The following is a 55884-nucleotide window of genomic DNA, read 5'->3' on the forward strand; positions in this document are numbered from 1 at the left end:
TCGGTGACGTCGAAGGAGAACGGGGTGTGCCCGCCTTCGTGGCCGCCCACGTGCACGCCGTTGACCCAGACGCGGGCGCGGTAGTCCACGGCGCCGAAGTGCAGCAGCAGCCGCTCACCCGGGCCGGGCGCCCGGTCGGGGCGCAGCGTGCGGCGGTACCACACGACGGGGTGGGGGGCGGTGTCGCGCACGCCGGACAGCGCGCTCTCCGGCGGGTACGGAACGGTGATCGTGCGGGTGTACGGCGCGGGGTCGTCGTGCCAGCCCTCGGCCAGGCCGCGGTCCTCGTCGTCGGTGGCGAATCCCCAGGGTCCTGACAGGTCCTGCCAGTGCGGGCGCACCAGCAGCGGGCGGGGGTGGTCGGTCACAGTTCTCCTGATCTCAGGGGGTCTCAGAGGGACAGCACGGTCACCGAGTGCGGGGCGACGTCCCACCCGCCGCCGTCCGAGGCGACGTCGCCCAGGTCGCGTACGGCGATCGTGCCGGGCGCGGCGAGCGTGTTGACCGCGTCCAGGGCGGGGACGTCGGCGCCCAGGGTGCGGATCCTGGCGGTGGCGGGCGTGCCGGCCTGGGAGCCGTCGAGCACGACCCGCAGCCGCACGGCCGCGTCGCGGTGCCGGTTGACGACGGCGATCCGCAGCGTGCCGTCGTCGGCGCGGGTGGCCGACACGTCCACGTACGGGACGGTCATCGGCGCGGTGAGCAGCCGGCCGTCGGGCCCCCGGTTGTCGCCGAGCGTGACGGAGGCCGTCCTGGCGGGTCCCGTCACCTCGCAGGGCAGCACGATGCGTCCTGTGTGGTGCCGGTACAGGTGCCAGACGTGGTAGATGGCCGAGCGCAGCGCGCCGCCGGGGCGGGCGACGACCAGGCCGTTGGCGTTGACCAGGTTGACCGGGTTGGCCATGGAGACGGGCGAGGGCAGCCCGGCGGTGCGGTGGATGGCGTGGAAGACGCCGGCGCAGAAGAGCGCGTCGCCGACCGTCCTGGGGCTCCACCGGTTGACCCGCACCTTGAGCGGGTCGTGCACCGGGGCGGTGTCGCGCGGGGCGACGCCGCCGTCGTCGCCGGGCTGCGGCTGCGGCCACTCCTCGGGTTCGAGGTGCCGCATCGTCCACTCGTCCAGGGCGAGCGCGGGCGGCCGGTCCAGGCCCGCCTCCGCGGCCAGGGCGGTGACGAGCTGGGAGTAGGTGTGCAGCTCCCGCTCGAAGTAGAGGGACTGGGCGACGACGGCGTCGTAGTCGTCGCCGGTCCACAGGTGGGTGCTCGCCCCGTACAGGTGCAGGGAGAGGTGGTCGAGCAGCGAGCCGGCCCGCTGGAGCAGCGGGCGGGTCCACTCCTCCTGCCGCCACGGGATGCCGACGCCGACGAGCTTGACGTCCGGGTCGACCAGCCGCATGAACAGGGCGTGCTCGCGGGCGGCGGCGGCGTACTCCTCGGCCGTGCGGTGCCCCATCTGCCAGGGGCCGTAGACCTCGTTGCCGACGCCCCAGTAACGCACGTTCCACGGCTCGGCCCTGCCGTTCCGCGCGCGGCGGGCGGTCAGGGTGGTGTCTTGGGCGGAGTTGGTGTATTCGATCCAGCGCACCGCCTCGTCCACGTCCCTGGCCGAGTGCACCAGGTACGGCTCCGCGCCGACCGCCTCGCACCAGGCGAGGAACTCGTCCGTGCCGAACCGGTTGCTCTCGCGCCCGCCCCACGCCGGCTCCAGGCGGCTGGGGCGGTCGTCGCGCGGGCCGATGCCGTCCTCCCAGTGGTAGGCGGAGGTGAAGTTGCCGCCCGGCCACCGGATCGGGCCGGGGCCCAGCTCGCGCACCAGCTCCAGGACGTCGGCGCGCACGCCGCGCAGCAGGCCGGGCTCGTCGACGGACAGGGGCGAGCCCTCGTCGAACACCCCGCCCTCGATGTTGCCGAAGAACGCCGACTCCAGGAAGTGCCCGTAGACGTCGTCGTCGATGCGGCCGACCGGCCGGCGGGTGTCGATGGTGACGAGCGCTTCCCGCATGCCGGTGGGCTCCGTTCCTGTCATCGCTGCACCGCTCCCGTTTCTGTCATTGCTTCACCGCTCCCGCGAGGCTGTCGACGAACTTGCGCTGGAGCGCCACGAACACGGCGATCACCGGGATCAGCGAGATCACCGCGGCGGCGGCCATGCCCGACCAGTCGGTGCCCCGCTCGCCCACGAAGACGGTCATGCCGACGGCCAGCGTGCGCAGGTCGGGCTCGCTGAGCGTGAACACCAGGGGCAGCAGGTAGACGTTCCAGGCGAACAGGTAGGTGAGGATCACCACGGTGGCGGTGATCGGCCAGGCCAGCGGCAGCATCACCCGGAAGAAGACCGTGAAGGGTCCCGCGCCGTCGAGCCGCGCCGTCTCCTCCAGCTCCTTGGGCAGCCGCCGGAAGTAGCCCGCGTACAGCAGGGTCGAGGCGATCTGGCCGCCCGCGCCCAGCCCGAGTATCACGCCGGCGTGCGTGTTGAGCAGCCTGAGCTGGTCGGTGAGCTGCGTGATCGGGATGATCGTGTAGCCCTCGGGGAGGAAGAAGGTGACCAGGAACAGGCCGATGAGGAACTTCCTGCCGATGAAGTCGTAGCGGCCGAGCACGTACCCGGCCAGAGCGCTGCGCACGACCACCAGCAGCACCGTGCCGACCGTGATGACCAGCGTGTTGACGAAGTAGCCGGCGAAGCCGACCTCGCTCCAGGCGCGCGCGTAGTTCTCCCAGACGGGCTGCTCGGGCAGCAGACCGAGGCCGCTGCCGAAGATCTCCGAGGACGTCTTCAGCGACGCCGACACCAGCCAGACGAACGGGTACACCCACAGCCCGCCCAGCACCAGCAGCACGACGAACGTCACCACCTGCCGCACGCTCGGACGGCGCAGCCGCGAGGTCACGGTTCTCCTTTCCTGCCGCGCGCCCGCAGGACGCAGCAGCGGCGTCACGGCTCCCCCCTCCGGCCGCGCGCCCACCGCATGCCCAGCGCCTGGGCGACCGCGAGCACCATGGTCAGCACCCCGAACAGCACGGCGGCGGCGGAGGCGTAGCCGAGCTGCGGGACGGTGGCCTGGAAGGCCGTACGGAAGATGAAGATCTCGATCACCTCGGACGAGAAGGACGGCCCGCCGCCGGTCAGGGTCTGCATCAGGTCGAAGACGTTGAACGCGGCCACGGTGTCGATCAGCGTGATGATCACCAGGAACGGCACCAGCAGCGGCATCGTCACGTGCCGGAACTCCGCCCACGCCCCGGCGCCGTCGATCATCGCGGCCTCGTGCACGCCGCGCGGGATCGTCTGCAGCGCGGCCAGCCAGTAGATCAGCGTGATGCCGAGCCACTTCCACACCCACACGGCGATGCCCGCGTACAGGGAGGTGCCGGCGTTGGCGGCGAAGTTCTGCGGCGAGTCGATCAGCCCGGACCACACCAGCGACAGGCTGAGCGGGCCGCTCGCGTCGAGCAGCAGGGTGAACACGACGCCCACGATCGCGCCCGTGGTGACCACGGGCAGGAAGAACAGGGTGCGGAAGAAGCCCTTGAACGGCGTCTTGCGCGCGTTCAGCACCAGCGCCAGCAGGAGCGCCAGGCCGACCCGCAGCGGGACGGCGATGACGAGGAACACCAGCGAGTTCCAGAACGCGTTCCAGAACAGGTCGTCGCCGATGAGCCGCTCGAAGTTCTCGAACCCGACGAATGTCCCCGTGCTGGCGAAGCCGGGCCAGTCGAGGAGGGCGTACCACCAGGAGGCCAGCAGCGGGTAGACGGTGTAGGCGCCGTAGCCGAGGACGGTCGGCAGCAGGAACAGGTAGATCCACCAGTCCTGGCGCAGGCGCCGCGCCCGTCCGCCGGGCGGGGGCGGGGAGGTGGTCGTGGTCATCTCAGCGCCCGGCGTAGTCCTGCTGGCCATAGTCCTTCTCGCGGTCCCAGTTGGCGAACACCCACGCCTTCTCGTCCACCTCGACGCCCTTCTCCTCGCGCACGGCCTTCAGCGCGCGCTCGCGCTCCGCGCTGATCTGGTCGTTGAAGCGGCGGAGCTGGCCGCCGACGTCGGTGGAGGCGCCGGTCAGCACCGACTGGACGATGTCGCCCAGGTTGGGGTGGACGTCGCGCATCTCGGCCAGCACCTGCCAGACGCCGGGGTTGCCCACCTCGGGCACGGGGCCGATCTTCACGTCGTCCTGGAAGTTGGCGACGCACTTCCTGTACGCGTCGTGCACCTTGGCGTCCTGGATGACCTCGGCGGCCAGCGCGGGCGGCTGGTCCATCGCCTCGGCCAGCCTGGTCTGGAACTCCTTGGTGGTCATCTGGAGCATCAGCTCGGCGGCGGTCCTGGCCTGCTTGGACTGGCTGGACACCCAGAACGTGCCGGACGAGGGCGGGCTGTAGACGAAGTTCCTGGTGGTCTCCGGGCAGGGGATGTGCCAGGTGCCGACGCCGCGCTCGACCGCCTCCGGCTCGTCCACCAGCAGGCCGCCGATGAACCAGGCGCCCCACAGGTAGATGCCGGCCTGGCCGGCGGCCCAGCGGGCGCGGGCGTCGCGCGCGCCCATCGAGGCCGAGGCGGGGTGCACGACCTTGTCCTTCTGGAGGCTGACGAGGAACTCGATGGCGTCGATGTAGGGCTGGGTGTCGTAGACGTAGGCGCCGGTCGCCCAGTCGATGTTGCCGGGGCCGGGCGCGCCGGCGGTCATGGCCAGCCGCTCGACCAGCGTGCGCAGGTACTCCGGCTCCTTGCTCGGCAGCACCAGCCCGGCGGCGCCGCCGTCGTTGCCGGTGGCGACCTTGCGGGCGATCTCGCGGAGCTTGTCCCAGGTGCCCGGCTCCTCCTCGGGGTCCACGCCCGCCTGCTTGAGCATCGCGGTGTTGAACCACGGCACGGCCTCGTGCCAGCGGCCGGAGAACGGCGGGAAGGAGTAGATCTCGCCGTTGAAGCGGTGGATGCCGTCGTAGACGTACTCGCCGATCGGGCTGCCCGCGAAGTCGGCGAGCTTGCCGATCGGCTGGAACCAGCCCTCGCTCACCAGGGCGGCGGGCGAGACCGTGCCGAGGCCCGCCAGTGAGTGCACGTCGGGCATCTGGTTGCTGCGCCTGCCGACCTGGAGCGCCTGGCCGAGGTCGGGGGCGTCCATCTGGCGGCGCTCGACGGTGACGCCCGCGTGCGACTGCGTGAACGGGGTGAACAGGGCGTCCTGGAACATCTTCGTGAGCGGCCGGAACTGGTCCCACCACTGCAGGGCGCCGCCTGCGCTCGCGCTCTTCTGGGCCAGTTGGCCGCCGCCGGTGCAGGCGGCCAGCGCCGCGGCCAGGACGGCGGCGCCCGCGCCGCCGAACAGGCGGCGGCGGGTGAGATCGCTCGGGCTCTGAGCGCCCGTGATTGCGAAGATCCGGTGGTGATGCCGCCTCATGGCGACTCCTCTATGTCTGTGTGTACGACTCGGTCACCGACCTGGTCCGCTCTCCCCGGCCAGCCAGGGATCCCCCGGAGCGGATCTATGTTTGCGCTAACTTAGGCTGCGGGCCTATCAGCGTCAAGAACGTGTTCGTGAAGGGCCGCCACCGATGTAGCCTGTCGGCGTTCCACCTCGCGGCAGCCACGCAACGCGCTGCCCTGATGAAGGGAGACGGCCGGGCGTGGTGCGACCACCGGGGACGAGGGCGTCCGGAGGCCCGTCGATGGCGGACGTCGCCAAGCTCGCCGGAGTCTCCGGCCAGACCGTGTCGCGGGTGGTCAACGGCAACGACCGGGTGACCTCCGAGACGCGGCTCAGGGTCGAGGCGGCCATGCAGCAGCTCGGCTACCGCGCCAACATCGCCGCCAGGGCGCTGGCCACCGGCCGGTTCGGGACGATCGGCGTGGTCACGTTCAACCTCAGCGCCGTGCTGAACGTGCGCATCGTCGAGGCGGTCGTGACCGGCGCGCAGGCGCGCGGCTACTCCGTCAGCGTGGCCATCGTCGACGGGCCCACCGAGAAGGAGGTGCGCGCCGCCGTGCGCGGGCTCACCGACCGCGCGGTGGACGGCGTGATCGTGGTCGAGGCCCGCGTCCTCGACACCCCGCACCTGCGGCTGCCCGAGGAGGTGCCGCTGGTCATCGCCGACAGCAGGGCGGCGCACAAGCACCCCACATTCGGCATGGACGAGGCCGCCGGCGCCCGCGCGGCCGTGGACCACCTGCTCGGCCTGGGGCACGCCACCGTGCACCACGTGGCGGGCCCGGCCGGCTCCAACCCGGCGCAGCGGCGGCGGGCCGCCTGGCAGCGGCAGCTCAAGCGCTCAGGGCGCGCGGTGCCGCCGCCCGTCGCCGGCGACTGGTCGCCCCGCTCGGGGTACGAGGCCGCGCTGCGGCTGCTCGCCGACGACGACGCCACCGCCGTGTTCGCCGCCAACGACCAGATGGCCGTGGGCGTGCTGCGGGCGGCGGCCGAGCTGGGGCGCCGGGTGCCGGACGACCTGAGCGTCGTCGGGTTCGACGACCTGGACTTCGCGCCGTACCTGACGCCGCCGCTGACCACCGTCCGGCAGGATCTGGAGACGGTCGGACGGCGCTGCGTCGAGCACCTCATCGCCCGCGTCGAAGGCCCGCCAGGAGCGGCCTCAGCCCAGCCCAGCAGCCGTTTCGTCCGCCCCGAGCTGATCGTCCGAGGCTCCACCGCCCCTCCTCCCTGACCCCTCACCACGGCGGGACGGCCATTGACAGGCCGATCAAGTTAGCGCAAACATGAATCCGCGCCGATGACGATCTCCCCAAACCCGTCAGAGAGCAGGCACCTTGCTTCGTCGACTGTCGCTCGTCGCGCTGACCGCGGTCCTCGCCACGGTCTCGCCCCTCACTCACGCCGCCACCGCCACCGCTTCGGAGGGCAAGCCCGTGAACCGCCCGATGCCCGCCGCTTCAGAGGGCAAGCCCGTGAACCCACCGCTGCCCGCCGCTCACGGCGCCCTCGGCGCGAACTTCAACCAGAACCTCGACGCCCTCGACTACCGCGAACTACGCGAGTCCGGCACCCGCTGGGTGCGCGGCTTCTACCCGATGCCCGCCACCGACCAGGGCGACCCCGCCGGGCACTTCGCCATCAGCACCATCACCGACGCGGGCCGGCGCGGCTACGACACCATCCTCAGCCTCAAATGGCCCTACAACACGGCCTCCTTCCCGCAGCCCGGCAGCGCCGCCATGGCCGCCGAACTCGCCCGCCTGGACCGCGTCCTGCCCGCCGTTCTGAACAAGGTGGACATCCTCGCCATCGGCAACGAGCCGTTCATCGAGAGCCTGCCCGCCGAACGCGACGAACGCCTCAACGTCTTCTACGAGACCGTCGCCCGGCACGTCATCGCCTACCGCCGCGAACACTGCGGCCCCGGCTGCCGCACCACCCTCTACATGGGCGCACTCAACCGCCTCGACCTCGCCGACCGCCGCACCCCAGCGGCCGAACGCTGGATGACCTTCGTCCGCGAGACGCCCGAGATCCAGGGCGTCGACATCCACCCGCACATCCCCGCGCCCGGCAACGCGCAGGCGTTCCTCGACTACATCCTGCCTCGGATGCGAGCCGACCAGACCTACCTCGTGACCGAGTTCTCGCTGGTGTGGTACTGGAAGCAGCACCTCCAGGACCCGGTGTCCGCGTCGTTCGCCTCGCGGTACGGCTTCGCCCCGGACACCCGGGTGTGGGAGGTGATCAAGGCCGCCATCGACTCGCCGTTCAGCCGCAAGCAGTGGTCCGACTTTCTGACCAGCAGCACTTGGTTCGTGGAGCAGGCGGGCTTCTTGCGGGAGCAGATGGCTCTTTATCGGGGGACGGGGCGGTTGGCGGTGGCCACGTATGGGTTCAAGCAGGATGACCTGATGGTGCAGAACTTCGGGCCGGGTAAGGATCCGTGGCTGCTCAACAGCGTGTTCGCGCCGTACACGGTCAAGGGGCGGGGGGATGGGCTGTCGGCGCCGAACTACTGGCTGAAGGACTTCAAGGCACTGCAGCACTGATTACGGCGACCGGCACCGCGACGACGCGACGGCACGGTGTGACAGCGCGGCAAGCGACAGCGCGACGAGTGGCAGCGCGACGAGTGGCAGCGCGGCGAGCGACAGCGCGACAGCGCCACGTCGCGGCAGGCGGCAGCACGGCGGCGCAGCAGCACGGCGGCGCAGCGGGCGGGCGGCATGGCGGGCGGGCGACGACACGACAGTGCGGCGGCACGGCAGCACAGCGGCGCGACGAGCGACAGCGCGACGAACTGGCGGCAACACGACAGTGCGACAGCGCAGCGGCACGGCGACGCATCGGGCGGCAGCACGACAGCGCGGCAGCGCGACGACGCGACGGCACGGCAGCGCCACGGAGTGACAGCGCGGCAAGCGACACCGCAGCAGCACGGCAGCACAACGGGCAGGCGGCATGAGGGCGGCGGGCGGCGACGCAGCGGCACGGCGACGCAGCGGGCAGCAGCGCAGCGGGCAGCAGCACGGCAGCGCGACGGCACAGCACCGCGGCGCGACGGCACGACAGCGCAGCAGCACGGCGACGCGACGGCTGGCGACAGCACGGCGGCCGTAGGGCGGCGACATGGCAGCACAGCGGCGCAGCGGCGCGACGGGTCGGCTGTTGCTATGACGGCACGTCGGCGGTGTCGAAGCGGGTCAGTGCCTTCCTGCCGTCCGTCACCACCACGACGGAGTCCTCCTTCCCCGTCACGAACACCAGCTCATCATCCCCATCCCCGTCATAGTCCCCCGCCGCCAACGGCACCCCCTCCGCCACCCCGGCCACGGCCGCACCGGCGCGAAGCCCACCCGCCGCACCCCAGAACACCTTCGGAGCAGTGGCCGCACCCCCGAAGGCGAGGTCGTCGCGCCCGTCACCGTCAAAGTCACCAGCGACGGCGGCACCCGACGTGCCCTTGAACGCCGCCTGCCGCCCGTTCCCGTAGTAGACGGTCAGTGTCCGGTCCACTGACGGCGGCTCGGTCTCGTAGCCGGGTTCGTTGTTGCGGCTCCCGTCGTCGCCGACCGCCACGTCCCTGGCCCCGTCCCCGTCGAAGTCGCCGAACGCGGCGGCCATGCCCGGGTTGAGCTTCCTGCCCGTCCGGGCGAGACCGCCGGGCCCGGCGGCGAGCAGGAGGCCGCTGGTCTGCTCGCCGTCGTCGGCCTGGTGCACGATCAGGGCGGTGGCGCGGCGGCCGTCGATCTCGTCGGCGGTCATCCGCCAGAAGTCCCGGCCGGTGGGCGACGGCTGGACGCCGCTTCGGGCCGCGGCACCGTCCCTGGTGAAGGGGCCGTACAGGACGGTCAGGTCCGCGGCGAGCCCGCCCGACTTGGGCGGGGTGGCCATGGCCATGTCGGCGGCGCCGTCCCCGTCGAAGTCGCCCGCGACGGCGCGGTAGCTGGCGGCCCCTGAGGTCGCGGGCAGCCGGACGGGGGTGGGGGACGCCGTCGCGGCGATGCCGTCCGGGCCGCCCCAGAGAACGTGCGGGCCCTGCGGCTGATCGGGCGGCCCGCCGTAACCGAGGACGTCCCCGAATCCGTCGCCGTCGAGGTCGGCCCTGGTGCCGCCGCCGATCAGCCACGAGGTGAACGTGTCAGGCGGCACGACCGCGCCCTTCGACGGGGCGAGTCCTTGCGGGGAACCGTGGACGACGCCGAGGCGCCTGCGGTCGGCGGGGCCGAACTCCGCCACCAGGTCGGCGTACCCGTCCCCGTTGACGTCGTCGGCCTTCCCGCTCGCAGGCCTGGTGGAGCCCGGCGTCGCACCGGAGCCGGTGGATGCCGGGGAGCCGGTAGGTGTCACGGCTCCTGGCGGCGCACTGGACCCGGGCGGCGTGCTCGATCCGGGCGACGCGCTCGACCCGGATGGCGCGCTTGATCCGAGCGGCTCGTCGCCGGGGCCGGTCTGCGAGGCGGTGGAGCCGGGGCGTGGCGACGCCGCCGAGCCACCCGCCCCCGGGTCGCCCCCGCAGCCCGCCACCATGAGGGCGGCCACCAGCAAGATCATCGCCTTTCGCGGCACAGCCAGACAGCTTAGGACAGCACGACCCACGTTTCCTCATCTGCCCAGGAGCCCCATCCTCATGTGGCGTTAAGAATGGTCGCTTAGCGTGTGCGGCTGTGCTGGTGCAAGAGGTCGTGGAAACGGAACGGCGGAGCCGCCCCCGCCGGGTGTGGCGCAGGCGGCTGGCCGTGGCGATGGCGGTGCTGTTCGCGGCGGGCACCGCGGTGCGGCTCGGCGGGCTGGAGTCGGGCATCTTCCTTGTCCCGCTGGTCTCGTTCACACCGTACTTCGCCCTCGCCGCGCTGGTGATGCTGGCGATCGCGGCCCTCCTGCGCAGCCGGGCCGCGACGGCGATCATGCTGGCCGTGTGCGTGTCCCTGGCCTGGGTCGTGCTGCCACGGGCACTCGGCGGCAGCGCCGACGCACCCGCGCCCGCATCCGGCGACGCGTCTGGCACCGGCACCGGCACCACCTCGGGCGCTGACACCGGCACCTCATCCGACACCGCATCTGGCATCGGCACCTCATCCGGCACTGCATCCGGCGCTGGCACCGCATCCGATGCTGGCACCTCATCCGGCACCGCATCCGATGCTGGCACCTCATCAGGCACCGGCACTGCGTCTGCGTCCTCGTCCGCCGGTGGCCGGACGTTGCGGGTGCTGACGGCCAACCTGAACGGCGGGCGCGGCGACGCGACGGTGATCGTCGACCTGGTCCGCAGACTGAACGTGGACGTGCTGAGCATCCAGGAGCTGACGTACTCGGCGCGTGACCGATTGTCGGCCGCCGGGCTGGCGACGCTGCTGCCGTACCACGTAGGCAGGGCCGACTACCGCGGCCCGGAGGGCAGCGGCGTGTACTCGCGCTACCCGATGACCGAGCGCACGGGCCTGTTCCAGCCGGTCGGGCACCACATGCCGGTGGTCGAGGTGGCGCTGCCCGGCGGGTCGGCCGTGGAGGTGGTGGTCGTGCACCCGGTCGCGCCCGTGCCCTCGACGGTGCCGGAGTGGGAGGCCGGGATCGCGACCCTGCCGCCGGCGCCGTCCTCGGGGCCGCCCAGGATCCTGGCGGGCGACTTCAACGCCACCCTCGACCACGCGGTCTTCCGTCGCCTGCTGGACACCGGCTACACGGACGCGGCGGCCTCCACCGGTCAGGGGCTGACGCCGACGTGGCCGCACGGGCGTTCGCTGCCGCCGCTGGTGGCCATCGACCACGTGCTGACGGACGGGCGGGGCTCGGCGGCGGCGACGCGGGTGTTCGACGTGCCGGGGTCCGATCACCGCGCGCTGTTCGCGGATCTCCGCATCCAGGGCTGACCCCCCACCTCCCCAGATCCAACGCTGACCCGCCACCTCTTCCCCGCCACTTCTCCCGGTCCAGCGCCGACCACCCGCCTCACCCTGCCCGCCTCACCCTGCCACCTCGCCCTACCCACCTCGTCCCGGCCGCCTCTCCCGGTCCAGCGCTGACCGCCGCCACACCGTGACCGCCCCCATCTCGCCGCCCGCCCTGGCCATCTCGCCTCCCCGCCTCGCCCTACCCGCCCCTCATCCCGGGCCGCCGCTCCCGGTCCAGCGCCGACCCGCCGTCTCGCCTCGGCCTTCTCACACCGGCCGCCTCTCCCCCGCCCGCGCGTACGGCATCGTGGGTGAAAAGCGGTCAAGAAACCGAAAAAGAATGCGGCGATGTCCCGTTTGTTCCGACCATGACGCGAATATGAGACTCCTGCAAAAAGTTGTTTAAGCAGGACGGGGAATTTATCGTCTACGTGCCGGCCGGCACTTTCAGACCGAGGCCGGAGGTGGGCGGGAATTGTCGGTTTTGTTTCGTATGGGGGTTGCGCGAAGAATCGCGGCCGGGGTGGTCATCGCATGGGTGGCCGTCGCCGTCGCGGCCGTGCTCGCGAGCGGCCCGCTGGACGACGTCCGCGTCACCAGCGGCAGCTCCATGCTGGCCAGGGGCGCCGAGTCGGCACGCGTTCTCGACCTGCTGGCCAAGCAGTCCGGCCGGGTGGTGCCCGCCCTCGTCGTCTACGAACGCCCCGGCCTGCTCCAGCGCGCCGACATCAGGGCGGCCCGGCAGGACCTGCGGCAGTTCGCGAGCGTGCCCGACGTGATCGGCATGGCGTCCGCGCCCGTGCCCAGCGCCGACGGGCGCGCGCTGCAGGTGACCGTGCTGCTGTCCGGCAAGCCGGGCGTGCTCGTCAGCCCGCTGGTCGAACGGCTGCGCCAGATCGCCACCGAGGGCAGTCCCGCCGGGCTGATCAGCCATGTGAGCGGCGCGGGCGGCGCCGCGGCCGACTACGTCGACTCCTTCCGCCGCGTCGACGGCACGCTCCTGGCGCTGAGCCTGGCCGTGGTGCTCCTGGTGCTGCTCGCCGTCTACCGCAGCCCGGTCCTGTGGGTGATCCCCATGCTGGCCGTGGTGGTGGCCTACCTGTGCTCCGCCGCGGCGATCTACGCGCTGGCCCGCTCGGGGCTGATGACGTTGCGGGCCGCGACGCCCGAGGTGTTCACCGTGCTGGTGTTCGGCGTGGCCACCGACTACGCGCTGCTGCTCGTCGCCCGCTACCGCGAGCGGCTGCGCGCGACGGCCGACGAGGCGGCGGCGCTGAAGGACGCGCTGTCGGGCGGGATCCGCACGGTCATCGCCTCCGCGCTCACCGTGGCGGGCGGCGTCGGCTGCCTGGTGGTGGCCGACACGCACGCGCTGCGCTCCATCGGCGCGGCGGCCGCGGTCGGCATCCTCATCACCACGGCCGTGATGGTCACGCTGCTGCCCGCGCTGATGCTGCTGGGCGGGCGGCGCGCGTTCTGGCCGAGCACGCCGCGTCCAGGGGAGGTGGCGCGCGACGGCCTGTGGCGCGGCGTCGCGGGCTTCGTCGGCCAGCGGCCCCGCCTGGCCTGGGCGGGCTCCGCCCTGCTGCTGACCATGCTCTGCATGGGGCTGACCACGCTCGACACCTCGGGCATCCCGCCGTCGTCGCTGTTCACGATGCGCACCGACTCCGTGGCGGGCTACGACGCGCTGCGGCGGCACTATCCGGCCAGCGCGCCCGTCGTCGTCCTGGCCAGGCAGGACAAGAGCGCCGCCGTGGAGCGGGTGGTGCACGAGGCGGAGGGCGTGGTGGCGATGCGCCCTGGCCCGCCCGCCCCGTGGCGTACGTTCGACGTGGTGCTCGCCGCCGAGCCGAACACGCCGGACGCCCAGCGCCTGGTGGAGGACCTGCGCGGCGCGGTGCGCGCCGCGGCGGGCGGCGCGGCCCTGGTGGGCGGGTTCACCACCGAGCTGCTCGACGTGCAGAAGGCGGTCCTCGACGACGCGTTCCTCGTCGTGCCGCTGATCCTGCTGGTCGTCGGGCTGATCCTGGTCGTCCTGCTGCGCTCGCTGGTGGCGCCGCTGCTGCTGATAAGCACGGTGGTGCTGTCGTTCGCGGCCACGCTGGGGTTGTGTTCGGCGCTGTTCACGCAGTTCCTGGGCTATCCGGTGGTGGACGCGTCCTTCGCCCTGTACGCGTTCGTCTTCCTGATGGCCTTCGGCATCGACTACAACATCTTCCTGATGGCCCGCGTCCGCGAGGAGGCCGTCCGCCTGGACACCCGTGAGGCGACCCTGCACGCCCTGCGCGCCACCGGCGGGGTCATCACCGCTGCCGGGGTGGTGCTGGCGGCGGCGTTCTTCGTGCTGACGGTGCTGCCGCTGGTGCCGGTCGTGCAGCTCGGCCTGCTGGTGGCGATCGGGGTCGTCATCGACACCGTGGTCGTACGGTCGTTCCTCGTTCCGGCGCTCGCCCACCACATGGGCCGGCGGATCTGGTGGCCCGCGCGTGCCACTTCCTGACCTCTCACCCGAGGAGGCGCTCAGCCGCCCCCGCGGGATCGACGCGGAAATTCGGCACGCCCCTGTCGCTGGCACGGATTTCCGTGGCGGCTTTTTCGAGCGGGCATATGGCCGCGGAGTCAAATTCCGCCCCGCAGAATGGTTGATGCTGGGCTATTTCGCGATAATGGCGCTCATTGCCATCCTGTTCCGGGAGCGCCTCGCCGACGGGCAGGGGCTGCTCGCGGGATACGCGCTCGCGAGCCTGTTCCTGCTCGTGACGGCACAGGCGGAGCGGCGTTTCCCCCGCGTGAAGGTGGTGCGGTTCGTCCGGTTCTCCGGGCCGTTCCTCCTGCTCCCCTTCGCGTACGGCGCCGCCGCCCGCACCTCCCGCGTCCTGCACGGCCGCTACCTCGACGACGACCTGCACGCCTGGGAGACGGCGCTGCTCGGCTTCGACCCCAACACCGCCGTGACCGCCGCCCTCGGCTCCCCGCTGACGACCGAGGTGCTGACCCTCTGCTACTTCTCCTTCTACGGCGTCTTCCTCATCCCGGGCATCCTGTACGCCTGGGGCCGGGTTCCCCTGGCCGAGCGGTACGTGTTCGCCGCGCTGGCCGTGTTCCTGCCCTGCTACGTGGGCTTCATCGCGATCCCGCTGATCGGCCCCGGCCTTGCGCTGCCCGAGCTGTTCGCCGCGCACGGCCCGTCCGGGTACGCGGTCGCCGCCGTGCAGAACCAGATCATGGCCGCCTTCGACCCGCCCGGCGCGTGCTTCCCCTCGACGCACGTGGCGGGTGCCTGGATCACCCTGCTCTGCCTGCGCCGGCACGTCTCCAGGGCCGTCCGTGCCGTGTTGTGGGCGCTGACGTCAGGGCTGACGGTCGCCGTCGTGTACGACTGGTACCACTACCTCACCGACGCCGTCGCCGGGCTGGCGGTGGCGCTGGCCGTGCACGCCGTCATGGAGTGGCGCACAGCGCGGCGAGCGCGGCCTCGAAGCCCCGGGTGAGCGTGGTGGCGGGGGCGAACCCCAGCTCGCGTACGGCGGCGTCCGGGCTGCACGTCCAGTCGGCGCGGCCCATCTCCCGGGCCTTGTCCCTGTTCAGGGCGGGGACGGCGCCCCTGGTGACCAGCTCGGCCAGGGCTGCCGCCGCGTGCACGGCGGGCATCGGCAGCGGCAGCACGAGGGGGGTGCGGCAACCGGCGGCACGGGCGAGGGCGCGGCAGATGTCGGCCATGTCGTAGGCGTTGCCGTCACTGATGGGATAAAGGCCGGGGCAGGAGTCAGAGCGGGTGTCGGGGCTGGTGGCAAGGCGGATGTCGGGGCCAGGACTGGCGGCCATACGGGCGCCGGGGCCCGGGCCAGGCGCGGTGTCGGTGGCAGGTCGCAGGACGGGGCCGCGTTCGGCGGCGGCGAGCAGGGCCGTGCACAGGTCGTCCACGTACACCATCCCGAACCGCCGAGGCCCGCACCCGGCCTGCACGACCACGCCCAGCCGCACCATGGGCAGCAACGCGGGCAGCAACGCCTCCTCGCCGGGCCCGTACACGATGCCGGGCCGCAGGATGACCGCGGGCACCCGCCCCGCGTGCTCCCTGGCGACCTGCTCACCGGCCCGCTTGCTGGCCCCGTACAGGGAGATGGCGGGACCGGCGGCGAGCGAGGAGCACAGGACGAGGCGCGCGGGCCGCCGCTGGGCGGCCAGGGCGCGCACCAGCCGTTCGACGCCGTCGCGGTTGACCGCCCAGAACCCGGCGGCGGTGCGGGCCCGCAGGGTGGCGGCCAGGTGGATCACCCGGTCGGCGCCCCGCACCGCCTCCTCGACGCCCCGCCCGGTGGCCAGGTCGCCGGGCACCACCTGGACTCCCAGCTCGCGCAGCGCCCTGGCGCGCGGCGACGGCCGGGCCAGGGCCGTGACGGTGCCGCCGCGCGCCAGGATCATGCGGGTCAGCCGCCTGCCGACGAAGCCGGTGGCGCCGGTGACCAGGTATCGCCTGCCGGTGACGCCCGTGACCAGGCGCCGCCTGCCGGAGGCGCCCGGGTCGTGCCCGTCGGTCACAGCTCCCGCCCGTAGATGCGGTACACCTTGGACCGGGTGCAGCCGAGCAGGGCCAGGTACCGGTTGATGGCCTGGTTGTCCTCCAGCGTCCAGCCGAGCTCCACGCCGCCGCGGTAACCGCCCGCCGCGATGGCCTCGTAGGCGCGGGCGATGACCGCGGCCTCCACGCCGTGCCTGCGCAGGGCGGGGACGACGCCGAACAGCACGCCGCGCACCCGGTCGATGCGGCGCGCCGCCAGGGTCAGCCGCACCCGGCCGATGGGCAGGCCGAAGCGGCTGAGGCGGCCCCGCGCCGCGGCGACGGCCTGGTTGAGGTCGGGCAGCATCAGCGCGACGGCCACCGGCTCGCCCGCCACCTCGGCGAGCAGGACGAGCCGCGGGTCCACGACCTTGCGCAGCCGGTGCTTGGCGGCGGCGAACTCCTCGTCCGTCATCGGCGTGAAGCCCCAGTTGCCCTGCCAGGCGCTGTCGAAGACGCGTTTCACCCCGTCGAGGTCGGCGTCGAAGCGGGCCGGGTCGAGGGATCGCACGGTGAGCCGGTGGCGCTGCTCGGCCCGGCGGGCGATGCGCAGCAGCCGCTCGTGCGGCTCCCGGCCCGCGCCGTCCCACGCCCACAGGTCCTTCACCTTGGCCAGGCCGCCGGACTCCAGCAGCTCCGGGTAGTAGGCCGGGTTGTACGGCATCATGACGCTCGGCGGCGCGTCGAACCCGTCGACCAGCACCCCGCACTCGTCGTTCATGGTGAAGTCGACCGGCCCCAGCATGGTCTGCAGCCCGCGCCCGCGCAGCCACGCCGCCGCCGCGTCGAGCAGCTCGCGCGCGGCCCCTGGATCGTCGGCGCACGCGAACTGCCCGAAGAACCCGTCGTGCGTGCCGTGGGCCGCGTTGTGCCGGGGGTTGTGCACGGCCGCGATCCGGCCGGCGACCCGCCCTTCGCGGCGTACGGTGAACAGCTCGGCGTCGCCGTACCGGAAGAAGGGGTTGCGCCGCCGGTCGAGCAGCCGCCGGCAGTCGCCGCGCAGCGGCGGCACGAAGTGCGGATCGCCGCCGTGCAGCCGGTACGGCAGCTCGATGAACTCCGCGAGCCCGCGACGCCCCTTGACGGGCTCGGCGGAACGCTGCGGCGAGAACGTGACCGGCATGGCGACCCCCTGCGACGACGGCGTGCGTCAGCCGGCCCGGACCCCGGCGCGGACCAGGACGGTCACGTCGCCGAGGGTGCGCACGTGCTTGGCGAGATCGAAGTCCACCAGGAGGTTGAAGCGGTCGCCGCTGGCCACGGCCAGCTCCGCCATGTCGAGGCTGTCGGCCTCCAGCTCCTCGCGCAGGTCGGTGTCGGGGGTGATGAGCGCCGGATCCACCGCGAGGATCTCGGCGCAGAGACCGCGCAACTGGTGGAAGATCTCGTCTTCTGTCATGCGTACGTCCTTGTCGGCTGTCGCTTGTCGGGACAATGACTGCCGGCTAGCCCCACACCAGCAGCGATTACTCTACTATCACGTTCAACCACTGTCAGCTACGATCGCCTGATGCGGAGTGAGTCGCCGGAATGCTTCGGACGGAGCCGGAAAGTGAGTGCCGCGCAGTGACGGACCCCTTCGACAAGTGCCGTCTCCCGGAGGCCGGGGTCCTGGCCTCCGCGGGCCTGTACCCGTACTACCTGCCGGTGGAGGGGCGGCCTGGCGGCGGCGAGGTGGTGGTGGGCGGCCGGCGGGTGCTGATGGCCGGCTCCAACGACTACCTGGCGCTGGCGGACGATCCGCGGCTGAAGGAGGCGGGGGCCGAGGCGCTGCACCGGCTGGGGTCGGGCAACTCGGGTTCGCGGGTGCTGAACGGAACGCTGGCCCTGCACGAGACGCTGGAGGGGGAGCTGGCCGCGTTCCTCGGGCACGAGGCGGCGATGGTGGTGACCACCGGATACCAGGCCAATCTCGCGTTGAGCGCGCTGTTCGGGCCGCGTGACGTGCTGTTCGCCGACCGGCGCATCCACGCCTCGCTCATCGACTCGGCCCGTCTCGGCCAGGCCACGCTGCGGCGTTACCGGCACAACGACATGACGCAGCTCGCCGGGATGCTGGAGGCGGCGGACCCGCAGGCGGGGGCGATCGTGCTGACGGAGGGCATGTTCTCGGTCGGCGGCGATCTGTGCGACCTGCCGGGCATCGCGAAGCTGGCGGCGCGGCACGGGGCGCGGGTGGTGCTGGACAGCGCGCACGACGCCGGGCTGCTGGGCGCCGGCGGGCGCGGGGCCGCCGAGCACCATGGGCTGCAGTCGGCCGTGGACGTGCAGACGGTGACGTTCTCCAAGTGCTTCGGCACGCTCGGCGGGGCCGTCGCGGGGCCGCACCACGTCGTGCAGTACCTGCGGCACAGCGCCCGGTCCGCGCTGTTCTCCGCGTCGCTGCCGCCGGCCTGCACGGCCGCCGCGCTGGCCGCGCTCGACATCATCCGCACGGAGCCGGAGCGGCGCAGAGCCGTCATGTCGGCGGCGGAACGGCTGCGCGCGGGGCTGGTGGCGCTCGGGTTCACGCGGGCGGCGGGCGGCACCCCGACGGTGTCGCTGCGGGTGGGCGACCGGCTGACGGCCTGCCGGTTCTGGGCGGGGCTGCTGGAGGAGGGGGTGCTGGCGAACGTCATGCTGCCGCCGGCCGTCCCCGAGGGTGAGGCGCTGATCCGGCTGAGCGTGACGGCGGCGCACACGAACGGGCAGGTCGATCGCGTCCTGGCCGCGGTGGCGGCCGTCGCCGGACGGCTCGGCCTGCTCGAAGACGCCTGACCACACCGCCCCGGGGTCTCCTCCCGTTGACGAGAGGGGCTTCCCTTAATTATTTTCTACCCGTTAGTTATTAAGGAGGGGTCGCCATGCCCAGTCCGGTGCAGGACGTCCGCAGGCTGCACAGACGCCTCGTGCTGCGCACCCTGCGCGACCACGGGCCGCACCCCCGCGCCGACCTGGCACGACGGCTGGGCCTGTCCCCCACGACCATGACCAAGGTCGTGGCCCAGCTCCTGGACGAGGGCCTGGTGAGCGAGGGCGCCACGGACGGCCCCGGCACCCGCGTCGGGCGGCCCTCCACCGGCATCCGGCTGCGCGCCGGCGCCCGGCAGGTCATCGGCGTCCAGGTCGGCGCGGGCACCGTGCGGCTCGGGCTGTGCGACCTGAAGGCCCGCGCGCGGGACGTGCGCTCGTTCGCCTTCGACCTGGCGGGCGAGCCGCCCGAACAGGTCGTGGCCCGCATCGCCGACGCCGCCGCGGCACTGGCCGGGCAGGCGGGCGACCGGCTGCTCGGGATCGGCGTCGCCGCCCCGGGCCCGGTGGACCCCGGGCAGCGCCGCAACGTGCTGTCGGTCAACCTGGGCTGGCGCGACGTCGCGTTCGCCGATCCGCTGGAGCGGGCGCTCGGCGTGCCGGCGGTGGTCGATCACAACGTTCGGGCGATGGCGCTGGCCGAGGCCCGCTACGGCGACACGGGCGGGGCGGATCCGCTCCTGTACGTGTACGTCCGCACCGGTGTCGGCGCGGGCGTGGTGATCGGCGGGCAGCCGTTCAGGTCGGGCACCCACGGGGTCACGGAGCTGGGGCACCTTCGGGTGGTCGAACGCGGCAGGCCATGCGCCTGCGGCTCCACCGGCTGCCTGGAGACCGTGGTGGCGGAGCCGTACCTGGCCGAGCGGGCCCACGCCCTCCTCGGCGCGGGGGCCGACGACCTCGGCGCCGATCCTCTGGCCCGCCTGACATCCGCCGCCGCCGGGGGTGACGGGCGCGCGGACGCGGCCCTGGACGAGGTCGCCGGTCACCTCGCCACCGGCCTGGCCAGCGCGGTCAACCTGCTCAACCCCGCGCTGATCCTGCTGGGCGGCGCCTTCCGCACCGCTCCCGAGCCGGTCTTCGACCGGGTCAGGCAGGCGTTGCGGGCCAGGGCGTTCCCCCTGCTGCGCGACGCCGTCCAAGTGCGGCGCGCCACCCTCGGCCCGGACGCCGGCGTGATCGGCAGCGCCGCCGTCGCCCTGGACCGGTTCTTCTACGACGTCTGAAAGACGAGGACGAAATGATCTCTCACGCTCCGCTTCCCGCGTTCGACCCGCTGGCGGGCACGGTGGTGCTCGCTCCGGAGAAGGACGAGGAGGGCTACTGGGCAGGCTGCCCCGGCGTGCTGCACGACGGGGAGCGGTTCTGGCTGACCTACCGGCGGCGGCGTCCCCGCGGGGCGGGGGCCGAGCGCGGGTGGCGGTGCGCGGTGGCGGTCAGCGACGACGGGGTGAGCTTCACCGACGTGTGGTCGGTGCACAAGGACGAGCTGCGCACACCGTCCATGGAGCGGTTCTGCCTGACGCCCGCGGACGGGGGCGGGTTCGTCCTCTACCTGTCGTACGTGGACCCGGCCGACAACCGGTGGCGGATCGACGCGCTCGGCCCGGTGGCGCATCCGTCGGAGTTCGACGTGGCCACGGCGCGGCCGGTGCTGACGGCCGCCTCCACCGGGACGGAGGGGGTCAAGGATCCGTACGTGCTGCGGGCCGGGCCCGTCACCTACCTGTTCGCCAGCTACGCGGCGGCGCTGCCGGGGCTCGGCGGTGAGGCGCACGCCAGCGCCGACATCTACAACGTGGGCGCCACCACGCACCCCACGGGGCTGGCCACCAGCCTGGACGGCGGGGCCTCGTTCACCTGGCAGGGTCAGGCGCTGGGGGTCGGTCAGGGGTGGGACCGGTACCAGGCGCGGCTCAACAGCGTGGTGCCTGTGCCGGGCGGGTTCGTGGGGTTCTACGACGGGTCGGGCTCGCACGAGGAGAACTACGAGGAGCGGTGCGGGGTCGCGGTGTCCGGCGATCTGTTCGGGTGGCGGCGGCTGTCGGGTGAGCGGCCCTGGGTGAGCTCGCCGCACCGTGGTGGGTCGGTTCGGTACCTGGACGCGTTGGTGGTGGAGGGGCGGTGGTGGCTGTACTACGAGATGACCCGCGCTGACGGCGCGCACGAACTGCGGGTGCTGCGGCTCCCGGCGGAGTGAGACGGCCCGCCGGACGCGGAGGGCTTCTCCGAGAGGCGGGTACGAGCACGGCGCGAGGGGGACACTCCGCGCGCGGCGGCGCGGGATGGGCGCGTGAGGCGCAACGCGATATGGCGCGTCAGGCTCGGCGCGGGAGGGGCGCTCCACTCGCGGCGGCGCGCGCGGGAGGTGCGCGTCAAGCGCGGCGCGGGAGGGGCGCGTTACGTGCGGCGGCGGGCGCGGTAGGCGCTGGCCTTGGCGCGGTTCTGGCACGGCAGCCCGCAGAACCGCCGTGACGCGTTCCTGGTGACGTCGAAGAACACCAGCTCGCACCCGTCCGCCTCACAGGACCGCAACCGCTGCCCCTGCCCCACCCCGATCACCATGGCCAGCGCGGTGCCCGCGTCGGCGGCCAAGGCGTCCGCCCAGTCGGCGTCGGGGGCGTGGAAGGCAAGGACCGGCGGGTCGCCGTGCAGATTGGGCACGGCGGCGTGACGTACCAGGGCCTGGTTGAGCGAGGTGATGTCGCCGGAGAAGGCGGGGTGCAGCTCGGCGGCCACCTCCGCGAGGCGGTCCACGTCCGCGGACGTCAAGGTGTGGCCCGGCGTCCAGTTCTGGCGGGCGAAGGCCTCCTGCAGTGCCGCGCGGCGGTCGGGCGGCGGTGTGACGGCCCGGCCGCGGGCCTGGGTGACGTGCAGTTCGTTCACGAGCAGGACGGCGAGCTCCGCCCACCTCCCGACATAACTGTCTATTTGCGATTGACCAGTGATGCGCCATGCCTCTATCGTCACTGGCACAGCTTATCTAGACAGTGAGGGGTTTCGTCATGAGCGCACCGTCCAGGCTTGCCCGCCGCATGTGGCACCAACTGGAGCCGATCCACGCCGTGCTGTACTTCTCCCCGCAGGCGTTCGGGCGGGCGGCGGCGCTCGGCTACGACGTGGAGTCGCGCTGGCCCAGCTATTTCGCCTACCGCACGGCCCCGCTCGGGCGGGCCGGCGCGCGGCTGGCCACGGCCGCCTACTACAGCTTCAGCCCGCGCATGATCGCCGAGCATTTCCCCGCCGTGTGGGAGGTGGCCGCGCCCGAGCAGGTGCTGCGGGCGCGGCTGGAGACGGTGGACGAGACGTACCGCCACCTGATGGGCGACCGCATGGCGGGGCCGGACGTGGCGGAGGCGGCGGAGCTGGCCAGGCGGGTGGCCGAGAGCGTGCCGGTGGAGGGGCGGCCGTTCGCGGCGGCCAACCTGGACCTGCCCTGGCCGGACGAGCCGCACCTGGCTCTCTGGCAGGCGGCCACCGTGCTGCGCGAGCACCGCGGCGACGGCCACCTGGCGGCGCTGGCCGCGGCCGGGCTGGACGGGTGCGAGTCGCTGGTGTCGTTCGCCGCGGTCGGGGCCGCGCCGGTGGAGAACTTCGCCGGGCGGGGGTGGAGCGAGCAGGAGTGGGGCGAGGCGCTGGAGCGGCTGGCCGCGCGCGGTCTGGTGAAGCCGGACGGGCAGGCCACCGAGCGCGGCAGGGCGCTGCGTGATCAGGTCGAGCGGATGACGGACGATCTGGCCTTCGAGCCGTGGCGGCGGCTCGGCGAGGAGCGGGCGGGGCGGCTGGGGCAGCTCGCCGCGCCGTTCCTCGGGGCGGTGTTCGAGGCGGGGCTGCTGCCGATGACCAGCACTCTCGGCATCGCAACCGTCCAGGTACCCGACTGAGACCAGCAAGCCAGCAGGCCAGCGGGTCACAGGGCCAGCAACCCCCACAGAACAGCAAGTCAGCAGACCGACAGGCAGGCAAGCCCGTGGTCGGCGGGACAAGCAGGTCAAGCGGGCTGGCGGGGGCCGACCGGGCTGGCGGGCTGGCTGGCGGGCCCGCGGAGTCAGTAGGCCAGCCAAGGCAGTAGGCCGGCGGGGTCAGTCGAAGCCTGGGGCGGGCTGCCAGATGCTGATCTCGGTGCCCTGGTCGTCGGTGCAGGAGCAGCCGCGCCCCGACTTGCTGTCGAGGATCTCCCCGGTGGTGCCGCCGAGCTCACGCACCCGCTCCACCACCTTGTCGATGTCATCCACGTGGTAGTACACGTTCGGCTGCGACGACGGCCCGCCCGCGACGAACCCCATGGCGACGGCGGTGTTGGTGACGTGCAGGTACGTCTCGTGCTCGCGCTTGAACTCCCAGCCGAACAGCGCCCCGTAGAACGCCGCCGCCCGGTCCAGGTCCCGTACGGACAGGGTGTAGTAGCCGAGCTGGACAGCCATCCGCATACCTCCGCGATAATTGTTGCCTGAAGCGTTAACAGCCTAGCGGAAGTAGGCAACAATTAACACCAACGTTAACGAAATTGACGCGACGCTGGCGGCGCTCGCCGACCCCACCCGCCGCAAGGTGATCGACCTGCTGCGGGCGGGCCCGCGTCCCGCAGGAGAGCTGGCGCAGGCCGTCCAGATGAGCGCGCCCGCGCTCAGCAGGCACCTGCGGGTGCTGCGCGCGAGCGGGATCGTGCAGGCCGAGGCCGGCGGGGCGGACGCCCGGCTGCGGCTCTACACCCTGCGCCAGCAGCCGTTCACCGCGTTGCAGGCGTGGCTGGACCAGGTGCAGGCATTCTGGGCCGAGCAGCTCGGCTCGTTCAAGGACCACGTGGAGCGCACCCGGTGAACTCCGTACGGGCCAGCGTCACCGTGCCCGTCGATCCGGACACCGCGTTCCGCGTCTTCACCGACGAGATCGACGCCTGGTACGTGCGGGGCCGCCACAGCTGGGTCGATCCGGCCCGCGCGGTGGGCATCCGGTTCGAGGACGGTTACCTGCGCGAGCTGTGGTCCGACGGCGGTCACGTCGACACCGGGAGGGTGATCGCGTGGGAGCCGCCGCGCCGGCTGGTCTGGGCCGACCTGCTCAACGACGGGGAGATGGAGATCGAGGTCGCCTTCAGCCCCGTCGAGGGCGGCACGGAGGTGCTGCTGGAGCACCGCGGCCTGGACACGCTGCCACCGGACGTGGCGGGGCGGATCCGGCGCGGCTACTCGTGGAACATCGCGCTCGGCTGGTTCGCCGACCAGTGGAAGGGCTAGCGCCGGCCGTACTTCTTGTGCGCCGCCTGCTTGCTCACCCCGATGGCGTCGGCGATCTGCGCCCAGGCCAGCCCCGCCACCCGGGCGCGCCGGACCTGGACCGCCTCCATGCGTTCGATCTCACGCCGCAGCGCGGTGGTGGCGTGCAGGGCCACCAGCGGATCGTCGTCCTGCGCCTGCCTCATGAGGGACGCCAGGTCGTTCGTCATGCATCAAAGGTAGTCCAGGAGCAGCGCGTTGATCTCCTCAGGACGTTCGAGCGCGGGCAGGTGGCCCGCCCAGGGCAGCTCGACCAGCCGGGCCTGGGGCAGCTCGCCCGCGAGGTGGCGGGCGCTGTCGCGGAAGTACGGCAGGTCGTGCGCGCCGGCGACCACCAGCGCGGGCACGTCGATCTCGGCCGGCGTCAGGTCGCCCTCGGTCTGCTCGGGCTCAGGGTCGGCGGCCAGTTGCACCTCGAACGCGTGCCGCTGCATCGCCACCACCCGCTTCCAAGCGTCGTCGCCCGCCTCGGGCCCGAGCAGCGTGCGCGCGTTCAGCTCCGCCGCCCCCTGCACGTCGCCGGCCTCCAGGAGGCGCGACTCCTCCGTCCAGTACGCCCGCAGGTCGGGCGTGGGCTCCAGCGTGGACAGCGGGTTGAGCAGCACCAGCCGCCCGGCCAGCCCGGCGGCGGCCAGCTCCAGCGCCACCCGGGACCCGCCCGAGGAGGCGACCATCGCGGCCCTGCTCACGCCCAGCGCGGCCAGCACCTTGGCGACGTCGCCCGCGTCGCTGTACGGGCCGTCGGCCTGGTACGGCGAGCGCCCGTACCCGCGGAAGTCCACCTTGATCACCCGGAAGCGCTCGGCCAGCGCCTCTTCCTGGGCGTCCCACATGCCGGAGTCGGCCGCCGTCGAGTGCAGCAGCACGACCGGCTCTCCCGTGCCCCGTTCACCGTGCCAGATGGTCAACGCGACTCCACCACCATCCGCACGCCGAGTCCGACGAGCACGACGCCGGAGATCTGTTCCAGCCGCCTCTTGACGGCCGGTCGCCCCAGCCATGCCTTGGCCCGGTCGACCGCCCAGATCAGCAGCCCGTACCAGAGCAGATCGACGAGGACCCACACAACGGCCAGCGTGACGAGCGTCAGCGGCACGTTCTGCCCGGCGGGCACGAACTGCGGCAGGAACGACATCGCGAACACCGCCGCCTTCGGGTTGGCCAGGCAGGTGCCCACCCCGGCCAGGTACGGCGCGCGCCGGCCGGGCATGACCTGCCCGTCGGGCGCGGGCGGCGCCCCCTTGCGGGCCTGCCACAGCGCCTGCGCGCCCATCACGATGAGCAGGACCGCGCCGGTCACGCGCATGACGTCGTAGGCCACCTGCGAGGCGACCAGCAGGGCCGACAGGCCGAACGCGGCGGCCAGCCCCCACAGCAGGATGCCGGTCTCGTTGCCGAGCGTGGCGGCCAGCCCGGAGCCCCGGCCGGCGCGCAGGGTCTGGCGCAGGATGATCGCGGTGCTGACCCCCGGCACCATGGCGACCAGGACGCACGCCCCGATGAAAGCTAGAAGATACATGCCGGGATGCTGACACAAGCGGCGCAGAGATCTCGCCTGATTTTCAGCCGTAGAGTTTGGCCAGCTCCGCGACCGCCTCGGCCATCATGGCGCGCAGCTCCGGCGGCTCCAGCACCTCCACGTCGGCCCCCATGCGCAGCAGCAGCCAGCGCGCGTGCTGGATCGACTCGACCGGCACCGTCAGCGTGTGCCAGCCCTCGGGGTCGGGCCCCGAGGCGGCGGCCATCACGGCGGCGACGACGTCGGTTCCGATGGTGTAGGCGAGCAGGTCGCCCCGCCCGGGCGCGACCTTGATGACGACCTCGGCGGTGTACATGCGCTCGCGGAACTCCTTGGCGTACTGACGCCAGAACTCCCCCAGATCGAACCCCTCCGGCCGGGCGAACCGCCCCGGCAGCGTCTCCAGCGTCAGGATCCGCGCCACCCGGTACGTGCGCGGCGTCCCGTCGGGCGGCGCGGCGACGAGGTACCAGGAGCCGCCCTTGAGCACCAGCCCGAGGGGGTGGATCACCCGGTCCACCTCCTGCTTGCCCCAGCGCCGGTAGGTCATGTGCAGGGGACGCTGGTCCCACACCGCCTCGGCCACCTCGGCCAGGTGCGGCACGTCGTCGCCCGACCGGTACCAGCTCGGCACGTCCAGCACGAACCGCTCGCGCATCCGCGAGGCGTGCGAGCGCGGCTCGGGCGGCAGCGCGGCCAGCAGCTTCAGCTCGGCGTTGGCGGCCACCTCGGCCAGCCCCAGGTCGGCGGCCGGTCCTGGCAGCCCGGCCAGGAACAGCGAGGACGCCTCCTCGGCCGTCAGCCCGTTGAGCCGGGTGCGGTAGCCGTCGAGGAGCTGGTAGCCGCCCGCCGGGCCGCGATCGGCGTAGACCGGGACGCCCGCCCCGGACAGCGCCTCCACGTCGCGGTACACGGTGCGTACCGAAACCTCCAGTTCGGCCGCCAGCTCGGGGGCGGTCATGCGGCCCCGGGTCTGGAGGAGCAGGAGCAGGGAGAGCAGGCGGCTGGCGCGCATACCGTCCATTGTATTGCGCACATATGTCGTGTTTGTATGAACACATGGAACGTGTGCGAGCCATCATGAGCACCTTGCGTACCCAGGACAGCGTGTCCGTGGCCGAGCTGGCCGCCGAGCACGGCGTGTCCGAGATGACGATCAGGCGCGACCTGGACGAGCTGGCCCAGCAGGGCGTGGTGCGGCGGGTCAGGGGCGGCGCGCTGTCGCTGCTGCTGCGCGGCGAGGAGCCGCCGTTCGGGGTGCGCGAGCGCGAGGCGGTGGAGGCCAAGCGGCGCATCGGCGAGGAGACCGCCGCGCTCATCGCCGACGGCGAGGCGGTGGTGCTGGACGGCGGCACGACCGCGCTGGAGGTGGCCCGCGCGCTGGCCGACCGGCGGGTGACAGTGCTGCCGCTGGCGCTGCAGCCGGTGATGCTGCTGGCCGCCGCGCCGCGCGTACGCCTGGTGCTGCCCGGCGGCGAGGTGCGCAAGGGCGAGCTGAACGTGATGGGCCCGCTCACCCAGAGCTCCATCGGGGCGCTGCGCTTCGACACGGCGGTGATCGGCTGCTGCGGCCTGTCCGCCGAGCACGGGCTGACCGCGCACGACCTGCCCGAGGTGGCGGTCAAGCAGGCGGCCATCGCCGCCGCGCGGCGGGTGATCGTGGTGTGCGACTCGGCCAAGTTCGCGCGTACGGCGTTCGGCGCGGTCTGCCCGATCGGCCGGCTGGACGTGGTGGTGACCGACCCCGGCATCCCCGCGGAGGAGCGCGACGCGCTGGCCGCCGCCGGAGTGATCGTCAAGGAGGCCGCGTGAGACGCGGCCGGGATGATCGTCGAGAAGGCCGCGTGGGACGCGAGCGGGTCGCCGTCTACCTGCTGTTCTTCCTGTCGGGCGCGGCCATCGGCACCTGGACGGCCCGCATCCCCGCCATCAAGGAGCGGCTGGAGCTCGGCGACGGGCAGCTCAGCCTCGCGCTGCTCGCCGTGGCCGCCGGGGCGGTCGTCGGCATGACGGCCGTCGGCCGCCTGGTGGACCGGTACGGCAGCACCCGGGCCGTGGTCCCGGCGGCCCTGGCGCAGGGGGTGGTGCTGGTGCCGCCCGCGTACGCGCCGGACCTGGTCACCCTGTCGGGGACGCTGCTGGTGTTCGGGATGGTGCACGGGATTCTGGACGTGGCCATGAACGCCAACGCGGTCGAGGTGGAGCGGGCCCACGGGCGGCCGATCATGTCGTCGTTCCACGCCGTCTACAGCGTCGGCGGGTTCGCCGGGGCCACGGCGGGCGGGCTGTTCGCGCACCAGGGGCTGTCGGCGGCAGTCACGTTCTGGGCGGTGGGGGCGGTGATCGCGGTGCTGGCGGCGTGGGCGGCGCGCTGGGCGCTGCGCTCCGAGCCCGCGCGGGAGAGCGCCGCCCCCGGCGGGGCGGGGCGGCCTCAGGGGATCGTGTTCCTGGGGGTGCTGGCGTTCTGCTGCCTGGTGGGCGAGGGGGCCGCGGCCGACTGGAGCTCCGTCTACCTGCGGGAGGACCTGGCGGCCTCGCCGGGGATAGCCGCCGCCGGGTACGCGGCGTTCTCCATCATGATGACGGCGGGACGGCTGGCCGGGGATCGGCTGGCCGCGCGCTTCGGGCCCGTCGCGCTGGTGCGGTGCTGCGGGCTGCTGGCGGCGGCGGGGCTCGGGCTGGCGCTGCTGGGCGGGCACCAGGTGGCGGGGGTGGTCGGGTTCGGCTGCTTCGGGGCGGGGCTGTCGTGCATCGTGCCGCAGGTGTTCTCGGCCGCCGGGCATCGGGATCCGGCCTTCGCCGGGCGGGCGCTGGCTCGGGTGGCTTCGATCGGGTACTTGGGGATGTTGTCGGGGCCGGTGTTCATCGGGGCGTTCGCGGAGCTGACCGGGTTGCCGCGGGCGCTGGCCATTCCGGCGCTGCTGGCCGCGTTCGTCGCCCTGACGGCGACCGCGCTGCGCGTCCGCGCCCAGGAACCGGCCTGACCACCGCGGCCTGACCACCGCCCTGACCACCGCGGCCTGGTCACTGCGGCCTGGTCGCCGCGGCCTGGTCACTGCGGTCAGCCGAAGTGCTGCCAGCCCAGTCTGATCACCATCGCCACCACCACGCACAGCAGCACGATCCGGACGAATGACGCGCCCCGCTTGAGCGCCATCCGTGCGCCGAACTGGGCGCCCGCCACGTTGCACACCGCCATGCCGAGCCCCAGCGCCCAGTTCACGTGCCCTTGCAGGCCGAACACCACGAGCGCCCCCACGTTCGTCCCGATATTGATGATCTTCGCCGAGGCGGAGGCGGAGACGAAGTCGAGCCCGAGGATGGTGGTGAAGGCGATGATCAGGAACGTCCCGGTCCCCGGCCCCATGATCCCGTCGTAGAAGGCGATCACCACGCCCGCCACCGCCACCGCCGTGAACACCCGCGGCCCGGTGCGCAGGTGCGGCACGGGCACGGCGCCCATCGACGGCCGCAGCGTCACGAACGCGGCCACGGCCAGCAGCACCACCATGACGGCGGGCCGCAGCACGTCCGCCGAGATGGACGCCGCCGCCCACGCGCCCAGCCCGGCGCAGAGCACCGCCAGCGCCGCTCCGGGGACGGCCACCTGCCGGTCCACCTTGGTGGAGCGGGCGTAGGCGACGGCGGCGGAGGTGGTGCCGAACACCGAGGAGAACTTGTTGGTGGCCATCGCCTCGACCGTGGGCATGCCGGTCATGAGGATGGCGGGCAGTTGCAGCAGCCCGCCGCCGCCCACGACGGCGTCCACCCATCCCGCTCCTGCCGCCGCGACCAGCAACACGAGGATCTGATCCAGCGGCACGCGCCACTCCCCCGACTTTCCCCCGACAAAACCGTCATGAGTGTATAAGTCGGGCCTTAGTTACTCGGCCGCGGCCTGCCCCGGGCCGGTCGAATATTCGTTTCCCCAGGGCAGAGACGCCTCGGTAGGGTCGGAGGCATGTCGATCTTCGGCCCGGTCATCGATGTCAGGCCCCTCTTCCCTCTTGAGCGCCAGGCCCTGCTCGACCTGCTCCGCTCGCTGACGCCGGCCGACTGGGCGCGGCCGACGGTCTGCCCGGGCTGGGACGTGCACGACGTCGTCGGGCACGTGCTCAACGACTACATGCGGCGCCTGTCCGGGGCCCGCGACGGGCACGCCGGCGCCGTCTTCGCCGACGACGAGACGCTGCCCGCCTACCTCGCCCGCGTCAACGGCGAGTTCGTCCAGGCGACCCACCAGCTCAGCCCGCGGCTGATGATCGAACTGCTGGAGCTGCTCGGACCGCGGCTCGACGAGGTGTGGGCGGCGCACGACCTGGAGGCGCCCGCCGGCTTGAACGTGTCCTGGGCGGCCACCGACGTCGGCAGCCCGGCGTGGCTCGACGTCGGGCGGGAGTACACCGAGTTCTGGGTCCACCAGCAGCAGGTGCGCGATGCGGTCGCCCGGCCGGGGGCGGCGCAGCCCGAGCTGCTGGCGCCGGTGCTGGGCGTCTTCGCGCAGGCCCTGCCGTTCACCCTGCGGGAGCATGATCGTCCTGAGGGGACGGTGGTGGTGCTGGAGGTGCTCGGGGCGGCCGGGGGGCGGTTCTGGGCTGCCTGGCGGGACGGGCGGTGGCGGATGGCCGAGGCCGGGGGTGAGCCCGTGGCGCGGGTCGCGATGGGGCAGGACACGTTCTGGCGGCTGGCGACCAGGGGGATCGGGGTGGCTGAGGCGCGGGCTCGGTCCGAGGTCAGCGGGGATCGGGAGCTGACCGACGCCATGACGACCTTGCTGGCCGTCGTCGCGTAGACCTTGAGACGGTATGGCTCAGCCGTGGGCGGGGCAGGCGTTCGCGAGCAGTCGTTCGAGCACGTCCAGTGACGCCTCCCGCTGCCGGATCTCGCCGACCAGCCGCGCCCGCGCCTGCTCCAGCTCCCCCGTCAGCTCACCGGGCACCGTCACCCCCTGGCCGTCGCCGCAGGCGGCGGGCAGCAGCTCGCCGACGGCCGCGCTGCTCAGCCCCGCCGCGTACAACAGCCGGATCCGGCCCACGACCGCGACCGCGTCCTCGTCGTAGTCGCGGTAGCCGTTCGCGGACCGAGCCGGGACCAGCAGCTTCTGCTCCTCGTAGTAGCGCAGTGCCCTGACGCTCACCCCGGCACGGCGCGACAACTGACCGATGCGCATGCGTCCGATCCTAGGCAACGGGCTTGACCCTCACGCGGGCGTGACGGTTTACCTTCGCCGCATGGAACCCACTTCCGTGCTGGTCGTGGGCGCGGGCGGCGCCGTCGGCACCGCGCTCGCCGACGAGCTGCTCCCCGACCACGAGGCGGGCCGGATCCGGCTCGTCGCCACCGCCCGCCGCCCCGAGAGCGCCCGCAGGCTGCGCGAGCGCGGGATCGAGGTGCGGCGCCTGGACCTCGACGAGGCCGAGACGGGCGGGCTGGACGCCGTCCTGCCGGTGTTCGACGGCATCGAGCGGGTCTTCCTGCTCACCGGCTACGACGTCAGGATGCTCGCCCAGTCCAAGGCCGCCGTGGACGCCGCCCGGGCCGCGGGCGCCGCCCATGTGGTGCACGTGGGCGTGAACGCCGCCCCCGACACCACGATCGTGCACTTCGCCTGGCACCAGCTCGTCGAGGCCTACATCGAGCGTTCCGGGCTGGGGTACACGCACCTGCGGCCGTCCGCGTTCATGCAGAGCCTGCGGCTCGGCGTCGAGCAGCCGGGCGTGCTGACCCACTTCGTCGGCGACGGGCGGCCCAACTGGGTGGACGTCACCGACATCGCCGCCGTGGCCGCCGCCGTGCTGCGGGATCCGGCGGCGCACGCCGGGCAGGCGTACGACCTGGCCGCCGAGTCCGCGTCGCCGCACGAGATCGCCGCCCTGCTGGCCGAGGTGACCGGGCGGCCGTGGCGGTACCGGCCGGCCGAGCCCGAGGTGTTCTACCGGCGGATGACCGCCGCGGGCGGCGATCCCGTCTACCTGGCCTGCGTCCGCAACGTGTTCGAGCGCACCAGGAACGGCACCCTGACGGACCCGCCGATCACCGATCACATCGAGCGCGTCACCGGGCGACCGGCGACCACCCTGCGGGCGTTCGTGCTACGGAACCGCGAGCTGTTCGACTCCGGCGAGGCACTGAGCCCCGCCCGATGATTCACCTCCCGGCCATCCGCGCGCCATCGCCCGCCGCGAGAATCTGCAGCGCGGCAGCGGAGCGGACCCGGGGGAGCGGCACTGTGACGACCGATCAGCGGAGCCCGGCACTCGGGTTCGTGCGGGAGTTCATCAGGTCGCCCATGCGCACGGCCGCGGTGCTGCCCAGCTCGGCGGGGCTGGCGGCGCGGATGGTGGTGGGCGTGCCCGAGCGCGGCGAGCCGGCGGTGGTCGAGCTAGGCGCGGGGACGGGCGCCTTCACCTCCGCCATCCAGCGGCGGCTGGGCGGCCGGGGCAGGCACGTCGTGGTCGAGCTGAACGCCAGGTTCGCCGCCGCAGTCGCCCGCGCCCACCCCGCCGTCGAGGTGGTGTGCGAGGACGCCGTGCGCCTGCCGGAGCTGCTCGCCCGGCTCGGCGTCGGGCCGGTGGACGTCGTGGTCAGCGGCCTGCCGTGGGTCGCGTACGCCGGGCAGCCGCCGCTGATCGGGTCGGTGGCGCGCGTCCTGTCGCCCGCCGGGGTCTACACGCAGTTCGCCTACACCTGGACGCGCTGGGCCGCGCCCGCCCGGCGGCTGGCCGGGGGCCTGCGGGAGGCGTTCGAGGAGGTCGTGACGACCGCGACCGTCTGGCGCAACCTGCCGCCCGCCGTCGTGTACGTGGCCCGCCGCCCCCGCCTCCCCGCGGCCGACGGGGAGATCACCGGCCCATGACCCACGGCGGACGCGCAGGTCACCGCCCACGACCCACGGCGGACGCGCAGGTCACCGCCCACGACCCACGGCGGACGGGCGGGTCACCGGCCCAGGGGCTCGGACGCGCTGTCCTGCCGTCCGGTGAAGCGCTGCTGCCCCAGCACGGCCAGCAGCCGCAGCTTCTCGTACCCCTCGGTGCGCGGCGGGGCGGTCAGCACGAGCAGCGCCTGCGACTGGTCCTCGGTGAACAGCACCTGGCAGTCCAGCTCGATGTCGCCCAGCTCGGGATGGACGAGGATCTTGTGGTCCTCGAAGCGCTTGGCCACCTCGTGCCGGTCCCACAGCTCGGCGAACTCGGCGCTCTCCTTGCGCAGCGCCCGCACCAGCTCGCCCGCCCGCGACTGCGGGCCCCTCGTCCCGTAGGCGGCGCGCATGTTGGCGACCAGGGCGCGGCTCTGCCGGTCGCGGTCGTCCTCCGGGTAGTGCAGCCGCTCCGCCGGGTCGGTGAACCAGCGGTAGATCTCGAAGCGGTCGAGACCGGTGTAGCCGGACCTGTCGCCGAACAGGGCTTGCGCCATCCGGTTCTGCACGAGCGTCTCGCTCAGGTCGGACAGGATGAGCGCCGGGGTGTCCTCCAGCCGGTCCAGCACGCGCAGCAGGGCGGGGGCGACGTGCGTCGCGTCCGTCACCGAGGCGGGGGCGTTGTGCCCGGCGATCTGGAACAGGTAGTCGCGCTCGCCGCTGGTCAGCCGCAGGGCGCGGGCGAGCGAGGCGAGCATCTGCACGCTGGGCTGCGGCCCGCGCTGCTGCTCCAGGCGGGTGTAGTAGTCGGTCGACATCACGGCGAGTGCGGCCACCTCCTCGCGCCGCAGGCCGGTGGCCCTGCGGCGCGCGCCCTCGGGGAGCCCGACGTCCTCGGGCCGCAGGTCCTCGCGGCGGCGGCGCAGGAAGTCCGCCAGTGCTGCACGATCCATGTGTCCATTATGTTCGCAGGTGGGCGGCGGCCTCGCCGCTCAGCCGGGTATCGCCGATCCCCCCTTGCGGGATGGCGTCGTTTCGGTCCGTGCCCGTCCTCATTAAGGTGAGACACGCCGGCGAGAGCGGTGTCCCCGGCATGCGCCGCCTTCGCCGTCCTGACGAGCACACGTCAGACGTCTGGAGGTGTCGATGCTGGAAGAGCGCGAGATTCGCAGAGCCGCGGCGCTGCTGGCCGCGCTGGCCTCACGTGACCCCGACCATCCCCTGAGCCGCCAGGCCTACCGGATGGCCGCCCGCCTGCGCTCCGCCGCCGCCCCTCCCGGCGGCCGGGGTTCCGGTCCGGCGGGCTCCGCCACAGCGTCGGCCACAGCGTCGGCCACAGCGCCGGCTCGCCAGGACGGCAGGCGGGCGACGCCGGCCGGCGAGGACGCCGCCGAGCTGGCCCGCCGGGCCGACGAGCGGGCGGCGCTGGCCGAGCAGCGGTCGCGGGAGTCGGCCGAGAGGACCAGGCGGGCGACGGTGCGGCTGGTCACACTGCGGCGGCGGCAGAGCTTCCTCACGGTTCGCGGTCTGCTGCCGGCCGGTCACAACGGCGCGCTCGGTGCGGAAGCCGGTCACAACGGCACGCTCGGCACGGAAGCCGGTCACAACGGCACGCTCGGCACGGAAGCCGGTCACAACGGCACGCTCGGCACGGAAGCCGGTCACAACGGCACGCTCGGCACGGAAGCCGGTCACAACGGCACGCTCGGCGCGGAAGCCGGTCACAACGGCGCGCTCGGTGCGGAGGCCGGTCGCAACGGCGCGCTCGGTGCGGAGGCCGGGCTCAACGGCTGGGTGATCCGCGCGGTGCCGCCCGACGCCGGTCAGCCCCTGGCGGCCTCGGCCACCTGGCCCGCCGCCTCAGAGGCGGGTGAGGGAGCACGGCCCGCCGCCTCAGGGGCGGGTGAGGGAGCCCGGCCCGCCGAGCGGACGGACATGATCCCTTCGCCGCAGGGCGCGGGCCGGCGAACGGCGACCGGCAGGACTACGACCACCTCGACGGGCTGACCCTGCGCGTCCACCCGGGGCCGGACGGCGAGGTCTCGCCCGCCTCCGGGTGGACGCACGGGAGAACGGTCAGCGCACGTAGACGTCGGGCTGGGGCGGCGTGGCCATGCCGGCCCCGATGAAGAAGCTGGGGTGCGGCGGCTGGTTGTAGGCGGTGTTCTGCCAGGCCAGGGCCACGCGGTACTGCGGGTCGTGCAGCAAGGTGTGGATCTTGACGGTGGTCGCGTGGGGGGTGGCGTAGATGCGCAGGGCCCGGTTGTCGGTGGTGGGCCAGATGACCTCCTCGCGCCAGTCGCCCAGGATGTCGCCGGACAGTGACGGGGTGGCCTTGGTGCCGTTGTTGCTGTGCACGCCGGAGGCGGTCAGCAGCCGGGTCTCGCCGCCGGTGCCGTACTTGTCGATGCGGGTCTGGTCGAGCAGCTCGCGCACCGGGTCGCCGTCCCACCAGGACAGGAAGTTCGCCGAGGACGGCTGGCGGCCGACGACCGCGCCGGACGTGCCGCGCAGGCCGTTCTGGCCCGCGCCCGCGGCCCAGGACTCGGCGCCGGGGCTGCCTGCGTACACGTCGGCGGACACGCCGCGCGCCGGGCCCTCGCCGTCGGAGCCCGAGCCGGAGCCGGTCTGCCACAGCACCTGGCCGGTGCGGGCGTCCACCATGTACAGGCCGGGCCGGCCGGCCGACTCGGAGATCTTGACGTACTCCTGGCCCGCCCGGCCGGGGACGAGGTCGCCCAGGTGGGCGGCGTCGCCGTGGCCCCAGCCGACGTTCCACAGGCCGCGCCCGTTGTCGTCGATGGCGGCGGCGCCGTAGAGGATCTCGTCGCGGCCGTCGCCGTCCACGTCGCCCACGGTCAGCGAGTGGTTGCCCTGACCGGCGTAGGAGCCGTTACCTGAGGCGCTGCTGTCGAACGTCCAGCGCTTGACGAGCCGGCCGTCGCGGAAGTCCCAGGCGGCGATCACGGAGCGGGTGTAGTAGCCGCGCGCCATGATCAGCGACGGGCGCTCGCCGTCCAGGTAGGCGGTGCCGGCCAGGAAGCGGTCCACCCGGTTGCCGTAGCTGTCGCCCCAGGAGGCGACGTTGCCGCGCGGCGGGTCGTAGCTCACGGTGGACAGCGCGGCGCCGGTCTGCCCGCTGAACATGGTCAGGTACTCGGGGCCGGACAGGATGTAGCCGCCGGAGTTGCGGTGGTCGGCGCCCGCGTCGCCGATCACGGTGCCGCGGCCGTCAATGGTGCCGTCGGCGGTCTTCGCGGCGACCTCGGCCCTGCCGTCGCCGTCGTAGTCGTAGACCTGGAACTGGGTGTAGTGGGCGCCGGCGCGGATGTTGCGGCCCAGGTTGATCCGCCACAGGCGGGTGCCGTCCAGCGTGACGCCGTCGAGGTAGACGGGGTCGGTCACGCCGGACTGGGAGTTGTCCTTGGAGTTGTTGGCCTCCCACTTCAGCACCAGGTCGAGGCGGCCGTCGCCGTCCAGGTCGCCGACGCTCGCGTCGTTGGCATGGTGTCCTGAGGACGGCGGGGTGATCGGCACGTCGAGGTAGCCGCCGCCGAAGCGCAGCGCGCCCGGCGAGGCGGGCCCCTCCACGCCGCCGCTGACCGGGCGGACGGTGTAGGAGGCGTCGGCGGCGGCCCCGGCGTCGAGGTAGTTGGTGGAGTCGGTGACGGTCGCGACGCGGGTGCCGCCCCGGTAGACGGTGAAGGAGGTGTCGCGCGGCTCGGTGCCGAGCAGCCGCCAGGAGACCAGGTTGCCGCTGCCTGAGCGGACGCTGATCAGGCCGCGGTCGAGGTCCTCCACCTGCTTGGCCCCTTCGGGCGCAGAGGTGGGAGTGGTGGTGGGGGTGACGGTCGGGGTCGGCTCACCAGGCCCGCCGGGGTCGCCGGTGCAGGTGACGCCGTTGAGCGTGAACGTGGCGGGCGCCGGGTTGGCGGTGCTCCAGGAGGCGTTGAAGCCGAACGTGGCGGTGCCGCCCTGCGGGATGGCGGCGTTGTGGCCGGCGTCGGAGGCGGTGACCGCCGCTCCGCTCTGGACGGCGGTGGCGTTCCACGCCTGGGTGATCCGCTGCCCGGCGGCGAAGGACCAGCCGAGGCGCCAGCCGTTGATCGCCTCGCCCAGGTTCCTGATGGTCACCTCGCCGGTGAACCCGCCGGGCCACTGGGTGGCGACGGTGTAGCCGACGTCGCAGGCCACCGCCGCGGCGGCGGGCGACTGCAGGCCGAGCGCGCCGGCCAGCACCAGGCAGGCCGCGCCGCCGCCGAGCGCCGTGGATAAACGTTTCATTGGACGTCCAATCGATGGGGAGACCGCACCAGCGGGCACACGGTAAGAAGCCCCTGATCAGTGTGTCAACGAGACGTCGCGGCCCGTCCGAGATCGGGATTGTTACCTTTCAGGTCAGCGGCGGGATGGCGCGCACGACCGTCCTGAAACTTTCGGAGCCGGTCAGCGGCGAGGGGGCGCGGTGGACGCGCGGACGACCAGCCGCGGCCGGTAGACCAGCTTCTGGTGCCGGTGGCCGGGCCTGGCCTCGTCCAGCAGCAGCTCCGCCGCCACCCGGCCGAGCTCGCGCTTCGGCTGCCACACGGTGGTCAGCGCCGGGGCCAGCTCGGCGGCGAAGGCCACGTCGTCGTACCCCACCACCGACATCTCCCCCGGCACGGCGATGCCCCGCTCCCGCAGGCCGCCGATCACGCCGAGCGCCGCCGTGTCGTTGAGGCACAGGATCGCGGTGGGCGGGTCGGCCGCGCCCAGCACGTCCTCCAGGGCCGCCGCGGCCGTCACCGTGATGTCGGGCGACGGCACCCTGACGTCCAGCACGCCCCGGTCGGGGTCCAGGCCCGCGTTCAGGAACGCCCTGCGCACCCCCCGGTGGCGTTCGGCGGTCTGCTGCACCTCGATCGCGGCGCCGAGCAGGGCGACGCGCCGGTGCCCCAGCCCGATCAGGTGCGCGGCGACCTGCTCACCGCCCCACTCGTTGTCCATCGACACCGAGCACAGCCGGCCGTCCGACCGGTGGTCCAGCAGCACCACCGGCACCCCGCGCGCGGCCAGCGCGACCAGCGGGTCCAGGTCGGACTCGGCCGGCGTGACGAGCACGCCGCGCACCCGCTGCTTCTCCAGCTCCTGCAGATAGTGCCGCTCCCGCCCGGGCTGCAGGTCGGTGCTGCACGTCATCAGCATGCAGCCGTCCTGGAGCAGCCGATCCTCCACCCCACGGCACACCTCGGTGAAGAACGGGCCCGCGATGTCCAGCGTCACCGCGCCGACCAGCGGGCTGGGCACGCCGCGTAACCGCCTGGCGGCGTTGTCCGGCAGGTAGCCGACGCGTTCCATCGCCGCGTGCACGCGGCGGCGCGTCTCCTCGGCGACCAGCTCGGGGTTGTTCAGGACGTTGCTGACCGTCGTCGGCGAGACCCCAGCCTCCCTGGCGACCTGGCGCATCCCGGGGCGGCGCGGCCCGGTGGAGACGTCCCCGTTCACCGCAGCACCATATCCGGATCAAGGCGGATCCGGGACGGCTCAGCGCACCTCCTGGATGCGGACCAGGTTGCCCGCGGGGTCGCGGAAGGCGCAGTCGCGCACCCCGTACGGCTGCTCCACCGGCTCCTGCACCACCTCCGCGCCCGCGCCCTGGACCTTCTCGAAGGTGCCGTCGAGGTCGGCGGTGGCCAGCAGGATCCAGCCGTAGGTGCCCTTGGCCATCATCTCGGCGATGGTGCGGCGCTCGTCGTCGGTGATGCCGGGGTCGGCGGCCGGCGGCGCGAGGAGGATGGACGTGCCGGGCTGGCCGGCGGGGCCGACCGTGATCCAGCGCATCTTGCCGCTGCCGACGTCGCTGCGCACCTCGAAGCCGAGCGCGTCGCGGTAGAAGGCCAGGGAGGCCTCAGGGTCGTCGTGCGGGAGCGAGCTCGTGTGAATGGTGATGTCCATGGCCTCACGTTAGCTGTGGCACGGCGGCGCGCGCCGCAGGCCTCCTGATCGGCCTGGTCACCTGCTTGGCGACGCAGGACGGCAGGCCCGCCGCCGCGCGGGCCGCCTCGCGCCGGTAGACGCTCGGCGGCACGCCGACCAGCTCGGTGAACCGGGTGCTGAAGGTGCCCAGCGACGAGCAGCCGACCGCGAAGCACACCTCAGTGACGCTCAGGTCGGCCCTGCGCAGCAGCGCCATCGCGCGTTCGATGCGGCGCGTCATCAGGTACGTGTACGGCGACTCGCCGTAGGCCCGCCGGAACTCGCGGCTGAGGTGCCCGGCCGACATGTGCGCGCCGCGCGCCAGCGCCTCGACGTCCAGCGGCTGCGCGTACTCCCGGTCGATCCTGTCGCGGACGCGCCGCAGCCGCGCCAGGTCGCTCAGGTGGTGCGCCGTGGTGAGCGCGCGGCTCCACGAAGGGTGGCACATGGGGTCGTGCTTCCTTTCACAACGAGGTACGGGCCGCGGCCTGCCACGCGAAGCCGTCGGGGTCGGTGAACTCGCCGAGGTCGCCGCCGATGACGAGGCGGTGGGAGCCGGTGCCGTCGGCGGGGACGCCGGCGGTCTTGGCGAGGGCGCGGCGCCGGTAGAGGGCCAGCTTGACGGGGCTCTCCCCGGTGTCGAACTCGACGTACATGCGGCCGAAGCTCTTGCCGACGGTGAGGCCGCGTTCGAGGTAGAACCGCTTGCTCGCGGCCACGTCCGCGACGCCCAGCAGCAGGACGAAGCTGTCGAACTCCCGGGTGACCGGGCCGGTGTCCTTCTTCGAGGTGGTGGCGATGTTCCAGATCGACCCGTCCGGGCTGCGGACGACGCCGCCGTAGCCCCACAGCGACTTGGCCGGCGGCTTCAGCGGCGTGGCGCCGGCTTCCAGGGCGGTGCCGATGAGGCTGTCTACGGTGCCGGGCTGCGACACCGTGAGCGACAGGGTGAAGCCGCGGAAGCCGGTCGTCGGCGCGTCGGAGGTGTCGAAGGACACGTGCGAGTCGAGGTCGAAGGCTGCGGTGTAGAAGCTCCGCGCGGCGGCGGGGTCGGCTGCTTCGAGGGTGACGGAGTCGATGGAGGTCATGACGAGAACGCTACGCGTGAGCGCCTGACCAGTGCTTCTCGATTCCTGATCGGTCGTGGGCGTCATGGTGTGAGACGGATCAGGACCTGCGTGCCGCGTCCCGTCTGGTACCAGAACAGGCCCTGCTGGGCGTGCAGGGTGGGGGGCGCCTTGTCGCCGCGGCGCGTCGGGATGCGGAACAGCGTGCCGGTACGCCCCGTCGCCAGGTCGTGCACGGCCGCGGCTCCCGCACCTGAGGCGTCGCGCTGCCGGAGCAGGACGTAGCGGCCCGAGTAGAGGTCTCCCGAGGCCTGCCCGGGGAGGGCGCGCAGGCCGGTGCCGTCGCGCCGCCAGGTCTCGATGCCGCTGAAACACCACGTCACCCCGCAGCCTGTCCACCAGGTGCGGCCGGAGGGCGGGGTGGCGTCCCTGGTCTCGCCGGTGCGCACGTTCTTGAGGTGCTCCATCGGGCGCGGGACGGGGTGGTCCACCGCGCGGTCGCCGCGCGGCTCGCCCGCCCAGGGCCATTCGAGCAGGTGGTAGCCCCTCGTGCCGGTGATCAGGGTGGGGGTGCCGCCCTTCAGCGGGAGGCGGTAGACGCCGCCCTCCTCCGGGGACCACCACACGGTGCCGTCGGCGATGGTCAGGTTCTGGGCTCCGATGAGCTCGTTGTCGCTGGTGAGGGTGGCGGGCACCGTGGCCAGGCGGCGGGGCTTGCCGCCGGTGACGGGCGCGGCCCAGATCTCCACCTCGCGGTCGCCGAAGGCCGACCACGCGACGTGTCCGCCACCGAAGACCACGGACCCGTTCGGAATGGTCTTGTGCCCGAGGGTCGCGATGCGGGTGAAGCGGCGCTTGTCCACGTCGTAGGACCAGACGCTGTCCGGCCGGTTCCTGGTCAGGCCCCGTCCGGCGACGACGCGGGGGTTGATGAACACGTCCGGCTCGAAAGCGCGCTTGCCCGGTGCGGTGGTGGGGATCTCGTGCACGGCGTCCGGCCACACCTGCTCGACCGGCGGGGCGAAGGGGCCGACGTACGGGGTGGGGCGCTGGGCCGGGTGCGGCGTGGGCGGGGTGACGGCGCGGGTGGTCGCGAAGGAGATCGCCACGACCAGCACGAGGGTGGCCGCCACCGCCAGCGGCGCCCACCACCGGTAGGCGGCCGGGCGGGAGTGCGGCGGGGGCAGGACGCGTGGGCGGCCGTCGTCGCGTACGCTTCCCGCCTTGGCGGCCAGCGCGTCCCTGAGCCGATCCTCGATGCCCGTCATGCCTGGCCTCCCAGTTCACGCTGGAGGCGGTCCAGTGCCCTGGAGGCGGTGGACCGCACGGTGCTCTCTCTGACGCGCGTCATCCGCGCGATGTCGGCGTCGGGCAGATCGAGGTAGTACCGCAGCACGAGAACCTCGCGCTGCCGCCTCGGCAGCCGGCTCAGCGCGGACAGCATCTCCTGCCGCGACTCCCCCAGCAGCGCGGCCGTCTCCGCCGAGTCCACCGGCTCGTCCGACCGGCCGGGCCGCGCCGCCCTGGCGGCCACGCCGCGCCGCCGCAGCACCGAGCGGGAGCCGTTCAGCACGCAGGCGCGCACGTACGCCAGGCTCAGCGCGTCCGGCCGCTTGCCGTGCAGCCGCGAGAAGACGTCCTGTACGACGTCCTCGGCGCTCTCCCTGTCACCGACGAGCAGCACGGCCAGGCGCACCAGCGCGAGCCAGTGCTCGCTGTACAGGTCCGCCAGCTCGGCGCCGCTGCCCGCCGGCCCGGCTCCAGTGCCCGCCGGCTCGGCTCCGCTGCCCGCCGGCCCGGCTCCAGTGCCCACCGGCTCGGCTCCGCTGCCCGCCGGCCCGGCTCCAGTGCCCGCCGGCTCGGCTCCGTGGCCCGGCGGCGCGGGTGCGCGGGCGGCTGTCTCACTGTTCATGACCTTTGTAACGCGCACCCTCCCCGATCCGCTGCTTCCCGCACACCGATGAGTTCGCGCGCCCGCGGCGGTCATCACCTGCATGACAACCTTCGCTCTCATCCACGGCGGTGGCGGCAGCGCCTTCGACTGGCACCTGGTCGAGGCAGAGCTGCGCGAACGCGGGCACGACACCGTCGCGGTGACCCTCCCGATGTCCGACCCGGAGGAAACGCTCTGGGACTACGCCGGCAGCGTCGTCCAGGCGATCGGCGAGCGCCGGCCCCTTGTGGTGGTGGCCCACTCGTGGGGCGGCTTCATCGGCCCGCTCGTCTGCGCCCGGGTCGAGGCCGCCGCGCTGGTCATGCTGACCGCCATGATCCCGAGCCCGGGCGAGCCGCCGGAGGAGTGGTGGGGACGCTCCGGCCACCCCTCCCCCGGCATCGACGACGAGTACCAGCTCTACCTTCAGGACGTCCCGCGCGAGCTGGCCGAGCGGGTGCTGGCCCACGACGGCGAGCTGGCCGCGAAGATGAGCATGGACCGCGCCTACCGGCAGCCGTGGCCGCTGGACGCCTGGCCGGACGTCCCCACCCGCTACCTGCTCTGCCGCGACGACCGCTTCTTCCCGCCCGAGTTCGTCCGGCGGCACGTGGCGGAGCGGCTCGGCGTCATCCCGGACGAGATGCCCGGCGGCCACATGGTGATGCTGTCGCGGCCGGGCGAGCTGGCCGGCTACCTGGCGGGGATCCCCGCCGGCGGGTGAGCGGCACGGCTCAGCACTCGCCGTCGGCCAGCACCCAGTGGCCGGGGCCGGTCTGGCGGAGGGCGTGGACGACGAAGGTGTTCCACAGGCCCATGGGGTCGTTGGAGCCGTTGGCGTAGGTGTAGCCGCCTTCCTGGTGGGCGCGGCCCGCCGTGGTGTGGGCGTAGTTGCTGGCCCGCACGCACGTGCCCGGCACCGTCGGGGTCGGAGTAGGCGTCGGGGTGGGAGTGGGCGTCGGCGTGGGGCTCGGGGTCGGCGGGGTGTCGCTGGCCAGGCCGAAGAAGCGGGCGTCGTGGTAGGCCGAGCAGATGGTGTCCAGGAAGTAGGCGGCCGTGGCCCCGCATTGGCCGGTCGCGGTGCCCGGGTCCACCGGCAGGCCGTGGCCCATCCCGGCGATCTCGTACAGACGCACGTCGTCGCCGCCGTACACGGTCATGGTGGTGCCGCCGGTGAGGGAGGCGGTCGAAGTGGGCGTCTGGGAGACGCCGCGCACGTCCGTCCACTGGTCGCGCAGTTGCCTGCCGTTCGCGGGCACCACCGTGTAGTCCGACTGCCCCTGCCAGATCGCCACCCTCGGGTACGGGCCCGCGTAGCCGGAGTGGGCGGCGCGCACCAGGTCGCCCCACTGCCGGGGGGTGCGCTGGGTGGAGCCGTACTGGCAGCTCGACGCCTGGGTCAGGCTGGTGGCGCACCGGTAGGCCAGGCCCGCGCCGATCGAACCGGCCGCGAACACGTCCGGGTAGGTCGCCAGCATGACCGCCGCCATCGCGCCGCCCGCCGACAGGCCGCTGACGTAGGTCCGCGCCGGGTCGGAGCCGTACGTGGCGGCGGCGTGGGCCACCATGGCGCGGATCGAGGCCGCCTCGCCCTGGCCGCGCGTGGTGTCGCCGGTCTGGAACCAGTTGAAGCAGCTGGAGGAGTTGTTGGCGCTGCCGGTCTGCGGCAGCACCAGGGTGAAGCCCCACTGGTCGGCGTACTGGCGCCAGCCGGAGTTGGCGAAGTAGCCGGCGGCGTTCTGGGTGCAGCCGTGCAGCAGGACGACCAGCGGGCGGCCGGTGCCCGCGCCGTCGGGGCGGTAGACGTACATGGTGAGGTTGCCGGGGTTGGCGCCGAACGAGGTGACCTGGACCAGCGACGCCGCCCGGGCGTCGTGCTGGGCCGACAGGGCCGTCCACGGCAGGACGGCGAGCAGCAGGAGGGTGAGGGTGCGGCTGAGGAGAGTGGTGGCCACGGCAGGCTCCCTGCTCTTCTGGGGGTGTTGCAGCGCACGTTAGACGGCTGGACGGGCGTGGGACATGGTGCCGGTCCACACCTTTGACACCGCCCGCACGGGCGTCCGTCACGTCACGCCGGAAGCGCCGCGGGCAGCCGTCAGCTCACGCCGGTGGCGCTGAGGCCGGACGTGACCTCACGCCGGGGGGCAGCGTTCCGGGTCGTCATGCCGCAGGATGCCGTCGGCGGACGGCTCGGGCAGGACGTCGCCGGACGGCCGCAGGCTCGACAGCAGCAGGGCCAGGTAGCGGCGCGGGTCGTGGTGGGCGGGATCGCTGGAGTGTGCGGTGGCCAGCGCCATGATGACGATCGCCGCGAGATCCCTGACGACCAGGTCGCCGCGCACCTGCCCCGCCCGCTGAGCCCGGTCGAGCACGGCGCCGAGCGGCCCCATGAAGCGCGCCGCGATGTCCACGGTGGAGGCGCCCGACTGCCGGGCCGCCTTCAGCAGCCCGTGGTGCGCGGCCAGGGTGCCGACCGCCGCCGTCAGCGCCCCGGCCAGCCCGTCGCCCGGGTCGGCGGCGTCGCGGGCGGCCACCACCAGCGGCTCGACCTCCTCGGCGAAGTACGTCTCGAAGGCGGCCCTGATCACGCCGTCGCGGTCGCCGAAGCGCCGGTAGACGGTGGCGCTCCCGATGCCCGCGTGCCGGGCGATCTCCTCCAGGGAGACCTCGGGGCCGCGTTCGCGCAGGATCGCGATCGCGGCCCGGACGATCTTGTCCGCGTTACGCAGCGCGTCGGCTCGCTGTCGCTGCTCGTACACACGGTGAACGCTAGCAGCCGGGACGGAATGGGTGGTTACCAGGCGACTTCGAAGGCGGACAGGCCGTACACGACGTTGAAGGAGCGGAACTGCGGCGCGGTACCCGTCTCGCGCAGCCCCGGGAAGCGCTCGAACAGCGCGGGGAAGGCGATGCGCATCTCCATCCTGGCCAGCGGCGCGCCCAGGCAGTGGTGCACGCCGTGGCCGAAGGCGACGTGGCCGAGGTCGCCGCGGGTGATGTCGAGGCGGTCGGGCTCGGAGATGTAGGCCGGGTCGCGGTTGGCGGCGGGCAGCACGCACATCACGACCTCCCCCGCCGGGATGCGGACGCCGGACAGCTCGACCTCGGTGGTGGTGACCTTGCTGGTGCCCGAGTGCACGATGCTGAGCCAGCGCAGCAGCTCCTCGACGGTGGCGCTGATCCGCTCGGGCTCCTTCCTGAGCAGGTCGAGCTGGTCGGGGTGGCGCAGCAGGGCCAGGGTGCCGAGGCCGAGCATGTTGGACGTGGTCTCGTGCCCGGCCAGCAGCAGCAGCGCGGCGATGCCCACCAGCTCGTCGGTGGTCAGGTCGTCGCCGTGCTCGCGGACGAGCATGCCGAGCATGTCCTCGCCGGGTTCGGCGCGGGCGGCGGCGACGAGCTCGGCCATGTAGTCGCGCTGCTCCTGGCTGGCCGCCGCGCGCCGCTCGAACGGCAGCGAGATGTCGAGCAGCTTGCCGGTGCGCCGCTGGAAGTCGTCGCGGTCGGCGTACGGCACGCCCAGCAGCTCGCAGATGACCAGGGACGGGATCGGCAGCGCGAAGGCGGAGACCAGGTCGGCGGGCGAGCCGGCCCGCTCCATCGCGTCGAGGTGTTCCTGGACGATCTGGTGGATGCGCGGCTCCAGGCGGCGCATCCGCCGCATGGTGAACTCCGGCGTCAGGATGCGCCGCAGCCGGGTGTGCTCGGGCGGGTCGAAGGCGAGCAGGTTGCCGGCGCGCGCCCGCTCGCGCTGCTCCTCGCTGTACTGCTCGCCGGCCGGACGGAACGCCATCGCGCGGGCGTTGCTGAACCGGGCGGGGTCGCCGAGCACCTCCCTGACGTCGGCGAAGCGGCTGACGAGCCACGCCTCGACGCCGAACGGCGTGGGCACCTTGCGGACGCCTTCGTCGTCGCGCACCGAGGACAGCTCAGGGACGGGGTCGAAACCGTTGCGCCGCATGTGCAGAGGCAACGTCATGGCATCGCTCATGTCATCTCCCGGACGATCTCCACTGACCGCTTGTCACAAAAACGAGAGTAGCCCATCATTTCTCCCGCCGCGCGGCTGCCCGGTGTAGATCACCGGGCGGAGTGGCACAACCTTGAGGATGAAGCGGGTGTCCGAGCTGCTCGGGGCCTCGGTACGGCGCGCCGCCCTGATCGCACTCGCCACCGGGCTCGCCGCCGTGGCCGCGGTGGCGGCGGTCGTGCCGCTGGCGTACGTGCCGCTGGTCGGCTGGGACGTGGCGGCCGTGGTGTTCCTGCTGGCCACCTGGGCGCGGATCTCCCGGCTCGACGGCCCCGCGACGGCCGCCGACGTGAGCAGGGAGGATCCCACCCGCACGGGGGCGGACGTGGCCGTGGTCGTCGCGGCGGTGGCCAGCCTGGCGGCGGTCGCGAACATGATCGTGCAGACGGGCGCCGGAGTGGTCCTGGCGGTGGGGCTGGGCGTCGCGAGCGTGGTGGCGTCGTGGGCGGTCGTGCACACGATCTTCACCCTGCGGTACGCGCTGATGTACTACTCCGCCGAGGCCGGCGGTGGCCTCGGCAGGGGCGGCGGTGGTGGCGTCGACTTCCACGACAGCGACCCCCGCGCCCAGCCGTGCTTCACCGACTTCGCCTACCTGGCGTTCACCGTCGGGATGACGTTCCAGGTCTCCGACACCGAGCTGAACAGCGCCGCGTTCCGCTCGGCGGTGCTGCGGCAGGCGCTGCTGTCGTACCTTTTCGGCACGGTCATCGTCGCCCTGACCATCAACCTCGTCGCCGGCCTGAGCCGATGAGCGGAGTCGCGGCCGGCCGGAACGCCGCGTGCGGACGGCCGGCACCCGGCGGCGGTCATCGCCAGGTCAGCGGCCACACCAGCACCTGCTCACCGGGCCCGGCCGTGGCCACGTGGCGGTCACCGGCCGCCATCTTCGGCCCTCCGCCCTCCTCCTGCTCCTCCACCGGCTCGCTGCCGATCACGCGGCCGGCGGTGAGCTCCCAGACCTGCTCGGAGAAGCCGCCCTCGCCGAAGCCCGTGACGACGGCGAAGGTCCTGCCGCCCGCCGTCGCCGTACCCGCGAACTTCGAGACCGGCACGGCGACCGGCGCGCCCCGGTCGCGGCCGTTGAGCGGGTCGAGGACCCGCGTCACCCGCTCCAGCCCGCGCGCCGCGAACAGCACCGGGCGGCAGCCGGCGAGCCCCAGGGTGGCGAAGTCGGGCGGCGGGGTCACGGTGAACGCCGACACCGTCCGCCCGGTGGCGGCGTCCCAGATCGTGACCCGGCCCTGGGCGTCGTAGGCGGACACCAGGGGGCGGCCTCCCACGACGGACAGCTCACGCGCCCCCGGCCAGCGCGGCTCGGCGCGCAGGCGGGCGGTGCGCAGGAGCCAGCCCGTCCGCAGGTCCCAGGCGTGCACCGCGTCGGACGTGGCGTCGGACGTGGCGGCGAACGCGTAGGCCACCGGACCGCCCGCCCCGTCCACCACCTTCAGCCCCGCCACGTGGTCATCGTGTCCGAGCGGCGCGGGCAGAGCGAGCCGCCTCAGCTCGGCGCCCGCGTCCAGATCCCACATCGTGATCACCCCGTCGTCGGTGGCAACGACCGCGACGGCCCGCCCGCCGACAGGGGCATGGGGCGGCCTAGCACGGGCTCGCCCGCACGGGGTTGCGGGCAGGCGGTCGGGGCGGGCCACTCCGGGGACGGCGGGGCGGGCGCTCGCAGCCCTGAGCCGCTCGCCGTCGTCAGGCAGACGACGGTCGCGGCGAGACCTGCCAGGCGGCGGAGGAAGATCATGATGTGTTGGATGCCGGGCGGGGTCCCATGGTTCCGGCAGCGGGTGGAATGCATAAAGTTGCATGAACCTGCCTGAATCGGAAACCTCCGGAGCTCTCACTCGCATGGACCTCGCCACGCGCCGGCGCCGTCAGGCGTTGTTCCTGTTCTTCCTCCTCCCCGGCATCGCCCTGTCCTCGTGGGTCACCCGCACCCCGGACATCCGCGACGGCCTCCACGCGTCCACCGGCCAGATGGGCTGGATCCTGTTCGCCCTGTCCCTCGGCTCGATGGCTGGGATCCTGAGCTCGGGCCGGCTCGTCTCCCGCTACGGCACCCGTCCCGTCATCGGCCTGGGCACCGCGCTGATCGTCGTGAGCCTGGCCGTCATCAGCGCCGGCGCGCTCCTGTCGTCCGTGCCGCTGGTGATGGCGGGCCTGTGCGGGTTCGGCGCGGGCACGGGGGCGGGCGACGTCGCCGTCAACGTGGACGGCGCCGACGTCGAGCGCATCACCGGCCGCACGACGCTGCCCGCCCTGCACGGCTGCTGGAGCCTCGGCACCGTCATCGGCGCCTGCACGGGCATCGCGGCCACCGCCGCCGGCTTCCCCGTGCACTGGCACCTGGCCGCCGTCACCCTGCTCTCCGCCGCCATCCTCCTGTACGCGATCCGCTCCGTCCCCGCGGGCACCGGCCTCGGCACGCCCGGCGAGCCCGGCAACGGCGGCCCGCGGCCGGCGCTGTGGAAGGACACCCGGCTCGTCCTGATCGGCGCGATCGTCCTGGCGATGGCGCTGGCCGAGGGCGCCGCCAACGACTGGCTGCCGCTGCTCATGGTGGACGGGCACGGCCTGGACGCCACCGCCGGCTCCCTCGTCTACGCCGGGTTCGCCGCCGCCATGACCATCGGCCGCTTCGCGGGCACGTTCTTCCTGGACCGCTTCGGCCGCACCACCGTCATGCGCGCCGGCGCCGCCTCGGGCGCGCTGGGCCTGCTGCTGGTCATCTTCTCCGACAACGCCGTCGTGGCCGGGGCCGCCGTGCTGTTCTGGGGGCTCGGCGCGTCGCTGGGCTTCCCCGTCGCGCTGTCGGCGGCGGGCGAGACCGGCCCTGAGCAGACCGCCCGGGTGAGCCTGGTGGCCACGATCGGCTACGTCGCCTTCCTGGTCGGCCCGCCGGGTCTCGGCTTCCTGGGCGACGAGTGGGGCCTGCGTCCGGCCATGCTCGTGGTGCTCGCCTTCGTCGCCGCCGCCTTCGTCCTGGCTCCGGCCGTCGACACCCGCCTCCGCACCGCCGGGGAGCGCTCTTCGACTTGATCCCGCGGCTCACGCCCGGCCTTGGCGTGCCCGGCGCATGACCTCCTCGTCGGTCAGCGGCCTGCTCGGGTGGTAGCTCAGGCACAGAGGCGTACGGATCTTCTGCGGCACCTCACCCTCCAGCGCAACGTAGAACTCGCCCGAGGTGAGAGTGCCGATGTCCGGCACGTCGCCGCCTCTGGCCCTCGCCATCTCCTTCGCCGCCGTGATCTGCGCCAGCACTGTCAGCCGTCCGAAGAAGTGCGTCGCGGCGTTCCCGGCGATCCTGTTGTGCAGGTTTCTGGGCGCCTGCGTCGCGAAGATCAGTCCTAGACCGTACTTGCGTGCTTGTGAAGCAAGCGCCAGTGTGCTCTGGGTGCACGCGGTCGCCGCGCCCGAGGGCGCGAAGGTCTGTGCCTCATCCATCACCAGCAGGCCCAGCAGTGGCCTGCCTTGCACCGGATGCTTCTTGATCCAGGCGAACAGTCCCATCTGCAGCTGGTTCACGAAGCTCAGACGGGCCTCGTCGCCGAGCCCGATCATGCTGATGACGGAGATTCTGGCGCGCTTTCCCGGCGACGGAGTCAACAGGATGCCGGGATCGACAGGCGTTCCGCTGCCACCGAACATGGGATCGTTGTCCATGGCAGCGGTCAGTGTCTGGGCCAGATCGGCGGCGATCGTCGGAGCACTGCCGAGATTGCTCACTCCGTCCGGCAAGTCGGACAGCAGGTCTATCAGGCCACGGAGGCTGTTGTCACCCTGCCTGCCGTAGAATTCGATCGCTCGGCGCAGCACGGCGAGACCACGGTGAGCCTTCGTGGTGCGTCCAACGAGGTTGGCTCGCGGCGCCAATGCCGACGCGGCGATCTCGACTGCCGCGTCGAACTCGTCAGGGTCATCTGAGACGCCCGCGAAGTCCGGAAGTGGCTGGAAGCTCAATGGACGCCCTGATTCGCGGCGTGGCGTCCAGATCACGGCTTCGCTGCCGGCCAGGTAGTCCGCCGCCCGTCCGGCGTCCCCGGGACGCCATTGCGAGGGCGGCTCTGGCCACGGGTCGCCGAGCCGTGCCAGGTCATTGTTGGGATCCAGGACGATCGCCGAGACACCCTGCAGCGCGCACTCCTCGACCAGGTGCCGGATCAGCACCGTCTTGCCTGACCCCGAGGCGGCGAAGATCGCCGCGTGTTTGCGAAGCGCCTCCAGCGTCACCGGAACCGGCGCGTCATCGTGATGGCCATGGCCGACGATGAATCCCGCCGGGGCTTCCTCGGCCTCGGCGCTCCGCCGGTCCTGATCCAGGGTGACGGCCTGCGACGCGGATGCCGTCCAGGTGCCGGCGTCGGCCAGCGCCTCCTTGAAGAGCGAGATCTGCTCGCTGGGACGGTAGCGGACCAGCCAGGCGTGCAGTTCGGCCGGGTTCTCCTGACGCAGCTCGTGCAGGGCGGCGAGCACCCGCAGATCGGCTTCGTCGATGCTCAGCGTCTGGCCGCCTTCCGTCTTCAGTTCCTCGAGAATCTCCTGAGTCCTGACCGACCGGGACCACGGACCGTTGCGGATGAGGATGAGCCTCCGCTTGTGGACGTCGGCGCTCAGCCCGGATGCCGTACGGGCGCGGCGGATCCGATGCAGCGCGCCGACACCGTGATGGGTGTCGCTGATCGCCCGGAAAGACCAGTGCATCTGGTCTTCGATGCGGGCATCCTCCGGGGAATGTTCCCGTTCCTCCTCGCTGCGCTCGTCGAGTGCACGGCGCAGCCGGGCGTGCAGGTCCGGTTTGGCGCTCGGAGGCGGGTCGACGCTGAACAACTCGCCGTTGTCGCCGCGCTCCACGATCCAGGCGTGCAGGCCGGCGGAGAGGAGGGCGGGGAACGTCTCGTCCTCGGTGTCGTGTTCCAACGCTGAGGTCACATCCGCCTGTTTCTTCAGGGCTTCGAAGCGCGACTCGATCCTGGCCAGCGCCTCCTCGGACGCGGTGGGTGCCGTTTTGTCCGAGGGGCGGCAGATCTGGTCATCGGGAGCAATCTCGGTGAGGCTGGCCAGCTCACGTACTTCGTCGCTGATCAGGCAGGCGCGGATATGGCGATCGATGTCGACCAGCAGCCTTCTTGGCGTGTAGTTGACGGCTTGCTCGAAAACCCGATCCCGCACCGGCCACGTCGGGTAGGGCGGGGTGAAGCCGATGGCCGCGTAGCGTGTCGCGAACCGCTTCGCGATGATCTCCCGGGCGAGCGCAGGACTCCGGATTCCGCCGAGGGTCGGACATCTCCGAAATCGGTCCGGAAATGACGCGATTGCCCGATCAGCGATCAACGACCAGGTCGTGGACAGAGTCGCGACGACCGTCAGGGTCCTGCGGGTGGTATCCCGCAGATCCGTGAGGCCGTTGGCGAGCCCGGCGACCATCACCGCCATGTGCAGATCCGACGCCTCGCGGGAGAACTTGGCGAGATCCTCCTGGAGAGCGGATTGGGCGATCAGGGTGTCCAACTGGTCGAACGCGATAACGGTCGGGCCGGTGAGTGCCAGCAACCAGGAGATGTCCTGGACAATCTGCTGCGGCGTTCGCGACTTGGGACGAATGCCCCAGGCATGGCGCTCGCCGCGGATCGCCTCCTCTTCGCACGCCAAGTAACTGTAGGCAACGTCCTGATGTTCCTCCCTGTCCGACGCCAGCAGTACAAGGGCGCGCGCGGTGTCCCGGCATTGCAGGGCGGCGTGCCGGTCATAGTCCTTGAGCCCGTCGATGAAGGTGTCCAACGCGGCGCGAGACAGTTCCGTCTCTCTCATCACCGCGCGGCGCGCTGTCCGTGGCGTACCTGTCCTGGCGGCCAGTCGGCGCAGCAGCAGCCCGAGTTGCGTTTCGTCACCGACGACCTGCCGATACATGCCGTCCAGTAGGAGGACGAGCACACCGTCCCAGAACTTCTTGCCATCGAGGAGACCGATAAGGAAGAAGTAGCCGCCTCGCTGATGAACCTGCTCGCGCACCCAGCCCAGCAAGTGAGTCTTGCCGGATCCGGATCTGCCCTCGAGAACTAATCCGATCGGATTGGCATCGGGGCTCGCCTCCGCCTCAGCGATGCCGTCCAGCACGTCTCGGACGACTCTCGTATGCAGCCCATCGACGTGGAAGGGCGAGCTTCGCCACACGTCATCGGGCACCTGCGCCCAGCTGAACCGCAGTGCGGCGAGCGCGGCCCGCTCTTCCTCGGTCATCGCAGTCCGATCGCCAGTTTGTGCCGGTCTTCGCCACCGATCCGGACGGACGCCTCTCTCTCGCGCTTGCCGAGCCGGTGCCGGGTGACCTCTGGCTCAAGCCGAACGTCGGGTGCGTCCAGCATCTGTTCCAGCGCCTTGTCGAGGTCCGCCTTAGGCACATCCACAAGGCGTGACCTGATCTTTGTGAGATCGACCCAGGCACCTGGTCCATCCGCCGCTTGCTCGTACACAGCGCGGATCCTCTCGTCCAGGCTCCGGACGTCCTCAACCCCGCTCTGCTCCGCTGCGGCGGCGCGGAGCCTGAGATTGTCTTCGTACGTTGCCGCGAGAGCGGCCCAGAGCTGCTTCTCCTTCATCGAGCGCCGCTCGCCTGCCTCGGCCTGATCCTCTTCGAGCACCAGGGGCGTTGCCAGCAACCGCCTGCCCTTGTCCGCCAGACTGTGCCGGTACGGCCTGCGGTCCGTCTTCGACACCACGTAGCCGGCGGCGTTGAGCTTCTCGTACACCGGGCTCACCAGCCTGACGCCGTGGACCTCGGCGAGCTCGGTGTTGGAGATCTCCCGGTCCTCGATCTTGAGCAGAACGAGCATCGCGTAGTCCGCGGATGACAGGTCGTCCGACATCTGGGGTCCTTTCACCGCACTATCGAAGAGTGGATTCGGGGCCGGGGAACGCCGGCTCCTCAGCGTCCAAGCCGAAGGACCGCAGACGTGCCGCCCATCCGGGCGGATGGCGCCCCGTAGCCGTGTAGAGCGCCAGGAGCCGGTCGGCCGCGCCGTTGGTGCCCGCGTTGAGCTCGTCGGCGAGCCCGTCCTCGTCACGGAGCTCGAACAGCAGCGTGCAAAGCTGTAGTGCCGCTTCGGGTTTGCCGTCGTCCACGGCTGCCCGCAACTCGGCCAGCTCCGCCGCCGCGACTTCGGCACGGCTGGCGTCGCGACGGAGTTTGGACAGGCGAAGCTGGGCCGGCCGGTCGCCGGCCTCGGCGCGGACAGTCAGCAGATCCGTCTCTCCCCAGGCCAGGTAGAGATCGGCGAGCACCTCGGCGGCGATCATCTGTCCCTGGTCGGCCCGCGTGCGGAGCTCCAGGACGCAGCCGCGATCCGCGAGACGCTCGACCAGCCGCTCGGCCGCGATCAAGTCACCGTTGCCTTCACGGATGCGCAGATCGTCGCTGATGCCGCCGTCGACGAGAATCTCCGCCAGCCGATCGCGCGCCGCGTCATCGCCGGCGTCAGCCGCCGGACGGATCTGTTCGACTCGTTGCCACAGTTCCTGGGCTCGCGACAGCTGACGTCCCACTTCCCAATCGCGCGGATCGGCCGCCAACCGGCGGCGCAGAACGTCCAGGGCCCGTTCGAAGCGATCCTGGCGGATCAGCAGATCAGCCAGTTCGATGGCAGCTCCACCGTCGCCGAACTCGTCGACGAGCCGCTCCAGTGCCGGCTCGGCGTAGCGGTACCGCAGGCGCGCCTTGGCGGCGTCGGCGAGACGGCGCAGGTCCGAGGCGCGATGCAGACGGGTGATGAAGGCCTGCCACGCCTCGTGCGGCACACACACTGTGCGCCGTTCACGGCGCAGGTGCTGAGCCAGATAGTCCGCGAGGGTGTAGCCGGCGAGGGTACCGGCCACGCCGTCGTCCGCAGGTGACAGGGCGGCGACCTCTCCGTGCAACGGTCTGGTGGCGTGCGGCAGAGCCTCGGCGAGCCACACTTTCGCAGGTCGCACGCGATGGGCCGGCTTGAGATAGCCGAACATCGCGTCGGTGAGAAGCTCCGGGCTCAGCGGCGCGTGCACCCCGAGACGGTGCCCGTCGGCGGCCGCGGCGATGATGGCCTTCGTGTACGGGGTTGCGGGTTGTTCCCAGCACATGACCAAGGCGGGAGCGCCGGCCAGCGCCTGGGTCAGCCCCGCGTCGCGGGTGTTCAGCGCGACGCGGATCCGGCTGTCGCGCTCCGCGATGCGGTTGGCTTCGTCCAGCTCGGCCACCGTCAGGGAATCCGGGACGCTGATGGGATGAGCGATCTTCACGAGACGGCGGACGTCCTCGGACGCGGATGTGCAGGCGGCATACTCGTCCGGCCACAGGGTGCCGACGACGACGTTCCCGTGACGGAGCAAGGTCCGAACGCACTCGGAGGTCAGCGGTGGACGTCCGCCGAGGTACTGCTGAAGCTCGTCGAGCCAGAAGACGGTCCTGCGTGGCGGGAGGTTCTTCAGCTCCAGCAAGTCCGCCGCCTCCGACGGTTGCTCCAGCGCCCAGTCGGAGAACAGGTCGAGGACCGCTTCGTACAACGAACGCGTCTTGCCGGTCGCCGAGGTGCCCACCATGACGACGAACGCGCCCCGGTCCGGGCCCTTGGCTGACAGGGCGGTCCGCAGGTCGAAGTCGAAATCGCGCTGCACGTACGCCGGAAGGTCGTCAAGGCTGCCAGGAGCGGTCATGGCGCTGTGAATGCCGAGGTCGCGCGGCATGGCTTCGTCAACCCGCAGGCGATCACGCGGGTCCTGCCGCATGACACGTTCCCAGGCGGCCAGCCAGGCCCGCCGCGTGTCGCCGTCCTGTACGTCGCAGACGTCCAGGACGCTGAACAGCAGTGGCTTGGTGATCCGGGACTTGCCGCGGAAGGCGTCGCTGACCGTCGACCGTTTCAGCACCTGCCTGTCCCGCCGTTGGTCATTGTCCCGGGTGGCCCTCTCAAAGGCGTCGAGAGTCAGCCCGCGGCGGCGAGAAAGTGTCTGGAGCGCTTCGGCGAGCTGCTCATCAGTGCGAATCTGAGCCAGACCATCAGCAGATTTCCGCTCCAATGAATTCATCTCGCCACCGCCCTCCGAAACACCGAAGAAAGGCCACGGCATTAAGATCTTCCGACCGCCAGGCATGCCCCATGTCGGCTGCGACCACCACTGCTGACGAGCGATCAAGAATGATCCACCCAAACATCGCCTCGGAGACTACCGCACGCTTCTGGAGATCACCAGAAGTAATACATGAATCGACAGGAACCTCATTCTTGCCTTTTGGTGATCCAATGGCACCACCTCCGAAGAGCTTCCGAACACGTCCGGTGACGTCCGGCCACAACGGCGTCACAGCGACCCGGAAGCTGGCTGGCCTGGGAATTCGTGTCACACGGTTCCGGGTTGCTCCGCCGTTGTGGCCGGAAGCCCCGCAGGGCTGATGCGCTGGTCCTCGTCCGCAACGGGGCCCTGCAGGGCCCCTCCCCAGTAGCACAATGGAGGTCCGATGCAGCATTGGTCGACGATCATCGAGGCCGCGCTCGGCCTCGCGGGCGCGATCATCGGCTTGGCCGCCGCCGTGGTGTCCACTCGCGCACGCCGGTCAGGCGATTCGAAACATCGATCGCCTGCGCGACGGCGCAACAAATTCCACCGTTCATGCGCCGTCCGGCGACTCACACGAAGGAATGGCTCCTGAACGGCACCGTCCCGCCACCAGAATATGCCTGCCGAGACTCGGCAACCGGTATGGCAAGGCAAGGCGATCGTTGCTTGTCTGAATACGGACCGGCGCGGAGGTGCATGTTGAACATGGAGTATCCGTTCAAGCCGAAGCTTCCGGTGTCGCACGGGGAGCCTGATTCCTGCAGCGTGGTGCGTGACCTGCTCGTATGGGATCCCGAGGCCGAGGAAACCCTTGAGGCAGCCGGATGGGATGGCACCCGCGCCGGACTGGTGAGGGCTCTCGAGTGCCTGACCACGCCTCTGTTCCGCAGTATCGCCCAGGAATGCGAGTTCATCGGGCACGTCCTGCGGGCAGGTCTCGCCTACCCGTCCGGCTCGCTGCGGGCCCGCAGAACCATGCCTGCGGTCCCTCGCCTGATCGGCCGCGAGGAGGAGTTGGCGGCGACCATGGATCGGCTCGGGCGGAACCCCGGCGGGGTCTCGGCGCTGTGCGTACGGGGCGACGCCGGGGCGGGCAAGACGATCTTCGCCCGCACCGTGGCGGGGATGCTCAGTCAGCGGGACAACCGCCCCGTTCTGGAAGTGAGCCTGCGCCCGGCGCAGACGGCGGACGACGCGCTGGTCCGGTTGCTCAGCGCTCTGGACGTGCCGGCCACGGAAATCCCAGCGGATGCCATCGAGCGGAGGAATCTCTACCACCAGAAGCTCCAGGAGGAAGATCCGATTCTTCTGCTGGAGGACGCCGCCGACGCGTCCCGCATGCGCCCGCTCCTGCCGCCGCGCGCAGGGTCGGTCATCGTGACCGGCCCCTGCGCCGGCCTCACCGATGACGAGGCGTTCGTCCTGCCGCTGAACCCGGTCGAGCCCTCACGACTCGTCCGCGCCTGGCTTGGCGA

At 72.4% G+C, this 55884-nt stretch carries 53 protein-coding genes (2 of these 53 cut by a window edge); 21 read left to right on the top strand and 32 right to left on the bottom strand.

All coding sequences use genetic code 11. From position 1 onward, the window contains the following. The 5 genes in view from ABD331_RS39090 to ABD331_RS39110 are tightly spaced (at most 44 nt apart) and all read right to left on the bottom strand, a layout consistent with a single transcriptional unit that may run on beyond the window. Positions 1-368 carry the start of a glycoside hydrolase family 2 protein gene (locus ABD331_RS39090; RefSeq protein ID WP_344486913.1) on the bottom strand. It extends 1453 nt beyond the left edge of the window, so 368 of the gene's 1821 nt are visible here — the first part of the coding sequence; the start codon lies at positions 366-368; its stop codon lies off the left edge, out of view. Between the two features lie 23 nt (positions 369-391). Continuing rightward, a complete protein-coding gene (locus ABD331_RS39095; RefSeq protein ID WP_344486916.1) occupies positions 392-2026 on the bottom strand; it encodes an alpha-L-arabinofuranosidase C-terminal domain-containing protein in 1635 nt (544 codons plus the stop codon). A gap of 22 nt (positions 2027-2048) precedes the next feature. Continuing rightward, a complete protein-coding gene (locus tag ABD331_RS39100; RefSeq protein ID WP_344486919.1) occupies positions 2049-2891 on the bottom strand; it encodes a carbohydrate ABC transporter permease in 843 nt (280 codons plus the stop codon). A 44-nt stretch (positions 2892-2935) separates the two neighbouring features. Next, positions 2936-3871: a carbohydrate ABC transporter permease gene (locus ABD331_RS39105; RefSeq protein ID WP_344486922.1), complete on the bottom strand. Its 936-nt coding sequence runs from the start codon at positions 3869-3871 to the stop codon at positions 2936-2938. Position 3872: 1 nt separating this feature from the next. Further along, positions 3873-5399, bottom strand: a complete 1527-nt coding sequence (locus ABD331_RS39110) for an ABC transporter substrate-binding protein (protein ID WP_344486925.1) — start codon at positions 5397-5399, stop codon at positions 3873-3875. A gap of 226 nt (positions 5400-5625) precedes the next feature. On the opposite strand from ABD331_RS39110, the gene ABD331_RS39115 reads away from it, so the two are divergent. Both ABD331_RS39115 and ABD331_RS39120 read left to right on the top strand, forming a co-directional pair. Beyond that, on the top strand, positions 5626-6660 hold the full coding sequence (locus tag ABD331_RS39115; protein WP_344486927.1) for a LacI family DNA-binding transcriptional regulator: 1035 nt from the start codon (positions 5626-5628) through the stop codon (positions 6658-6660). A gap of 103 nt (positions 6661-6763) precedes the next feature. Further along, positions 6764-7981 (top strand): hypothetical protein, encoded by a 1218-nt coding sequence (locus tag ABD331_RS39120; RefSeq protein ID WP_344486929.1) that lies wholly within the window; start codon positions 6764-6766, stop codon positions 7979-7981. Positions 7982-8603: 622 nt separating this feature from the next. On the opposite strand, the gene ABD331_RS39125 is transcribed toward ABD331_RS39120, so the two are convergent. Beyond that, positions 8604-10001, bottom strand: a complete 1398-nt coding sequence (locus tag ABD331_RS39125; RefSeq protein WP_344486931.1) for an FG-GAP repeat domain-containing protein — start codon at positions 9999-10001, stop codon at positions 8604-8606. 98 nt (positions 10002-10099) lie between these two features. On the opposite strand from ABD331_RS39125, the gene ABD331_RS39130 reads away from it, so the two are divergent. The 3 genes from ABD331_RS39130 (at position 10100) to ABD331_RS39140 (ending at position 14820) form a co-directional block, all read left to right on the top strand. Continuing rightward, a complete protein-coding gene (locus tag ABD331_RS39130; protein ID WP_344486933.1) occupies positions 10100-11305 on the top strand; it encodes an endonuclease/exonuclease/phosphatase family protein in 1206 nt (401 codons plus the stop codon). A 544-nt stretch (positions 11306-11849) separates the two neighbouring features. Next, complete coding sequence (locus ABD331_RS39135) at positions 11850-13829, top strand: MMPL family transporter (RefSeq protein ID WP_344486935.1); 1980 nt, start codon at positions 11850-11852, stop codon at positions 13827-13829. Positions 13830-13995: 166 nt separating this feature from the next. After that, entirely contained in the window at positions 13996-14820 is an 825-nt protein-coding gene (locus tag ABD331_RS39140) for a phosphatase PAP2 family protein (protein WP_344486938.1), read from the top strand. Here ABD331_RS39140 and ABD331_RS39145 read toward each other — a convergent pair. The 3 genes from ABD331_RS39145 to ABD331_RS39155 are packed head-to-tail and all read right to left on the bottom strand — an operon-like array spanning position 14771 to position 17289. Beyond that, a complete protein-coding gene (locus tag ABD331_RS39145) occupies positions 14771-15871 on the bottom strand; it encodes an NAD-dependent epimerase/dehydratase family protein (protein WP_344486941.1) in 1101 nt (366 codons plus the stop codon). The two genes, ABD331_RS39140 and ABD331_RS39145, sit on opposite strands and share 50 nt — an antisense overlap. After that, positions 15868-17013: a hypothetical protein gene (locus ABD331_RS39150; RefSeq protein WP_344486944.1), complete on the bottom strand. Its 1146-nt coding sequence runs from the start codon at positions 17011-17013 to the stop codon at positions 15868-15870. The genes ABD331_RS39145 and ABD331_RS39150 overlap by 4 nt, the downstream gene beginning before the upstream one ends. 27 nt (positions 17014-17040) lie before the next feature. Beyond that, positions 17041-17289, bottom strand: coding sequence for an acyl carrier protein (locus tag ABD331_RS39155; protein WP_148432539.1), 249 nt, complete (start codon positions 17287-17289; stop codon positions 17041-17043). A 167-nt stretch (positions 17290-17456) separates the two neighbouring features. Between ABD331_RS39155 and ABD331_RS39160 the strand changes: the two genes are divergently transcribed. The 3 genes from ABD331_RS39160 to ABD331_RS39170 all read left to right on the top strand — a co-directional run bounded on the left by ABD331_RS39160 (position 17457) and on the right by ABD331_RS39170 (position 20880). Further along, complete coding sequence (locus ABD331_RS39160) at positions 17457-18647, top strand: aminotransferase class I/II-fold pyridoxal phosphate-dependent enzyme (RefSeq protein ID WP_344486949.1); 1191 nt, start codon at positions 17457-17459, stop codon at positions 18645-18647. Positions 18648-18733: 86 nt separating this feature from the next. Continuing rightward, complete coding sequence (locus ABD331_RS39165) at positions 18734-19906, top strand: ROK family transcriptional regulator (RefSeq protein WP_344486952.1); 1173 nt, start codon at positions 18734-18736, stop codon at positions 19904-19906. 14 nt (positions 19907-19920) lie between these two features. After that, positions 19921-20880, top strand: a complete 960-nt coding sequence (locus tag ABD331_RS39170; RefSeq protein ID WP_344486955.1) for a hypothetical protein — start codon at positions 19921-19923, stop codon at positions 20878-20880. 200 nt (positions 20881-21080) lie between these two features. Here the strand turns inward: ABD331_RS39170 and ABD331_RS39175 are convergent, their stop codons facing one another. Next, positions 21081-21566: a CGNR zinc finger domain-containing protein gene (locus ABD331_RS39175; RefSeq protein ID WP_344486958.1), complete on the bottom strand. Its 486-nt coding sequence runs from the start codon at positions 21564-21566 to the stop codon at positions 21081-21083. 119 nt (positions 21567-21685) lie between these two features. Here ABD331_RS39175 and ABD331_RS39180 point away from each other — a divergent pair, with 119 nt between their 5' ends. After that, positions 21686-22564, top strand: a complete 879-nt coding sequence (locus tag ABD331_RS39180; RefSeq protein ID WP_344486961.1) for an SCO6745 family protein — start codon at positions 21686-21688, stop codon at positions 22562-22564. Between the two features lie 198 nt (positions 22565-22762). On the opposite strand, the gene ABD331_RS39185 is transcribed toward ABD331_RS39180, so the two are convergent. Further along, entirely contained in the window at positions 22763-23104 is a 342-nt protein-coding gene (locus tag ABD331_RS39185) for a VOC family protein (RefSeq protein ID WP_344486964.1), read from the bottom strand. 94 nt (positions 23105-23198) lie between these two features. Here ABD331_RS39185 and ABD331_RS39190 point away from each other — a divergent pair, with 94 nt between their 5' ends. Further along, a complete protein-coding gene (locus ABD331_RS39190; protein WP_344487060.1) occupies positions 23199-23501 on the top strand; it encodes an ArsR/SmtB family transcription factor in 303 nt (100 codons plus the stop codon). Then, complete coding sequence (locus tag ABD331_RS39195; protein ID WP_344486968.1) at positions 23498-23917, top strand: SRPBCC domain-containing protein; 420 nt, start codon at positions 23498-23500, stop codon at positions 23915-23917. Before ABD331_RS39190 ends, ABD331_RS39195 begins: the two co-directional genes overlap by 4 nt. On the opposite strand, the gene ABD331_RS39200 is transcribed toward ABD331_RS39195, so the two are convergent. From ABD331_RS39200 to ABD331_RS39215, 4 genes are read right to left on the bottom strand one after another with little or no spacing between them, the layout of a single operon-like run. Then, positions 23914-24126 carry a hypothetical protein gene (locus ABD331_RS39200; RefSeq protein ID WP_344486971.1) on the bottom strand — a complete coding sequence of 71 codons (213 nt, stop codon included), beginning with the start codon at positions 24124-24126 and terminating at the stop codon, positions 23914-23916. The two genes, ABD331_RS39195 and ABD331_RS39200, sit on opposite strands and share 4 nt — an antisense overlap. A gap of 3 nt (positions 24127-24129) precedes the next feature. After that, positions 24130-24864, bottom strand: a complete 735-nt coding sequence (locus ABD331_RS39205; RefSeq protein ID WP_344486974.1) for an alpha/beta fold hydrolase — start codon at positions 24862-24864, stop codon at positions 24130-24132. Continuing rightward, positions 24861-25475, bottom strand: coding sequence for a LysE family translocator (locus tag ABD331_RS39210; RefSeq protein ID WP_344486977.1), 615 nt, complete (start codon positions 25473-25475; stop codon positions 24861-24863). The genes ABD331_RS39205 and ABD331_RS39210 overlap by 4 nt, the downstream gene beginning before the upstream one ends. A gap of 43 nt (positions 25476-25518) precedes the next feature. Next, the gene (locus ABD331_RS39215) at positions 25519-26490 is read right to left on the bottom strand and encodes a helix-turn-helix transcriptional regulator (RefSeq protein ID WP_344486980.1); all 972 of its coding nucleotides are present in this window, start codon (positions 26488-26490) and stop codon (positions 25519-25521) included. Positions 26491-26534: 44 nt separating this feature from the next. On the opposite strand from ABD331_RS39215, the gene ABD331_RS39220 reads away from it, so the two are divergent. Both ABD331_RS39220 and ABD331_RS39225 read left to right on the top strand, forming a co-directional pair. Beyond that, positions 26535-27287 carry a DeoR/GlpR family DNA-binding transcription regulator gene (locus tag ABD331_RS39220; RefSeq protein WP_344486983.1) on the top strand — a complete coding sequence of 251 codons (753 nt, stop codon included), beginning with the start codon at positions 26535-26537 and terminating at the stop codon, positions 27285-27287. Between the two features lie 32 nt (positions 27288-27319). Next, complete coding sequence (locus ABD331_RS39225; RefSeq protein WP_344486985.1) at positions 27320-28459, top strand: MFS transporter; 1140 nt, start codon at positions 27320-27322, stop codon at positions 28457-28459. A 77-nt stretch (positions 28460-28536) separates the two neighbouring features. On the opposite strand, the gene ABD331_RS39230 is transcribed toward ABD331_RS39225, so the two are convergent. Continuing rightward, positions 28537-29298 carry a TSUP family transporter gene (locus tag ABD331_RS39230; RefSeq protein ID WP_425566154.1) on the bottom strand — a complete coding sequence of 254 codons (762 nt, stop codon included), beginning with the start codon at positions 29296-29298 and terminating at the stop codon, positions 28537-28539. Between the two features lie 138 nt (positions 29299-29436). Between ABD331_RS39230 and ABD331_RS39235 the strand changes: the two genes are divergently transcribed. Further along, on the top strand, positions 29437-30267 hold the full coding sequence (locus ABD331_RS39235) for a maleylpyruvate isomerase family mycothiol-dependent enzyme (RefSeq protein WP_344486987.1): 831 nt from the start codon (positions 29437-29439) through the stop codon (positions 30265-30267). 18 nt (positions 30268-30285) lie between these two features. On the opposite strand, the gene ABD331_RS39240 is transcribed toward ABD331_RS39235, so the two are convergent. Next, complete coding sequence (locus tag ABD331_RS39240; RefSeq protein WP_344486989.1) at positions 30286-30645, bottom strand: MerR family transcriptional regulator; 360 nt, start codon at positions 30643-30645, stop codon at positions 30286-30288. A gap of 61 nt (positions 30646-30706) precedes the next feature. Between ABD331_RS39240 and ABD331_RS39245 the strand changes: the two genes are divergently transcribed. Next, positions 30707-31621 (top strand): NmrA family NAD(P)-binding protein, encoded by a 915-nt coding sequence (locus ABD331_RS39245; protein ID WP_344486992.1) that lies wholly within the window; start codon positions 30707-30709, stop codon positions 31619-31621. Between the two features lie 83 nt (positions 31622-31704). Further along, on the top strand, positions 31705-32331 hold the full coding sequence (locus ABD331_RS39250) for a class I SAM-dependent methyltransferase (protein WP_344486994.1): 627 nt from the start codon (positions 31705-31707) through the stop codon (positions 32329-32331). 83 nt (positions 32332-32414) lie between these two features. On the opposite strand, the gene ABD331_RS39255 is transcribed toward ABD331_RS39250, so the two are convergent. Then, entirely contained in the window at positions 32415-33287 is an 873-nt protein-coding gene (locus ABD331_RS39255; protein ID WP_344486996.1) for a helix-turn-helix transcriptional regulator, read from the bottom strand. 193 nt (positions 33288-33480) lie between these two features. Here ABD331_RS39255 and ABD331_RS39260 point away from each other — a divergent pair, with 193 nt between their 5' ends. Then, on the top strand, positions 33481-34341 hold the full coding sequence (locus ABD331_RS39260) for a hypothetical protein (protein WP_344486998.1): 861 nt from the start codon (positions 33481-33483) through the stop codon (positions 34339-34341). Positions 34342-34410: 69 nt separating this feature from the next. Here ABD331_RS39260 and ABD331_RS39265 read toward each other — a convergent pair whose 3' ends face one another. The 7 genes from ABD331_RS39265 to ABD331_RS39295 form a co-directional block, all read right to left on the bottom strand. Next, on the bottom strand, positions 34411-36618 hold the full coding sequence (locus ABD331_RS39265; RefSeq protein WP_344487000.1) for a rhamnogalacturonan lyase family protein: 2208 nt from the start codon (positions 36616-36618) through the stop codon (positions 34411-34413). Positions 36619-36780: 162 nt separating this feature from the next. Next, positions 36781-37818, bottom strand: a complete 1038-nt coding sequence (locus tag ABD331_RS39270) for a LacI family DNA-binding transcriptional regulator (protein WP_344487001.1) — start codon at positions 37816-37818, stop codon at positions 36781-36783. Between the two features lie 39 nt (positions 37819-37857). Further along, entirely contained in the window at positions 37858-38268 is a 411-nt protein-coding gene (locus tag ABD331_RS39275) for a VOC family protein (RefSeq protein WP_344487003.1), read from the bottom strand. A 4-nt stretch (positions 38269-38272) separates the two neighbouring features. Further along, the gene (locus ABD331_RS39280) at positions 38273-38737 is read right to left on the bottom strand and encodes a helix-turn-helix transcriptional regulator (RefSeq protein WP_344487005.1); all 465 of its coding nucleotides are present in this window, start codon (positions 38735-38737) and stop codon (positions 38273-38275) included. Between the two features lie 16 nt (positions 38738-38753). After that, a complete protein-coding gene (locus ABD331_RS39285; protein WP_344487007.1) occupies positions 38754-39377 on the bottom strand; it encodes a glyoxalase in 624 nt (207 codons plus the stop codon). Positions 39378-39439: 62 nt separating this feature from the next. After that, entirely contained in the window at positions 39440-40624 is a 1185-nt protein-coding gene (locus ABD331_RS39290) for a hypothetical protein (RefSeq protein WP_344487009.1), read from the bottom strand. After that, positions 40621-41268 (bottom strand): RNA polymerase sigma factor, encoded by a 648-nt coding sequence (locus ABD331_RS39295; RefSeq protein WP_344487011.1) that lies wholly within the window; start codon positions 41266-41268, stop codon positions 40621-40623. The genes ABD331_RS39290 and ABD331_RS39295 overlap by 4 nt, the downstream gene beginning before the upstream one ends. An 82-nt stretch (positions 41269-41350) precedes the next feature. Here ABD331_RS39295 and ABD331_RS39300 point away from each other — a divergent pair, with 82 nt between their 5' ends. Then, complete coding sequence (locus ABD331_RS39300) at positions 41351-42013, top strand: alpha/beta fold hydrolase (RefSeq protein ID WP_344487013.1); 663 nt, start codon at positions 41351-41353, stop codon at positions 42011-42013. Between the two features lie 10 nt (positions 42014-42023). On the opposite strand, the gene ABD331_RS39305 is transcribed toward ABD331_RS39300, so the two are convergent. The 3 genes from ABD331_RS39305 to ABD331_RS39315 form a co-directional block, all read right to left on the bottom strand. Continuing rightward, positions 42024-43244 carry an extracellular catalytic domain type 1 short-chain-length polyhydroxyalkanoate depolymerase gene (locus tag ABD331_RS39305; RefSeq protein WP_344487015.1) on the bottom strand — a complete coding sequence of 407 codons (1221 nt, stop codon included), beginning with the start codon at positions 43242-43244 and terminating at the stop codon, positions 42024-42026. A 177-nt stretch (positions 43245-43421) separates the two neighbouring features. Beyond that, positions 43422-44048 carry a TetR/AcrR family transcriptional regulator gene (locus ABD331_RS39310; protein ID WP_344487017.1) on the bottom strand — a complete coding sequence of 209 codons (627 nt, stop codon included), beginning with the start codon at positions 44046-44048 and terminating at the stop codon, positions 43422-43424. A gap of 35 nt (positions 44049-44083) precedes the next feature. Further along, on the bottom strand, positions 44084-45277 hold the full coding sequence (locus ABD331_RS39315; protein ID WP_344487019.1) for a cytochrome P450: 1194 nt from the start codon (positions 45275-45277) through the stop codon (positions 44084-44086). Between the two features lie 118 nt (positions 45278-45395). On the opposite strand from ABD331_RS39315, the gene ABD331_RS39320 reads away from it, so the two are divergent. After that, positions 45396-46070 (top strand): DUF1345 domain-containing protein, encoded by a 675-nt coding sequence (locus ABD331_RS39320; protein WP_344487021.1) that lies wholly within the window; start codon positions 45396-45398, stop codon positions 46068-46070. A gap of 55 nt (positions 46071-46125) precedes the next feature. Here the strand turns inward: ABD331_RS39320 and ABD331_RS39325 are convergent, their stop codons facing one another. Continuing rightward, entirely contained in the window at positions 46126-46848 is a 723-nt protein-coding gene (locus tag ABD331_RS39325) for a WD40 repeat domain-containing protein (protein WP_344487023.1), read from the bottom strand. Positions 46849-47173: 325 nt separating this feature from the next. On the opposite strand from ABD331_RS39325, the gene ABD331_RS39330 reads away from it, so the two are divergent. Further along, the gene (locus ABD331_RS39330; protein WP_344487025.1) at positions 47174-48364 is read left to right on the top strand and encodes an MFS transporter; all 1191 of its coding nucleotides are present in this window, start codon (positions 47174-47176) and stop codon (positions 48362-48364) included. A gap of 9 nt (positions 48365-48373) precedes the next feature. Here the strand turns inward: ABD331_RS39330 and ABD331_RS39335 are convergent, their stop codons facing one another. The 3 genes from ABD331_RS39335 to ABD331_RS39345 are packed head-to-tail and all read right to left on the bottom strand — an operon-like array spanning position 48374 to position 54487. Beyond that, positions 48374-51562: an ATP-binding protein gene (locus ABD331_RS39335; RefSeq protein ID WP_344487027.1), complete on the bottom strand. Its 3189-nt coding sequence runs from the start codon at positions 51560-51562 to the stop codon at positions 48374-48376. After that, positions 51559-52188: a hypothetical protein gene (locus tag ABD331_RS39340; protein ID WP_344487029.1), complete on the bottom strand. Its 630-nt coding sequence runs from the start codon at positions 52186-52188 to the stop codon at positions 51559-51561. Before ABD331_RS39340 ends, ABD331_RS39335 begins: the two co-directional genes overlap by 4 nt. A 19-nt stretch (positions 52189-52207) precedes the next feature. Further along, positions 52208-54487, bottom strand: coding sequence for a hypothetical protein (locus tag ABD331_RS39345; protein WP_344487031.1), 2280 nt, complete (start codon positions 54485-54487; stop codon positions 52208-52210). Positions 54488-55114: 627 nt separating this feature from the next. Between ABD331_RS39345 and ABD331_RS39350 the strand changes: the two genes are divergently transcribed. Then, positions 55115-55884, top strand: partial view of a P-loop NTPase family protein gene (locus ABD331_RS39350; protein WP_344487033.1) — the 5' end (the start) only. 904 nt of this gene lie beyond the right edge of the window; the window shows 770 of its 1674 coding nt (coding positions 1-770); it begins with the start codon at positions 55115-55117; its stop codon lies beyond the right edge, outside the window.

Origin of the sequence: Nonomuraea monospora (genome assembly GCF_039531895.1) — a bacterium.
In the GTDB taxonomy this organism is placed as follows: Bacteria; Actinomycetota; Actinomycetes; order Streptosporangiales; family Streptosporangiaceae; genus Nonomuraea; species Nonomuraea monospora.

What these genes read in the sequence shown, in the direction of transcription:
- ABD331_RS39340 (WP_344487029.1), bottom strand. Translation starts at nt 52,188, where the DNA reads ATGTCGGACGACCTGTCATCCGCGGACTACGCGATGCTCGTTCTGCTC.
- ABD331_RS39210 (WP_344486977.1), bottom strand. Translation starts at nt 25,475, where the DNA reads ATGTATCTTCTAGCTTTCATCGGGGCGTGCGTCCTGGTCGCCATGGTG.
- ABD331_RS39140 (WP_344486938.1), top strand. Translation starts at nt 13,996, where the DNA reads ATGGCGCTCATTGCCATCCTGTTCCGGGAGCGCCTCGCCGACGGGCAG.
- ABD331_RS39105 (WP_344486922.1), bottom strand. Translation starts at nt 3,871, where the DNA reads ATGACCACGACCACCTCCCCGCCCCCGCCCGGCGGACGGGCGCGGCGC.
- ABD331_RS39220 (WP_344486983.1), top strand. Translation starts at nt 26,535, where the DNA reads ATGGAACGTGTGCGAGCCATCATGAGCACCTTGCGTACCCAGGACAGC.
- ABD331_RS39240 (WP_344486989.1), bottom strand. Translation starts at nt 30,645, where the DNA reads ATGCGCATCGGTCAGTTGTCGCGCCGTGCCGGGGTGAGCGTCAGGGCA.
- ABD331_RS39295 (WP_344487011.1), bottom strand. Translation starts at nt 41,268, where the DNA reads ATGAACAGTGAGACAGCCGCCCGCGCACCCGCGCCGCCGGGCCACGGA.
- ABD331_RS39165 (WP_344486952.1), top strand. Translation starts at nt 18,734, where the DNA reads ATGCCCAGTCCGGTGCAGGACGTCCGCAGGCTGCACAGACGCCTCGTG.
- ABD331_RS39215 (WP_344486980.1), bottom strand. Translation starts at nt 26,490, where the DNA reads ATGCGCGCCAGCCGCCTGCTCTCCCTGCTCCTGCTCCTCCAGACCCGG.
- ABD331_RS39265 (WP_344487000.1), bottom strand. Translation starts at nt 36,618, where the DNA reads ATGAAACGTTTATCCACGGCGCTCGGCGGCGGCGCGGCCTGCCTGGTG.
- ABD331_RS39150 (WP_344486944.1), bottom strand. Translation starts at nt 17,013, where the DNA reads ATGCCGGTCACGTTCTCGCCGCAGCGTTCCGCCGAGCCCGTCAAGGGG.
- ABD331_RS39180 (WP_344486961.1), top strand. Translation starts at nt 21,686, where the DNA reads ATGAGCGCACCGTCCAGGCTTGCCCGCCGCATGTGGCACCAACTGGAG.
- ABD331_RS39245 (WP_344486992.1), top strand. Translation starts at nt 30,707, where the DNA reads ATGGAACCCACTTCCGTGCTGGTCGTGGGCGCGGGCGGCGCCGTCGGC.
- ABD331_RS39330 (WP_344487025.1), top strand. Translation starts at nt 47,174, where the DNA reads ATGGACCTCGCCACGCGCCGGCGCCGTCAGGCGTTGTTCCTGTTCTTC.
- ABD331_RS39315 (WP_344487019.1), bottom strand. Translation starts at nt 45,277, where the DNA reads ATGAGCGATGCCATGACGTTGCCTCTGCACATGCGGCGCAACGGTTTC.
- ABD331_RS39325 (WP_344487023.1), bottom strand. Translation starts at nt 46,848, where the DNA reads ATGTGGGATCTGGACGCGGGCGCCGAGCTGAGGCGGCTCGCTCTGCCC.
- ABD331_RS39110 (WP_344486925.1), bottom strand. Translation starts at nt 5,399, where the DNA reads ATGAGGCGGCATCACCACCGGATCTTCGCAATCACGGGCGCTCAGAGC.
- ABD331_RS39275 (WP_344487003.1), bottom strand. Translation starts at nt 38,268, where the DNA reads ATGGACATCACCATTCACACGAGCTCGCTCCCGCACGACGACCCTGAG.
- ABD331_RS39285 (WP_344487007.1), bottom strand. Translation starts at nt 39,377, where the DNA reads ATGACCTCCATCGACTCCGTCACCCTCGAAGCAGCCGACCCCGCCGCC.
- ABD331_RS39300 (WP_344487013.1), top strand. Translation starts at nt 41,351, where the DNA reads ATGACAACCTTCGCTCTCATCCACGGCGGTGGCGGCAGCGCCTTCGAC.
- ABD331_RS39255 (WP_344486996.1), bottom strand. Translation starts at nt 33,287, where the DNA reads ATGGATCGTGCAGCACTGGCGGACTTCCTGCGCCGCCGCCGCGAGGAC.
- ABD331_RS39280 (WP_344487005.1), bottom strand. Translation starts at nt 38,737, where the DNA reads ATGTGCCACCCTTCGTGGAGCCGCGCGCTCACCACGGCGCACCACCTG.
- ABD331_RS39235 (WP_344486987.1), top strand. Translation starts at nt 29,437, where the DNA reads ATGTCGATCTTCGGCCCGGTCATCGATGTCAGGCCCCTCTTCCCTCTT.
- ABD331_RS39260 (WP_344486998.1), top strand. Translation starts at nt 33,481, where the DNA reads ATGCTGGAAGAGCGCGAGATTCGCAGAGCCGCGGCGCTGCTGGCCGCG.
- ABD331_RS39335 (WP_344487027.1), bottom strand. Translation starts at nt 51,562, where the DNA reads ATGACCGAGGAAGAGCGGGCCGCGCTCGCCGCACTGCGGTTCAGCTGG.
- ABD331_RS39095 (WP_344486916.1), bottom strand. Translation starts at nt 2,026, where the DNA reads ATGACAGGAACGGAGCCCACCGGCATGCGGGAAGCGCTCGTCACCATC.
- ABD331_RS39185 (WP_344486964.1), bottom strand. Translation starts at nt 23,104, where the DNA reads ATGGCTGTCCAGCTCGGCTACTACACCCTGTCCGTACGGGACCTGGAC.
- ABD331_RS39200 (WP_344486971.1), bottom strand. Translation starts at nt 24,126, where the DNA reads ATGACGAACGACCTGGCGTCCCTCATGAGGCAGGCGCAGGACGACGAT.
- ABD331_RS39170 (WP_344486955.1), top strand. Translation starts at nt 19,921, where the DNA reads ATGATCTCTCACGCTCCGCTTCCCGCGTTCGACCCGCTGGCGGGCACG.
- ABD331_RS39320 (WP_344487021.1), top strand. Translation starts at nt 45,396, where the DNA reads ATGAAGCGGGTGTCCGAGCTGCTCGGGGCCTCGGTACGGCGCGCCGCC.
- ABD331_RS39290 (WP_344487009.1), bottom strand. Translation starts at nt 40,624, where the DNA reads ATGACGGGCATCGAGGATCGGCTCAGGGACGCGCTGGCCGCCAAGGCG.
- ABD331_RS39155 (WP_148432539.1), bottom strand. Translation starts at nt 17,289, where the DNA reads ATGACAGAAGACGAGATCTTCCACCAGTTGCGCGGTCTCTGCGCCGAG.